The organism is Streptomyces sp. NBC_01506, assembly GCF_045040295.1.
Taxonomy (GTDB): domain Bacteria; phylum Actinomycetota; class Actinomycetes; order Streptomycetales; family Streptomycetaceae; genus Streptomyces.
In genome coordinates this window covers 6,757,813-6,815,483 of the sequence record NZ_CP109422.1, presented here as the reverse complement: position 1 = coordinate 6,815,483, position 57,671 = coordinate 6,757,813, and the positions used below count along the sequence as shown (strand labels likewise).

The following is a 57,671-nucleotide window of genomic DNA, read 5'->3' as shown; positions in this document are numbered from 1 at the left end:
TGGTCCGGACGGCGGACCCCGGCGGCCTCCACCGCCCCCGTACCGCCGTGGTCCCCGCCCCCGTCACGCTCATCGCTGCCGGGGGCGGGGGAACAACTCCGGGAGGACGCATGACCGCGCAGGTCGCCCCGTGGGGGGTCGCCCCATGACCGTCAAGGGCAAGGCATGGCTGATAGCCGGCGCCGCGTGCGTCGGTGTGTGGCTCGTGCAGAACGGCTCGCAGAACATCACCCCGCCGATCCCGTCGGCCGCCCAGGCGTTCGCCGCCGGGCCCGGCTTCCACACGGACGCCGCCGCCGACCCGATGCCCGCCTCCGCGCCCGTACGTCTGCGGATCCCCGAGATCGGCGTCGACGCGCCCTTCATACGGCTGGGCCTGGCGAAGGACGGCAGCCTCGACGTGCCGCCGGCCGAGAACGGCAATGTCGCGGGCTGGTACGAGCACGGCACCACCCCGGGCGCCAAGGGCACGGCGATCGTCGCGGGCCATGTGGACAACGCGCGCGGTCCGGCCGTCTTCTACAGCCTGGGCACCTTGGAGAAGGGCCAGCGGATCGAGGTCACCCGTGAGGACCGGCGGACGGCCGTCTTCACGGTCGACGCGGTCGAGGTGTACGACAACGCCGAGTTCCCCGACCAGAAGGTCTACGGCAAGACGGACCGGGCGGAGCTTCGCGTGATCACCTGTGGCGGCGGATTCTCCGAGAAGACCGGCTATCAGGGCAACGTCGTGACCTACGCGCACCTCATCGGCGTGCGGGACAACTGACGTCAGGCCCGCCACTGGTCGAAGGCGAGCTTCGCGACCAGTGAGAACACCACGACGAGCAGCACCCCGCGGACGAACTCGCTGCCCTTCTTGAGCGCCATCCGCGCGCCGAACATGCCGCCCGCCAGGTTGAACACCGCCATCAGCGCGGCCAGTTGCCACAGTACGGAGCCCTGGTACGCGAACATCGCGAGCGCCCCGCCGTTGGTGCAGACGTTGACGATCTTCGCGGTGGCCGACGCCGTGACCAGATCGAGGTGCAGCACGGCGGTCAGCGCCAGTACGAGGAACGTGCCCGTGCCGGGACCGAACAGCCCGTCGTAGAAGCCGATCCCGCCGCCGACGAGGACGACCGCGGTGATGTGCCGGCCCCGGGAGACCGGCCCGCCCGCCTTCGCGCGGCCGAAGGCGGGCCGCAGCATCACGAAGGCGGCGACGGCGAGCAGCACGACCATGATCACGGGGCGCAGGACGTCGCTGCTGATCCCGGCGGCGAAGAAGGCCCCCGTCATCGACCCCGCGAGCGCCATCAGCCCGATCCGTACGGCGCTTTTCACGTCCACCGGGGCCTTGCGCACATAGGTCACGGCGGCGCCGGAGGTGCCGACGATCGCGACCGCCTTGTTCGTACCGAGGATGTGCGCGGCGGGGACCTGCGGCAGTCCGAGCAGCAGCGCGGGCAGGAGCAGCAGCCCGCCCCCGCCCACCACGGCGTCGATCCAGCCGGCGGCGGCTGCCGCGAGGCACAGGACGACGAGCATGGTCAGTGATATGTCGGGCATGATCGCGAGCCTATGGGACGCGGTGGGTGGCCCTCACACCCCGTACCGGCCCGTGCTGAGGGCAGCGTTCCGAGCGGGAAACAGTGGTGGTGCCGCCGGGTAACACCGGCCGCGCAGTCTGCGGGCATGGCTGCTGACGGCGGGGCGGGAGAGATCGTGGTGATCGGCGGGGGCACGGCCGGCGTACGGCTGGCACAACGAATCGCCGCCGCCGCTTCCGACACGACGGACGTCACCCTGCTCGGCGAGGAGCCGCACACCCCGTACAACCGGGTCCTGCTCGCCGAAGTGCTCGCCGGGCGGTACGGCCCCGAGGTGATCGCCCTGCCACCGGCCCCCGGCACCGTACGGCGTGGTGTCCGGGCGGTCCGGATCGACCGCGCCGACCGGCGGGTGCGGTGCGACGACGGCAGCGTCGTCCCGTACGACCGGCTGGTCCTGGCGACCGGTTCGAATCCGGTCCTGCCGCCGCTGCGCGGGCTCCGGCAGTCGGATCACGACGGTCTCCCGGCCGGCGTGCACTCCTTCCGGACCATGGACGACTGTCTGGCGCTGTCGGCGGCTCTGCGGCCGGGGGTCCGTGCCGTCGTCATCGGCGGCGGGCTCCTCGGGGTCTCGGCCGCCCGCGCGCTCGCGGAGCGTGGCGCCCAGGTCGTACTGGCGCAGCAGGGCAAGTATGTGATGGAGCGTCAGCTCGACCGTACGGGCTCGGTGTTGCTCAGGCGCCGTCTCGAGTCGTGGGGCGTGGAGGTGCACACCGAGTGCCGGGTACGCGGTGTCGTACCCGCCGCCCCCGGCCGCCCCGCCGCCGTCGAACTCGCCGACGGATTCCGGCTGGACGCCGAACTCACCGTCCTGGCCTGCGGCGTACGCCCCCGTACCGGGCTCGCCCGCGCCGCGGGGCTCGACGTCCGGCGCGGCATCGTCGTGGACGACGAGTTGCGCACGTCGGACCCGTACATCCACGCGATCGGCGACTGCGCGGAACACGGCGACCAGCTCTACGGTCTCGCCGGTGCCGCGCTCGAACAGGCCGACGCGCTGGCCCACTTGCTCACCAGCGGCGCGAACGCGGGACGGTCCGCCCGTTACACCGGCACCCGCTCGCTCACCCGGCTCACCCTCGCGGCGCCCGGCGGCCATGTGCCCGAAGTCCCCCTCGATCTCGCCGCGTTCGGCGAGACGACACCCCTGCCCGGTGACGACGTCGTCCAACTGACCGACGCCACGCGCGGCGCCTACCGCAAGGTCGTCGTCCGGGGCGACCGCCTCGTCGGCGGTGTACTCCTCGGCGACCTGACCACGATCGGCGCGCTCGCCCGCACCTGGGCGGACGACGAACCGCTGCCGCCCGCCACCCCGCCGCTCCACCTGCTCACTCCCGACGGAGGCTCCTGAGATGCCCGACACACCCTCCCGCCCCACGATCGTGGTCGTCGGCCACGGCATGGTGGGCCAGCGGTTCCTCGAAGCACTCGCCGAGCACGGCACGACCGGCAGGGCGCGGATCGTGGTGCTCTGCGAGGAGCCGCGCCCCGCGTACGACCGGGTGCGGCTCAGCTCGTACTTCTCCGGCCGCACCCCCGACGAACTCTCCCTGGTCGAACCGGACTTCATGGCCCGCCACGGCATCGAGCTGCGGCTCGGCGACCCGGCCGAAACCGTCGACCGGGCGGCACGCACGGTCACCTCACGCGCCGGTCTGACGTTCACGTACGACACCCTGGTGCTGGCCACCGGCTCCTACCCGTTCGTGCCGCCCGTGCCGGGCAAGGACGCGACCGGCTGCTTCGTCTACCGCACGATCGAGGACCTGCTGGCGATCGAGGAGTACGCGAAGACCGCCCGTACCGGCGCCGTGGTGGGCGGCGGGCTGCTCGGTCTTGAGGCGGCGGGTGCGTTGCGGGGGCTCGGACTCGACACGCACATCGTGGAGTTCGCACCGCGTCTGATGCCCGTCCAGGTGGACGACGGCGGCGGCGCCGCGCTGCTGCGCACCATCGAGGGCATGGGGCTGACCGTCCATACGGGCGTCGGCACACAGGAGGTGACGACGGACGCGGCGGGGGTCGTCAACGGCATGGCGCTGTCGGACGGTTCGGTCCTGGCGACCGATCTCGTCGTCTTCTCGGCGGGCGTACGGCCCCGGGACGCTCTCGCGCGCGACGCGGGGCTGCGGGTCGGCGAGCGCGGCGGAATCGCGGTCGACGAGCGGTGCCGTACGTCGGATCCGCGGATCTTCGCGATCGGCGAGTGCGCGCTCGCGGCCGACGGGCGGGTGTACGGCCTGGTGGCGCCGGGCTACGAGATGGCGCGCACGGCGGCGGACGCGATCGCCGAAGTCACCGAGGGGGCGGCCGAGTTCACCGGGGCCGATCTGTCCACGAAGCTCAAACTGCTCGGTGTGGACGTCGCGTCCTTCGGCGACGCGCACGGCGCCGCGCCGGGCTGCCTCGACGTCGTGTACGCGGACTCCCGCTCGGGCGTCTACAAGAAGGTCGTCGTCGGCGCTGACGGCACGCTGCTGGGGGGCGTGCTGGTCGGTGACGCCGACGCCTACGGGGTGCTGCGCCCGCTGACCGGCCGCGTACCGCCCCTGCCGCCGGAACAGCTCGTCCTGCCGCCGGGGGCCGGGACACCGGCGGCGCTCGGCCCGGCCTCACTGCCGGACAGCGCGGTGATCTGCAACTGTCACCACGTGACGAAGGGCGCGGTCGCCGCGTGCGCGACACTGCCGGAGGTGAAGAAGTGCACCAAGGCCGGTACCGGCTGCGGGAGTTGCCTGAAGGTGATCGGACAGCTCCTGCCCACGGCGGGAGACGGCGGGCTGTGCGGCTGCTTCCCGCACACACGCGGTGAGTTGTACGAGATCGTGCGGACCCTGCGCGTGACGTCGTACGCCTCGCTGCTGGACTCGCACGGCCGCCGGGGCGCGCGCGGCGGTGACGGGTGCGACGTCTGCAAGCCCGCCGTCGCCTCGATCATCGCCTCGCTCGCGCCGACGCTGGGGCTCAGCGGCCATGTCCTGGACGGCGAACAGGCCGCGCTCCAGGACACCAACGACCACTTCCTGGCCAACTTGCAGCGCAACGGCTCGTACTCGATCGTGCCCCGGATCCCGGGCGGCGAGATCACGCCCGACAAGCTGATCGTGATCGGTGAGGTGGCACGGGACTTCGGGCTCTACACGAAGATCACGGGCGGCCAGCGCATCGATCTCCTCGGTGCGCGGGTCGACCAACTGCCGCAGATCTGGGGGCGGTTGGTGGCGGCCGGTTTCGAGTCGGGGCACGCGTACGGGAAGGCGCTGCGGACGGTGAAGTCGTGCGTCGGACAGACCTGGTGCCGGTACGGGGTGCAGGACTCGGTGAAGATGGCCATCGATCTGGAGCTGCGCTACCGGGGCCTGCGCGCGCCGCACAAGCTCAAGTCGGCGGTCTCGGGCTGCGCCAGGGAGTGCGCGGAGGCGCGCGGCAAGGACTTCGGGATCATCGCGACGGCGGAGGGCTGGAATCTGTACGTCGGGGGCAACGGCGGCGCCGAGCCGCGCCACGCGGACCTGCTGGCACGGGATCTGGACGACGAGTCGCTGGTGCGGCTGATCGACCGCTTCCTGATGTTCTACATCCGCACCGCCGACCGTCTGGAGCGCACCTCGGCGTGGCTGGGCCGGATCGAGGGCGGTCTCGACCATGTACGGGATGTCGTCGTGCACGATTCGCTGGGTCTGTGCGGCGAGTTGGAGAGGCTGATGGCCGACCATGTGACGGGCTATCGCGACGAGTGGGCCGAGACTCTTCAGGACCCGGAGCGGCTGCGCCGCTTCGTCTCCTTCGTCAACGCGCCTGACGCGCCGGATCCGACGGTGCGGTTCGTGCCGGAGCGCGACCAGGTGAAGCCGGATCTGACGTTTCTGACTCTGGAAGGGGTGGCCGCGCGATGAGCCCGACCCCGACTCCGACCCCGACGACGGGTCGCGCGGGCGCGACTCTTCAACTCCTGCTCGGCGACGGGTGGTTCACGGTCTGCGACCGCTCGGCGCTCATTGCGGGCCGGGGCGTGGCCGCGCTGCTGCCGGACGGCCGGCAGGCCGCGCTGTTCCTGGACCGGGCGGGCCGTACGTACGCGATCGACAACCGCGACCCGTACTCCGGCGCCCACGTGCTGTCGCGCGGGCTGACCGGCAGCCAGGACGGCCGCGCCTTCGTGGCGTCGCCGCTGCTGAAACAGCGTTTCGACCTGGAGACGGGGCGCTGTCTGGACGACGAGTCGGTGGCGGTGACGGTCTACGCCTCCAGAATCGAATCTTGACCGAGCGTTCCATATAGCCCTAGAGTCGGCCCGTGGCCAGGACCAAGGAATTCGATCCGGACGCCGCGCTCCAGTCGGCTCTTGAGCTGTTCTGGCGGCGCGGTTACGAGGCGACGTCCATGGCGGACCTCGTCGAACACCTCGGCATCGGCCGCGCCAGCATCTACGCGACGTTCGGCAACAAGCACGAGCTGTATCTGAAAGCGCTGGACCGCTACGGCGAGACACACGACCCGTCGCTGCTCGACGTCCTGTCGAAGCCGGGGCCGGCGCTGCCCGCGGTGCGGGAGGTGGTGCGGGGGTTCGCCGCCGAGGCCACCACCGAGCCGGGGCGCGAGAAGGGCTGCTTCGTCACCAACACGGCCGCCGAACTGGGGCCGCACGACCGCGAGGCGGCGCGCCGGGTCGAGCTGAGCTGGCAGCACATCGAGACACTGACGCACGCGGCGCTCGTCCGGGCCCAGGGCCAGGGCGAGTTGGGGCCGGACCGCGACCCGCGGGCGCTGGCACGGCTGCTGCTCGTGCTGATGCAGGGCATGCGGGTGGTCGGCAAGACGTCGCGGGATCCGGCGCGGGTACGCGACGCGGCCGAGCAGGCGCTGAGCCTGCTGGACTGAGAAAGAGAGACGGACCGGGGCCGTACGGGGGTCGGCGCCCGCTTTCCACTGCTCTCACCATTGCCCTCGCACGCCCTCATACAAGAACGATCATTCCAGATAATCAAGGGAGTCACCCCATGTCCGCTCGCTTCACCGGCAGGACCGTCCTCGTCACCGGCGCCGGTTCCGGGATCGGCCGCGCCGTCGCCGTGGCGTTCGCGGCCGAAGGCGCCTCGGTCGTCCTCTCCGGCCGGGGCGCGGCCCCGCTGGAGGAGACCCGCGCCCTGATCGGCGCGGCGGGCGGCGACGCGCTCGTCGTCACCGCCGACGTCTCCCGCGCGGACGACGTACGGGCCCTGGTGCGCCGGGCGGCCGAGCACTTCGGACGCCTGGACGTCGCCGTCAACAACGCGGGGATATTCCGGGGCGGCGCGCCCCTCGCCGATCTCCCCGCCGAGGACTGGCAGGCGCTGCTCGACATCAACGTCACCGGCGTCCTGCACTGCCTCCAGGCGCAGATCGCCCATATGCGGGCCAACGGCGGCGGCGCCATCGTCAACGTCTCCTCCAACCTCGGCGCCCATCTGCGGATCCCGAACGTGGCCGGCTATCTCACCTCGAAGGCCGCCGTCTCCGCACTGAGCCGCGCCGCCGCCCTGGACCACATCCGCGACGGAGTGAGGATCAACGCCGTCAGCCCCGGCGCGTCGGACACCACGATGTCGCTGCACCCCGGCGAGAGCGCCGCCGACCGCACGGCGCGGATGAAGGAGCAGTCACCGCTCGGCCGGGTGTCGTCGACGGCGGAGGTCGCGGCGGCCGTGCTGTATCTCGCCTCGCCGGACGCGGCGTCCGTCGTGGGGGCCGACCTGGTCGTGGACGGGGGCGCGGCGGCGTAGGTGCGGCAGCGTAGGTGTTATCGCCGATGACCGGCCACGCCGCCCCGAAGTTCAGACGGCGGCCATCCACTCGCCCTACGCTGCTGCCTGCACGCGACCTCACACCCACCCCACCCCCATGGAGCGGCCCAGTGGAACGTCGCAATTTTCTGCGTGGAGCGATCGTCTCAGGCTCCGCCGTCGCACTCGGCGGCACACTCTGGCGGGGCACGTCGTACGCCGACCCCGCGCAGCCCGGCGCGGGACCGTACGGAGCGCTCGGATCCGCCGACGCCAACAGCGTCCGGCTACCCGCCGGATTCACCAGCCGGGTCGTCGCCCGGTCCGGTCAGACCGTGCCCGGCACGTCGTACACCTGGCACAACGCCCCTGACGGCGGCGCCTGTTACGCCGACGGCAGCGGCTGGATCTATGTCTCGAACTCGGAGATCAACCCGTCCGGCGGCGCGAGCGCGCTCCGGTTCTCCTCGGCCGGCGCGATCACCGGCGCGTACCGGATCCTCTCCGGCACCCGGCAGAACTGCGCGGGCGGCGACACCCCGTGGAACACCTGGCTGTCCTGCGAGGAGGTGAGCCTCGGGTATGTGTACGAGAGTGACCCGTGGGGCGTGAAAGCGGCGGTACGGCGCGACGCGATGGGCCGGTTCAAGCACGAGGCCGCGGCGGCCGACCCGGTCCGCCGGGTGATCTATCTGACCGAGGACGAGACGAACGGGTGCTTCTACCGCTTCACGCCGACCACGTGGGGCGATCTGTCCTCCGGCACCCTCCAGGTGCTGCGGGCCGGCACCGCCACGTCGGGGTCCTTCACCTGGGTGACGGTGCCGGACCCGGACGGTTCGCCGACCGTGACCCGCGACCAGGTCTCGGGCGCCAAGCGGTTCAACGGCGGCGAGGGCTGTTACTACGCGAACGGCTCCGTGTGGTTCACCACGAAGGGCGACAACCGGGTCTGGCGGGTCGATCCGGCCGCGTCCACCTACGAGTTGGCGTACGACGACTCGCTCGTCACCGGCGGCGGCGCCCCGCTGACCGGTGTCGACAATGTCACCGGCTCCTCGTCCGGCGATCTCTTCGTGGCGGAGGACGGCGGGAATCTGGAGATCTGCCTGATCACGCCGGACGACGTCGTCGCGCCGTTCCTGCGTCTCGACGGGCAGTCGGGCTCCGAGATCACCGGCCCGGCGTTCTCGCCCGACGGCTCGCGGCTGTACTTCTCCAGCCAGCGCGGTACGAGCGGCAGTTCGTCCGGCGGTATCACGTACGAGGTGACGGGGCCGTTCCGGACCTGACCCCGGTCCGGCGGATCCGCGAGGGTCCCGGCACACCCTGGGCGCCGCCGTGCAGCAGGGCGGCGCCCAGGGGCGTCAGCGTGTGCAGGACGGCGTTGCCGTGCCGCAGGGTGACCACGAGTCCCGCCTCGCGCAGGACGCACGCGTGCTGACTGGCCGAGGCGAGCGACACCCCTGCCCTGCGGGCGAGTTCGCTGGTGGTCGTGCCGTGCTCGATGGCGCTCAGGACGGTTGAGCGCGTACGGCCGACCAGTCGGCCCAGGGACCGTCCCGCGCCCCGGTCGCCGTGGCCGGCGGCGGTCGGGGCGTCCGCATGGGTGAGGGGGTAGACGAGCACCGGCGGCAGCGTCGGATCACGGTAGACGACCGGTGTCCCCCGGCAGAAGAACGACGGCTGGAGCAGCAACCCCCTTCCGTCCAGCACGAGTTCGCGATCCACCGGATAGTCCGCCTCCAGGACCGGCGCGCGCCAGCGGATCACCGGCGGGAGTGTGGCGAGCAGTTCGTCGGCGCCGCCGTCGAGCAGCGCCCGGCCCCGGGCGACACGGTCCGCCTCGGCGCGTGCCCGGATGTGCGGCCAGTACGGCTCCACGGCGGCCCCGTGGTACGCGCGCAGCGCCCCGGCGAGCCGGCCCAACTCCGCCGGATCGTCGTCCAGTTGGGCGGCGACCCGGGCAGGGAGCGCGGGCGACCCGGAGGCGAGCAGGGCCAACTCCGTACGGACCCGCTCCCCCGGCGTCGCGCGCAGCGCCGCCAGCCCCTCCTCCAGCCCGAGGCGGCTCTGAGCGGGGTTGAGGAAATCCGGGAAATAGCCGCGCTGCGGCACCAGCGCATGGAGCAGACGTGTTTCACCTTTCAACCTCACCCGCGTTTCCGTGCGCCATTCCCCGAAAACGAGCGCGCCCCGCCGGTCGCGCAATCGGTGAAAGCTGAGAATCGTTTCCCACAGCGGGTCGGGACCGGCGGCCATCCGGACACCGCCGAGGTCTCTGCCCGTGAAGTGAATTCGCAGCACTCATCCCCCACTTGTTGCGTCTGTTGCATCCGCAATCGTCCCCAGCGATGAGTATGCATGCCATCACAGGACGTCACCATGGAGTTTCAGCCACAGTTGAAACGCGTCGCGCCAATTGGGTGCGAAACGAAAGGCTGTACCAGGTCAGGCGCGAAACCCGAGCCACCGAAAAGGCGAAGTGAAGGCCGTGGGGGGCTTTGCTCGCCGGACGGCGGTCGGTGAGGGTTGCGGCTCCGTGCCCGGCCGTGAAAATGGGCTGCGGCCGGTGGGTGGGGATCCACCGGCCGCAGCCCGATTTGTTTCGGTTCCGGCCTTATCCATTGCGGGGCCGGGCGACCGTAAGCGATTTCACATTCGTACGCCGCGCGGCGTACCACTCAGTCGCTCAGCCGCTCAGCCACTCAGCCGCTCAGCGCGAGTCGCCGCCGCCGTCCGACTGCGCCGCCGCCCGCCCGGCCTCCAGGCGCGCCACGGGGATGCGGAACGGCGAGCAGGACACGTAATCCAGCCCCACCTCGTGGAAGAAGTGCACCGACTCGGGGTCGCCGCCGTGCTCGCCGCAGACGCCCAGCTTCAGATCGGGGCGTGTCCTGCGGCCGGCCTCGCACGCGCTGCGTACGAGCGCGCCGACGCCGTCCATGTCGATCGTCTCGAACGGGGACACCCCGAAGATGCCCTTCTCCAGGTAGGCGGTGAAGAAGCTCGCCTCGACGTCGTCGCGGGAGAAGCCCCACACGGTCTGGGTGAGGTCGTTCGTACCGAAGGAGAAGAACTCGGCGGCTTCCGCGATCTGACCGGCCGTCAGCGCGGCGCGCGGCAGTTCGATCATCGTGCCGAGCGCGAGCTTGAGGTCGATCCCGGTGGACTTGCGCACCTCCGCGATGACCTGCTCGGCCTCGTCGCGGACGATCTCCAGCTCCTGGACGGTGCCGACGAGCGGGATCATGATCTCGGCGCGCGGGTCGCCCTTGGCGTTCTTGCGCGCCGCCGCGGCCTCGGCGATGGCCCGTACCTGCATCGCGAACAGTCCGGGGATGACCAGGCCGAGCCGTACGCCGCGCAGTCCGAGCATCGGATTCTGCTCGTGCAGCTTGTGCACGGCCTGGAGGAGGCGCAGATCGTTCTCGTTGTGGTCCTCGCGGGACTCGGCGAGCGCGACGCGCACCGACAACTCCGTGATGTCGGGCAGGAATTCATGCAGCGGCGGGTCCAGCAGCCGTACGGTGACGGGCAGTCCGTCCATCGCCTCGAACAGCTCCACGAAGTCCTTCTTCTGGAGCGGCAGGAGTGTCTTGAGCGCCTGCTCGCGCTCGTCGTCGGTGTCCGCGAGGATCAACTTCTCGACCATGGACCGGCGTTCACCGAGAAACATGTGCTCGGTGCGGCACAGTCCGATGCCCTGTGCGCCGAAGCGGCGGGCCCGCAGCGCGTCCTCGGCGTTGTCGGCGTTGGCGCGCACCCGCAGCCGGCGGCGCCGGTCGGCGTACGCCATCATCCGGTGCACGGCCTCGACCAGTTCGTCGGCGTCGTCGGCGCCCGCGTGCATACGGCCCTCGAAGTACTCGACCACCGGCGAGGGGACGACCGGGACCTCACCGAGGTAGACCTTGCCGGTCGAGCCGTCGACGGAGACGGTGTCGCCCTCCTCGATGACGGTCCTGCCGACCGTCATCCGGCGCCGCTTGGTGTCGACCTCCAGCTCCTCGGCGCCGCAGACACAGGTCTTGCCCATGCCACGGGCGACGACGGCGGCGTGCGAGGTCTTGCCGCCGCGCGAGGTGAGGATGCCCTCGGCGGCGATCATGCCGTCCAGGTCGTCGGGGTTGGTCTCGCGGCGGATGAGGATGACCCGCTCGCCCGAGCGCGACCACTTGACGGCGGTGTACGAGTCGAAGACGGCCTTGCCGACGGCGGCGCCGGGCGACGCGGCGATACCGCGCCCCAGCAGCTCCGCTTTCGCGTGCTCGTCGAAGCGCGGGAACATCAACTGGGCGAGCTGGGAGCCGTTGACGCGCTGAAGCGCCTCCGCCTCGTCGATCAGGCCCTGGTCCACGAGCTGGGTCGCGATCCGGAAGGCGGCACCGGCGGTGCGCTTGCCCACACGGGTCTGAAGCATCCACAACTCGCCGCGCTCGATGGTGAATTCGATGTCGCACAGATCCCGGTAGTGCGTCTCCAGGATCTCCATGATCTGCAACAGCCGGTCGTAGGACTTCTTGTCGATGGTCTCCAGGTCGGCGAGCGGCACGGTGTTGCGGATACCGGCGACGACATCCTCACCCTGCGCGTTCTGGAGGTAGTCCCCGTACACACCCTGGTGGCCGCTGGCCGGGTCGCGGGTGAAGGCGACGCCCGTGCCGGAGTCCGGGCCGAGATTGCCGAAGACCATGGAGCAGATGTTGACGGCGGTGCCGAGGTCGCCGGGGATGCGCTCCTGGCGGCGGTAGAGCTTGGCGCGGTCGGTGTTCCAGGACTCGAAGACGGAGCGGATGGCGAGACCCATCTGCTCGCGCGGGTCCTGCGGGAAGTCGCGGCCCGCCTCGCGCGAGACGATCTTCTTGAACTGCTTGACCAGCTTCTTCAGGTCGGCGGCGTCGAGATCGATGTCGGTGGCGGCCTTCTTCGCCCGTTTGGCCTCCTCCAGCGCCTCCTCGAACAGGTCGCCGTCGACGCCGAGGACGGTCTTGCCGAACATCTGGATCAGCCTGCGGTAGGAGTCCCAGGCGAAACGCTCGTCGCCGGACTGCTTGGCGAGACCGGCGACGGACTTGTCCGAGAGCCCGATGTTGAGGACGGTGTCCATCATCCCGGGCATGGAGAACTTGGCGCCGGAGCGTACGGAGACGAGCAGCGGGTCGTCGGACTGGCCGAGCTTCTTGCCCATCTTCCGTTCGAGGGCGTCGAGGTGGGCGTCGACCTCCGCACGCAGGGCGGCCGGCTCCGTACCGGTGTCGAGGTAGACCTTGCACGCCTCGCTGGTGATGGTGAAACCCGGAGGGACGGGCAGGCCGAGGTTGGTCATCTCGGCGAGGTTGGCGCCCTTGCCGCCGAGGAGGCCCTTGAGATCCTTGTTGCCCTCGGTGAAGTCGTAGACGAACTTCTGGTCCTGTGGGGCGGTGTCTGTCGCTACGTGGGTGTCTTTGCTTCTCGACACGGATCTCGACTCCTCCGGGAGGCGCTGGCTGCCCTGACGGCCAGGAACATACCCAGATCGAAGGTGCCTGGACATGTCCACCTGTCCGTCATACGGCCGCAACCACCCGTCCGCCACTGGATCGAATGCGTATGCCGGGGGGTCGGCCGCCCCGCCCCCCTTCACGCCTCGAACCGGGCATGACCTTTGCATGACGTAACTCGCTCATCTGAGCCGGGTTCTCCACTTCTGAGTTCACCTCTCGAACACGGAAGGAGTGGCACCCAGTGCCACCCCTTCCGGAAGTGCAGCCGGGCGTCAACCGCTCGTCTGAGCGAAGGATCTATCAGACGTGGCGAGAATCACTACGGGGACGGGCGCCCTGGGCGTCGTTTCGTTGATTGGACTTTCGACAGTGTCGGAGCGTCCCCGCCATCCGTACGGTCGTACGGGTGAACAGCACGACGATCTCGTCCGGGAGTCTTCTGACAGCGGCAGCCGCCGTGAGCGCCGGTCTGAGCGCGGTGAGCCTGTGGTGGACCGTGCCGACGGTGATCGCCGCGTTCCTCGCGGGGCGGCGACCCGGCAGGACGGGTCCCCGGACATGGACGTCGTCGCCGAGGCCGGCGACGGACACGACGCCGTGGAACTGACGCGGCGTCACCGCCCGTCCGTGGCCGTCCTCGACTTCCGGATGCCGGGTCCGGACGGCATCGAGGCCGCCGCTCAGATCCGGGCCACCGTGCCGGACACGCACGTCATCATGCTGACGACGTTCGGCGAGGACGACTACATCCTCCGGGCGCTCGGCGGCGGCGCGGCCGGCTTTTTCATCAAGTCGGGAGAGCCGGAGGAGCTGATCGCCGGGGTCCGCGCGGTGGCCGAGGGCGCCGCGTATCTGTCACCCAAGGTCGCCGCCCGTGTCGTCGCGCATCTCGCGGCGACCGGCGCGGGCGCCATGGCGGGCCGCCGCGCCGCCGCCCGCGCCAGGGCCGACGCGCTCACCGGCCGGGAACGCGACCTGCTGATCTGCCTGGGCAGCGGACTGTCCAACGCGCGGATCGCCCGCCGTCTGCATGTGGTGGAGGGGACGGTGAAGGCGCATGTGAGCGCGATCCTGGCCCAACCGGGGGTGGCCAACCGGGCGGCGGCGGCCATCGTGGCCCACGAGGCGGGGCTCGTACCGCCCGCGTGACCGAGGCCGTCCACGGCCGGCCCCTGAGTCCGCGTCAGCGGTCGAGTTCGAGTTCGAGTTCGAGGAAGGAGCGGGCCTCGGCGAGAAAGGTGGCGTGGTCCGGGCCGTACGTGGCCGCGGCGGCGAACAGCGCGTCGACGGCCGACTGGAGCGGGTCCGGTCCCGCCGCCGCGAACACCGCCGGGACGGCCAGATGCGGCTGCGATATGGCCGTTCCGCTCCGGGGGACGTTCACCACTTTCGACGGCACCCGCTCATCGCTGAACAGCAGCTCCCACACCCGCTCCGGCTCGTCGAACGGCGGCGCCAACTCCCCTCCCCGGTCCAGGGATTCGAGGGTGGACGCGACCCAGTCCAGCTCCGCCAGGCCCGCCACCGTACAGGCGCGGCGCGCCGCCAGCCGGGCCACGGCGCGCTGGGCGTCCGGGCCCGCCGCGTCCAGCGCGTGCAGAAGGTGGACGTCAAGTTCGATCATCCCCGACACATTGCCGCGCACGGCGCGCAGCCGGTCGCTCGGCAACCGGCCGCCCCACTCACGTGCCAGCTCCTCGACGCGCTCCCGTTCGCGCTCCGCCTCGGCGAGGCGATTCGCCTCCGCCATCTCCTCGGGGGTGGGCGGGGGCGGCAACTCCCGTGCCCAGGCGTGCCAGTAGGCGGCGTGGTCGGTGGTCTGCCGCAGAACGCGGGCCTGTGCCGCCCGCGAGCACGGCCAGAACTGGAGGAGGTAGTGGTCCAGGAGCTCCCCGGACTCCCACAGCTCCGGGTCCCTCGCCGCCGCCATCCCCCGCGCGCTGTAGCGGACCCGGTAGTCGATCTGTTCGAGGTCCAGCTCCCAGGAGTCGCCGCCTCCCCATTCCACGAGCGAGACCGGGCTCGACAGCGGGCGGAACGGCACCTCCACAGCCTCCTCCCAGGAGGAGTCGAGCGGCGGCCGGTCGTCGTGCAGTTCGACGGTGAACCCGACGTTGCCCGTGTGCAGCCCGGTCAGCAGGATGAGCGAGCCGGGCACGGCGCCCCCGCACAGACCGGCGTCCTGCCCGGCGAAGGCCGCGCCGAAGTCGCCGACGCCGTACTCCTCCGGCTCGCTCACCACGTACATCTGCCCGTACTCCACGCGCACTTCGCCGAACAGCAGCGTCTCCACAGCGCCCCCCGCCTCACCGCCCCACTCGCCGGGGCCAGATGACAGATCATGTCGTACGGCACTGACAACGGAGCGATCGTGGCCCGTCAGCCGCCCGAGGTGTCCAGCTCCGCGTCCGCGCCGATCCCCGCGCAGTCGTACGGGTCCTTCAGCCAGCCGTCCGGCAGGACCACCCGGTTGTTCCCCGACGTCCGCCCGCGCGGCCCGTCCGCGCCGTCCGGCCACGGCTGGTCCAGGTCCAACTCACCCAGCAGCGCGTCCAGTTCGGCCAGCGACGAAGTGATCGCGAGCTTCTTGCGCATCTCGGAACCGACCGAGAAGCCCTTCAGATACCAGGCCACGTGCTTACGGAAGTCGATCACCCCGCGCGCCTCGTCACCGATCCACTCCCCCAGCAGTTCCGCGTGCCGCCGCATGACCCCGGCGACCTCGCGCAGCGCGGGCCGGGCGAGCTGCCCCGTACCTTCGAAGGCCGCCACCAGATCGCCGAAGATCCACGGCCGGCCCAGACAGCCGCGCCCCACCACCACACCGTCGCATCCGGTCTCGCGGACCATCCGCAGCGCGTCGTCCGCCGACCAGATGTCGCCGTTGCCCAGGACGGGGATCTCGGGGACGTGCTCCTTGAGGCGGGCGATGGCGTCCCAGTCGGCCGTACCTCCGTAATGCTGGGCGGCCGTCCTGCCGTGCAGGGCGATCGCCGTCACGCCCTCTTCGACCGCGATGCGGCCCGCGTCGAGGTAGGTGAGGTGGCCGTCGTCGATGCCCTTGCGCATCTTCATGGTGACCGGCAGGTCCCCGGCGTTCGACACGGCCTCGTGCAGGATCGCGCGCAGCAGGGGCCGCTTGTACGGGAGGGCCGAGCCGCCGCCCTTGCGGGTGACCTTGGGGACGGGGCAGCCGAAGTTCAGGTCGATGTGGTCGGCCAGGCCCTCGTCCGCGATCATGCGCACGGCCTTGCCGACGGTGACCGGGTCGACCCCGTACAACTGGATCGAGCGCGGTGTCTCGGTCGCGTCGAAGCGGATGAGCTGCATCGTCTTCTCGTTGCGCTCGACCAGCGCCCGCGTGGTGATCATCTCGCTGACGAACAGCCCCTTGCCGCCCGAGAACTCCCGGCACAGCGTCCGGAACGGGGCGTTGGTGATCCCGGCCATCGGCGCGAGCACCACGGGCGGACGCACGGCGTACGGGCCGACGGCGAGCGTGCCGGGCGGTGCCGGGGACACGGCCGGGGGCGGCACGGGAGACGGGGCGAGCGGAGCGGTCATCCCTCCATTGTCGCGCATGGCGAACGGGGGACCGCCGGGTGCCGGACTTACGATCCCCCCATGCCAGCTCCCCAGCCCCAGTCCTCACCGGAGCCGCCGAAAGAGCCGCCGCAAGGCCCCCCTCAGGGGCCACCGCACGGGCAGCCGCCAGGACCGCCGAAAGAGTCCTCCCCCGAGTGCGACGCGCGCCGGCGGATGGTGATTCTGGGGACCTGCTGCATGAGTCTGCTGATCGTCAGTCTCGACAACACGGTGCTGAACGTGGCGCTGCCGTCCATACAGAAGGACCTGCACACCACGGTCGCGGGCATGCAGTGGACCATCGACGCGTACACCCTGGTCATCGCCTCGCTGCTGATGCTGGCGGGCTCCACGGCCGACCGCATCGGCCGGCGGCGGGTCTTCAAGACCGGGCTGGTGATCTTCACGATCGGCTCGGCGCTGTGCTCGGTCGCACCGAATCTGGAATTGTTGGTCGTGTTCCGCATGGTGCAGGCGGTGGGCGGCTCGATGCTCAACCCGGTCGCCATGTCGATCATCACCAACACCTTCACCGACCCGCGCGAGCGCGCCCGCGCGATCGGGATCTGGGGCGGTGTCGTCGGCATCTCGATGGCGGCCGGGCCGCTGATCGGCGGGCTGCTGGTGGAGACGGTCGGCTGGCGCGCGATCTTCCTGATCAATCTGCCGGTGGGGGTCACGGCGTACGTACTGACGTGGCGTTACGTCCCCGAGTCGCGCGCCGCCAAGCCGCGCCGCCCCGACCCCGTGGGCCAACTGCTGGTCATGGCCACCCTCGGCGCGCTGACGTACGCGATCATCGAGGCGCCGGCCGCGGGCTGGACGTCGCCGCTGATCGTGTCCTGCGTCGGGGTCACGCTGTGCGCGCTGACCGCGCTGATCCTGTACGAGCCCAGACGCCCCGAACCGCTGATCGATCTGCGCTTCTTCCGCAGCGCGCCGTTCAGCGGGGCGACGGTCATCGCCGTGTGCGCGTTCGGCGCTCTCGGCGGCTTCCTGTTCATGAACACGCTCTATCTCCAGAACGTCCGGGACCTCTCCGCCCTGGAGGCCGGTCTCTACATCCTGCCGATGGCGGCGCTCGCGTTCGTCTGCGCGCCGCTGTCGGGGCGGCTCGTCGGCTCGCGCGGGCCGCGCGTTCCGCTGCTGCTCGCGGGCACGGCCACCGCGACGAGCGGGCTGCTGTTCGCGGTCTTCGAGGCGGAGAGGCACACGGCGCTGCTGCTCATCGGGTACATGCTGTTCGGCGCCGGCTTCGGGATGGTTAACGCCCCGATCACCAACACGGCGGTGTCCGGGATGCCGCTCGCGCAGTCGGGGGTGGCCGCCGCCATCGCGTCGACCAGCCGGCAGATCGGGCAGACGCTGGGCGTCGCGGTGATCGGAGCGGTGCTGGCGGCGGGCGCGGCGGGGGCCACGCGCCGCGGCGGTATCGACGAGTCGGCGTTCGCCGAAGCGAGCCGGCCCGCGTGGTGGATCATCACCGGGCTCGGCGCGTCCGTGCTGGCGGTGGGCGCGCTGACCAGCGGGGAGTGGGCGCGCGGTACGGCGCGGCGTAACGCGGCAAATCTGGAGCCGGCGTCGGCACCGGGCTCGGCGGACTCGATGTGACGCGGACGGACGGGCCGCCCGGCGTTAAGGGCTACCCATTGCAGAGAGATCTCTGCGAAGACTCCTGTGCAGAGGATCCTCTGCAACATACGATGCCGCCATGCCCGACGAACCCGAGACCTCATCCCAGCCGCCCACCGGACCCACCCGCAGACCCACCCGCCGTATCGACGCCCGCAGTCTGCGCGGGCTCGCCCACCCCCTGCGGATGAGCATCTTCGAAGCGATCAGCCTCGACGGGCCCGCCACCGCCACCGGCCTCGCCGAGCGCCTCGGCGCCAACACCGGCACCGTGAGCTGGCATCTGCGCCATCTCGCCGAGCACGGCTTCATCGAGGAGGAGACCGGGCGGGGCACCAAGCGCGAGCGCTGGTGGCGCAGGACGGGCGTCCCGAACGAGCTGAACACCGCCGACTTCCGCGACGATCCCAGCACCCGGGGCGCCCTCTCCGTCTATCTCCACGAGCTGGTGGGCCAGTACTTCAACCGGGTCACGGACTATCTGAACGAGGACTGGGACGACGGCTGGCGCGCCGCCGGCACCGTCTCGGACTGGCATGACCTTCGCCTGACACCGGACCAACTGGGCGCGCTCAACGCCGAGTTGATGGCCGTCATCGCCCGGCACACCCCCGTTCCCACTCCCGCCGACGACGCGGACGTGGACGCGGACCCCGCTGCTCTGCCCGTCGTCGTACAGCTCCAGTCCTTCCCCCGCAGGGCGCGCGAGCACGGCACACCGTGATACCCGGAACCCGCGGCGGACTCCTGCGCCGCCACCATGACTTCCGGCTGCTGTGGCTCGGCGAGACCGCCGGCAAGTTCGGTACGTCGGTGACCGGCGTCGCCATGCCGCTGATCGCCGTCTCCACCCTCCACGCGAGCACGTTCGACGTCGGCCTGCTGACCGCCGCGACCTGGGCTCCCTGGCTGGTCATCGGCCTGCCGGTCGGCGCCTGGGTGGACCGCGCACCGCGCAGGCCGATCATGCTGGCGGCGGCCGCCGTCTCGCTGACCCTGTTCACCGCCGTCCCCCTCGCCGCGTGGGCGGGCCTGCTGAGCGTCGGTCTGCTGGTGGGGGTCGCACTGCTGACCGGCACGGCGGCCGTGTTCTTCCAGACCGCGTACACCGCCTATCTGCCCGGCATCCTGGCCCCCGAGGACCAGCCCGAGGGCAACGCCAAACTGCACGGCAGCGCGTCCGCCGCGCAGATCGCCGGACTCGGGTCGGGCGGACTGATCGCGCAGTTGGCGGGCGCGGTGAACGGGATGTTCGCCAACGCGGCGACCTTCCTCGTATCGCTGCTGTGTCTGTCGCGCATCCGGCACCGCGAGCCGCGCGCCCCGAAGGCCGCACGCCCGCGCGGCGCGCTGGCCGCCGAGGTCGGCGAAGGGCTGCGGCTGGTCGCGGGCGACCCCTGGCTGCGTACGCTGACCGTCTTCGGCGCCGCGTCCAACCTGGCCCTGATGGGCTACCAGTCGATCCTCGTCGTCTTCCTCGTACGGACCGTCGGCCTGGACCCGGGGCCGGTCGGCGGGCTCGTCGCCGCGGCCGGTACCGGCGGTGTGGCCGGGGCCTTCGCGGCGCGCCGGGTCGCCGCGCGACTGGGCACGGCCCGCGCGACTCTGGTCTTCGAGCTGGGGCTCGCGGTGTTCGCCCTGCTCATCCCGCTGACCGTGGGCGGCGCCGGGGTGCTGTTCTATGTCGTGGGCGGCTTCTGCGTCGCCGCGGGCGTGGTGGCGGGCAACGTCATCAAGGCGAGCTTCCAGCAGCGCTACTGCCCGCCGGAACTGCTCGGCCGCCTCACGGCGAGCACGGCCTTCCTCAACTACGGCACGATCCCGCTCGGCGCGCTGCTGGGCGGCGCGCTCGGTACGGCGCTCGGAATCCGTACGGCGATGTGGATCACCACCGCCGGTGTGCCGCTGGCGGCACTGATCCTGCTCTTCTCGCCCATCGGACGCGCCAGGGACCTGCCGACGTCCGCGAACGGGCTCTCCGCGGACGGGCTCAGCTTTCCGCGAGTTCCGCGAGCGCCAGTGTGTGAAGCCGCTCCAGACGCTCGTGGGACTCGTCGTCGACGGGGGCGTAGGACACCATGCGACTGCCGTTGCCCGGACTCAGCCAGAGATTGGTGTGCTCGAGGCGCAGCTCGCCGACCCTCGCGTTGACGAACCTCTTCGTCTTGGACGACGTGCCCACCACCTCGTGCCGCTCCCAGATCTCGCGGAACTCGGGCGACGCCGCCCGCAGCCGTCCGAGCAGCGCCTTCCAGGCGGGTTCGGCCAGATGCTCCGCCATATCGGCGCGGAACCGGGCCACCATCAACCGCACCGTCTCCGCGTGGTTGCCGAAGGCGGACCGGTACCCGTCGTGGGTGAAGGCGAGCCAGAGGCAGTTGCGGTCCTCGGGCGGCAGCGCGTCGAGGTCACACATCATCGCCCCGTACGTGCGGTTGTACGCGAGCAGGTCGTACCGCCCGTTCTGCACACAGGCCGGGATCGGGTCCAGTTGCTCCAGCATCATCCGCAAGGCGGGGGTGATGGTGGGGCACGGCGTGCCGGGCGCCGGGTCCACGGCGCCCGCCAGCGCGAACAGATGCGAGCGCTCGCTGGGATCGAGGAGCAGCGCGCGGGCCAGGGCGTCGATGACCTGGGCGGACACCTGGATGTCGCGGGCCTGTTCCAGCCAGGTGTACCAGGTGACGCCCACGGCGGACAGATGCGCGACCTCCTCGCGGCGCAGGCCGGGGGTCCGGCGCCGGCTGCCGCGCGGCAGGCTGACCTGTTCGGGAGTGATGCGCTCGCGCCTGCTGCGCAGGAAGTCCGCGAGCTCGTGTCGTCGCAGGTCCGGTTCGCGGACGGCGGTGGTCATCGGGCCAGTTTCCCTCTCCGCGCAACCAGTTACCAGGTACTTCCGCTACCAGGATAAGGACACTCTGGTACCAGGCTGCGTGCCGGGCGATCGTCAGTGGGGTGAGTAGAACTCCCGCATCGCCATCACCCTCCGCGTCCCCCTCTTCATCGCCATCACCCTCCGCATCACCTTCCCTGTCCACCGCCACCGAAGCCACTCCCGGCCGCGCGGGCGAACCGACCGCCGTCCACGACCACGGCTCCGTGCTGGGCACCCTCGGCCTGTTCACCGTGCTCCTGGGCGCCGCGCTCCCGATGATCGACTTCTTCATCGTCAATGTCGCCCTGCCGACCATCGAGCACGACCTGAACGCCGGCCCCGCCCTGCTGGAGCTGGTGGTCGCCGGTTACGGGCTCTCGTACGCCGTCCTGCTCGTCCTCGGCGGACGGCTCGGCGACATGTTCGGCCGCCGCCGGCTGTTCATGGCCGGTATGGCCGCCTTCGGTCTGACCTCCCTCGCCTGCGGGCTCTCGCCCGACGCCTGGACGCTGGTCGGCGCCCGCGTCGCCCAGGGCGCCGCCGCCGCGCTGATGCTGCCGCAGGTGCTGGCCACCATCCAGTCGACGACATCGGGGCAGCGCCGCGCGAAGGCGCTCAGTCTGTACGGCGCCACCGCCGGGCTGTCCATGGTCGTCGGCCAGATACTCGGCGGCGTGCTGGTGGCAGCCGACATCGCGGGCAGCGGCTGGCGCGCGATCTTCCTGGTGAACGTGCCGATCGCCGTCGCGGGGCTGCTGCTCACCGTCCGTACGATGCCCGAGACCCGCTCCCGGCGGCCCGCGCCCATCGACGTACCGGGCACGCTGCTGCTCGCCGTCACGCTGCTGACGCTGCTCGCGCCGCTCACGGAGGGCCGCGCGGCGGGCTGGCCGGTCTGGACGTGGGTGTCGCTGGCCGCCTTCCCCGTCGCGGCGCTCGCCTTCCTGGCCGTGGAGCGGCGCGCCGACCGGCGGGGCCGTACACCGCTGGTGCCGCCGAGTCTGTTCGCGCTGCTCTCGCTGCGCCGGGGGCTCGCGCTCGTGCTGCCGTTCTCGATCGGTTTCGGCGGCTTCATGTTCGTCATCGCGATCGTCATGCAGCAGGGGCTGCGGATGACGGCCGTCGCCGCCGGGCTGGCGCTGGTGCCGAGCGCGGTGGCCTTCTTCTTCGCCACGCTGGCCGGGCCACGGCTGGTACGGCGGCACGGCAGCCTGGTCGTGACGGTGGGCACGGTGATCCAGGCGTTCGGCGTCGGGCTGCTGGCGTTCACGGTGTGGCGTGACTGGCCGTCGCTCGGCGCGCTGGATCTGCTGCCCGGCACCGCGATCGCGGGCCTCGGCCAGGGCCTCCAACTGCCGGTCGTCTTCCGGATCGTGCTGTCCGACGTACCGCCGGAGCGGGCCGGAGTGGGCAGCGGCGTGCTGATCACGACGCAGCAGTCCGCGCTGGCGCTGGGGGTGGCGACGCTGGGCTCCCTCTTCCTGAGCGTGACCGACAGCGCGGGGATGGGCACGGCCCTGACGGTGACGCTGCTGGTGCAGTTGGCGGCGATCGCCCTGACCGGTGTGCTGAGCCTGCGGCTGCCGCGCGAGGTGCGCTGAACGACGTGACGACGGCCCGGATCACCGAGGTGATCCGGGCCGTCGTCACGCTGTGTAACGTGCTGCGTCAGGACTGGGCGGCGGGCCCGTCGGTCACCTCGGTGGTGTCCGTCGAGGCGGTGGCGTCGGTGGCGTCGGTGGCGCCCGGCGCGTCCGTGGTGCCTTCCTCGGACTCCGTACCGGTCGCGCGCTCGCGCATCTTGCGCACCAGTTCCTGCTTCTTGTCCTCGGCGACCTTGCGGTCGGCGTTACGAGTGGGGCCGTTGCCCTGCTGATCGGCACGGGACAGCTTCTTACGCTGTCCGCCCACGCCGAGAAGGTTGTTCCGGCTCTTTGCCACGGGTTCTCCCGAATTGGTGAAGTCGAAGTGATCTGCGGATGCGTCTGGTGAGAGGCGGACCGTGACCGCCGCGTTCTCACTCGTAGATCTGGAAGAACATGCCAGAGACGCTACCACCGGGCGGGTGGCACCCGTCACCTCATTTTTCCCGGCCCCGAGACGGCCCCCGAGACCACCTCCGAGGCCACCGGGCGACGGCCCTCAGCCGCTGCCGGCCACCGTCGGGTCCACCGTCGCCTGATGCACCTCGGCGAGATGTTCCTCCGCCTTGAGCCACGGCAGGAACTGCGCGTTCTTGCTCCAGTCGCAGGTGTCGCAGCTCAACGCCCGCTGCATACCGGCCTTCTGGACATGGACGACATGCTCGCGGCCGTGCTGGTCCCATCGGCTGACTTTGCTGCTGGTCGTGGGCGGCATGGTGCCTCCTGTTGACGAATGCGGCCACTGTGCAGTGTGCGACGAAGCCCCCGGCTCCGTCACGGAACCGGGGGCTTCGAGCCACGAACGTAATCAGCAGCCGAGCAGCCGCTCCCCCAGGTACCCCTGGATCTGGCTCAGCGAGACGCGCTCCTGCTTCATCGTGTCGCGCTCGCGCACCGTCACCGCGTCGTCCTCGAGCGTGTCGAAGTCGACGGTGACGCAGAACGGCGTACCGATCTCGTCCTGCCTGCGGTAACGCCGGCCGATCGCGCCCGCGTCGTCGAACTCGATGTTCCAGTTCTTCCGCAGGTCCGCCGAGAGCCCCTTCGCCTTCGGCGACAACTGCGGGTTGCGCGACAGCGGAAGCACCGCGACCTTCACCGGCGCCAGGCGCGGGTCGAGCCGCATCACGGTGCGCTTCTCCAGCACGCCCTTCGCGTTCGGCGCCTCGTCCTCGTTGTACGCGTCGAGGAGGAAGGCCAGCATCGCGCGGCCGACACCGGCGGCGGGCTCGATGACGTACGGCGTCCAGCGCTCACCGGCCTCCTGGTCGAAGAACGTCAGGTCGTGGCCCGACGCCTTGGAGTGCGCGGTGAGGTCGAAGTCCGTGCGGTTCGCGACGCCTTCGAGCTCGCCCCACTCCGAGCCGCCGAAGCTGAAGCGGTACTCGATGTCGGCGGTGCGCTTGGAGTAGTGGGAGAGCTTCTCCTTCGGGTGCTCGAACCAGCGCATGTTCTCCTCGCGCAGGCCCAGGTCCCGGTACCAGTTCCAGCGCTGCTCCATCCAGTACTCCTGCCACGTCTCGTCCTCGCCGGGCTTGACGAAGAACTCCATCTCCATCTGCTCGAACTCACGGGTGCGGAAGATGAAGTTGCCGGGCGTGATCTCGTTACGGAAGGACTTGCCCATCTGCGCGATGCCGAACGGCGGCTTCTTGCGCGATGTCACCTGCACCTGGGCGAAGTTGGTGAAGATGCCCTGGGCGGTCTCGGGACGCAGATACGCGACCGAGCCGGTGTCCTGCGTCGGGCCGAGGTGCGTGGAGAGCAGCCCGGAGAACGACTTGGGCTCGGTGAAGGTGCCCTTGTTGCCACAGTTGGGGCAGTTGAGGTCCTTGAGGCCGTTGGCCGGGGGCCTGCCGTGCTTCTCCTCGTACGCCTCCTCCAAGTGGTCGGCGCGGAAACGCTTGTGGCAGGAGGTGCACTCGGTGAGCGGATCGGTGAACGTGGCGACGTGACCCGAGGCCTCCCAGACCTCGGTGGCCAGGATCACCGATGAGTCGAGACCGACAACGTCCTCGCGCGAAGTGACCATGTAACGCCACCACTGGCGCTTGATGTTCTCCTTCAGCTCGACCCCGAGCGGCCCGTAGTCCCAGGCGGCACGCTGTCCGCCGTAGATCTCACTGCTCGGATAGACGAAGCCACGGCGCTTGCTCAGGTTGACGATGCTGTCGATCTTGTCGGCGGCCACGGTGCTCTCTTCATTACGACGGCGAACGGCGAATGCTTCAGATTAGCGGCGGGCGCACCCCCTGTATCAAATCGGTGTCCCGCAGTGGCCCTCACCACCTCTTGTTGACAATCGTTTCCAGTTTTGTTGAAAATGACTGTCATGAACGTACGACGCCTCATACCCACCGCCGCGCTCGCCGGGTCCATGACCCTCGGCCTGGTCGCGCTGTCCGCGTGCTCGCCCTCCGACGCGGCCGACGACGGGGGCGGTGCGGGCGCGAAGGGCGACGGCAAGCTCGCGGTGGTCGCGTCGTTCTACCCCATGCAGTATCTGGCCGAGGAGATAGGCGGGACGCATGTCAGCGTCTCCACCCTCACCAAGCCGGGCGTCGAGCCGCACGAGCTGGAGCTGGGGACCCGGCAGGCCGCCCAGCTCGGCGAGGCCGACTACATCCTCTACCTCAAGGGCCTCCAGCCCGCCGTGGACGAGGCCATCGGCGCCGCGGGCGTGAAGCACACCGTCGACGCGGCCACCCTCACCACGCTGGAGAAGCACGGCTCGGAGGTCGGCCACTCCCACGGCGACGAGCACGCGGGCGACGAGCACGCGGCGGACGAGCACACGGACGAGGCGCACGCCGGCGAGGGCGAGGCCGGCACCGACCCGCACATCTGGCTCGACCCCGTGAAGTACGCCGAGGTCGCCAAGGGCGTCGGCACCTCCCTGGAGAAGGCCGACCCGGACAACGCCGCCGCGTACCGGAAGAACACCACCGCGCTGGTCGACCGGCTCACCACCCTCGACACCGCCTTCGAGCAGGGCCTCGCCGACACCTCCACCAAGACCTTCATCACCACGCACTCGGCCTTCGGCTATCTCGCCGAGCGCTACGGCCTCACCCAGGAGTCCATCTCGGGCCTGTCCCCCGAGTCCGAGCCCAGCCCGGCGCGGATCAAGGAACTGCGGTCCATCGCGACCGAGGACAAGGTCGGCACGGTCTTCTTCGAGACGCTGGTCAGCGACAAGACGGCCAAGACGGTCGCCGCCGACGGCGGTCTGCGGACAGACGTTCTGGATCCCCTGGAGGGAATCACGGACAAGTCCAAGGGCGCTGACTACGTCGAGGTCATGGAGTCCAACCTCGCCGCGCTGGAGAAAGCCCTCGGCGCGAAGTGAACGAGTCGACAGCGGCAACGGAGGTACGGGACGTGGCGACGACGCAGACGACGCAGACGACGACGCGGACGACCGGGCAGACGGACGAGAACAACACCCCCGCCCCTGCCGTCGTGTCGCTGCGCGGCGCCACCGCCACGCTCGGCTCCCGCCCCGTCCTGCGCGGCATCGACCTCACCGTGCGGCGCGGCGAGGTCGTCGCGCTGCTCGGCGCCAACGGCTCGGGCAAGTCCACAGCCGTACGCTCCGTGATCGGCCAAGTCCCGCTCACCGGCGGCGAGGTGACCCTCTTCGGCACCCCGCTGCGGCGCTTTCGCGACTGGGCGCGCGTCGGCTACGTACCGCAGCGCACCACGGCCGCGAGCGGCGTGCCCGCGACCGTCCGCGAGGTCGTGGCGTCCGGGCGGCTGGCGCGCACCGGGCTGCTGCGGTGGCCCTCCAGGGCCGACCGGGCGGCCGTTCAGCGCGTCATCGAGCTGGTCGGTCTCGCGGACCGGGCGAAGGACGCGGTCGGCGCGCTCTCCGGCGGCCAGCACCAGCGGGTCCTCATCGCCCGCGCACTCGCCGCCGAGCCCGAACTGCTGATCATGGACGAGCCGATGGCGGGCGTCGACCTGGCCAGCCAGGAGATCCTGGCGGCCACGCTGCGTGACCAGGTGGCGGCCGGTACGACCGTGCTGCTCGTCCTGCATGAACTGGGCCCGCTGGAGCCGCTGATCGACCGCGCGGTGGTGCTGCGCGACGGCTGTGTGATGCACGACGGCCCACCGCCGAAGGCCATGGGCCAGCACGCGCTGCCCGGCCATGACCACGTTCATCCGCATTCGTCGGCCGGCGAGCCGCTTCGTACAGGACTGCTGACCTGATCATGGAAATCCTTGAGACCGCCCTCATGCAGCGGGCCCTGATCGCGGCCGTGCTGGTCGGCGTCATCGCGCCCGCCGTCGGTATCTATCTCGTCCAGCGGCGCCAGGCGCTGATGGGCGACGGCATCGGCCATGTCGCCATGACCGGTGTCGGACTGGGCTTCCTGCTCTCCACCAGCCCCGTGTGGATGGCGACGCTCGTGGCGATCGTCGGCTCGATCGCGATGGAGCTGATCCGGGCGTACGGCCGCACGCGCGGCGACATCGCACTGGCCATGCTCTTCTACGGCGGTATGGCGGGCGGTGTGCTGCTGATCAACCTCTCGCCGACCGGGTCCAACGCCAACCTCAGCTCGTATCTCTTCGGCTCGCTCGCCACGGTCTCCGAGGCCGATCTGGACGCGATCTGGGTCCTGGCGGCGCTGGTGGTGCTGGTCACCGTGGGGCTGCGGCGGCAGTTGTTCGCCGTCAGCCAGGACGAGGAGTTCGCGCGGGTCACCGGGCTGCCGGTGCGCGCCCTGAACCTGCTGGTGGCCGTCACGGCGGCCGTGACGGTCACCGTCGCGATGCGGGTCGTGGGTCTGCTGCTGGTCAGCGCGCTGATGGTGGTGCCGGTCGCCGCGGCGCAGCAGATCACCCGGTCCTTCGCCGTCACGTTCGTCCTGGCGGTGGCGATCGGTACGGCGGTCACGCTGGCCGGCACGGTCACCTCGTACTACCAGGACGTGCCGCCCGGAGCGACAATTGTGTTGCTGGCCATCGGCGTCTTCCTCGTCCTGACGGTGCTCGCGACGCCGCTCGCGAGACGGCGGGCACGGGCGCTGCGGTCGGTGGAGAGCGAATGCGTGCCGGACCCGGCGGGCCTTCCGGCGGACGTCCCCGCGGACGTTCCGGCGATGCGCGGACCGTCGGACGAGGCCACGGCCTGATCCGAGCTGGCAGAATGGCCCGACGGACGAGCGATTCGGGCAGAAGTAGTGGAGGCACCCGTGACGACTGCGCCTGGCGGTGGGGCGAGCACCGCCCCCGTACGCGGCCGATCGACCCGGCAGCGTGCCGCGGTGGCCGCCGCGCTGGACGAGGTGGACGAGTTCCGCAGCGCGCAGGAGCTGCACGACATGCTGAAGCACCGCGGCGACTCGGTCGGGCTGACGACGGTCTACCGCACGCTCCAGTCGCTCGCCGACGCGGGGGACGTCGACGTGCTGCGCACGAACGACGGGGAGTCCGTCTACCGGCGCTGCTCGACCGGTGATCACCACCACCATCTGGTGTGCCGGGTGTGCGGCAAGGCCGTGGAGGTCGAGGGTCCGGCCGTCGAGCAGTGGGCCGAGACGATCGCGGCCGAGCACGGCTTCGTCGCCGTGGCCCATACGGTGGAGGTCTTCGGCACCTGCGCGGAGTGCGCCTCGGGGAACGGTCCGGGGCAGCGGCCGGACCACTCCTGACCGGCGCGGGGCCGGCCCGGCCGCCCCGCCCCGCCCCGTACCTCCGCGCGCTACTCGCCCTCGCGCTCGCCCGGCGTGCCGTCGGACTGGTTGGGCAGCGCCCCGCCGAAGCGGCGGTCCCGGTGGGCGAATTCCAGACAGGCCCGCCACAGATCCCGCCGGTCGAAGTCCGGCCACAGCACGTCCTGGAAGACCATCTCGGCGTAACTGCTCTGCCAGATCAGGTAGTTGGACGTCCGCTGCTCACCGCTCGGCCGCAGGAAGAGATCCACGTCCGGCATGTCCGGGTAGTACAGATACTTGGCGAAGGTCTTCTCGTTCACCTTGGCCGGGTCGAGCCGGCCCGACGCCACGTCCTCGGCGAGCGCCCGCGCCGCGTCCGCGATCTCCGCGCGGCCACCGTAGTTGACGCAGAAGTAGAGCGTCATGGCGTCGTTGTCGACGGTCTGCTCCTGGGCGACCTGGAGCTCCTGGACGACCGACTTCCACATCTTGGGCATCCGGCCGACCCAGCGGATCCGGATCCCCAGCTCGTCCATCTCGTCGCGGCGGCGCCGGATGACATCGCGGTTGAAGTTCATCAGGAAGCGCACCTCGTCGGGCGTGCGCTTCCAGTTCTCGGTGGAGAAGGCGTACAGGGAGAGGTTCTTGACGCCCATCTCCAGGCAGCCCTTGAGCACGTCCAGCACGACGCCCTCGCCGACCTTGTGACCCTCGGTGCGCGGCAGACCGCGCTCCTTGGCCCAGCGGCCGTTGCCGTCCATGACGCACGCGACATGCTTGGGCACCAGCTCGCCGGGGATCTTCGGCGGCACCGCACCGGAGGGGTGCGGCTCGGGGACCTTGTACTCGCGGCGGGGCCGGCCCAGGATTCCGCGTCGTGCCATGCGCTCGTGTCTCCTAGTTCTTCTCTACATATCTGAGTGAGCGCAGACCGCGCTCCAGATGCCAGTGCAGATACGCGGACACCAGCCCGCTGCCCTCCCGGACATGACGAGCCTCGCACGCGTCCGCCGTCCCCCAGTCCCCGGTCAGCAGCGCGCTGAGGAGACCGACCGCCTCCGACGACGGTACGACGCTGCCCGGCACCCGGCAGTCGCCGCATATGACGCCGCCCGCCGCGACCGAGAAGAAGCGGTTCGGCCCGTCCAGGCCGCACTTCGCGCAGTCGTCGAAGCTCGGCGCGTACCCGTTGACCGCGAGGGAGCGCAGCAGGAACGCGTCGAGGATCAGATGCGGTGAGTGCTCCCCGCGCGAGAGCGTGCGCAGCCCGCCGACGAGGAGCAGATACTGCTGGACCGCGGGCTCGCCCTCATGGTCGGTGAACCGCTCGGCGGTCTCCAGCATGGCCGTACCGGCCGTGTAGCGGGGGTAGTCGGTGACGATGGCGCCGCCGTACGGGGCGATGGTCTCGCTCTGCGTACACAGCGGCAGTCCGCGTCCGACGAGTTCGCTGCCGCGCGCGAAGAACTGCACGTCGACATGGGAGAACGGTTCGAGCCTGGCGCCGAATTTGGACTTCGTACGGCGCACTCCGCGCGCGACGGCCCGCACCCGGCCGTGGCCGCGGGTGAGGAACGTGATGATGCGGTCCGCCTCACCCAGCTTCTGGGTGCGCAGCACGATGCCGTCGTCGCGGAACAGGCTCATGGCGCCATTCTCCCGCACCGACGGGGTGGTCAGGTCTGCCGCCCCGGTTTTCCCTGTCAGCCGGGGGCGGCGGCCGTGAGCGGCGGATCACCGGGGGTCACCAGCCCCGACTCGTAGGCGATGATCACGAGTTGTGCCCGGTCCCGCGCGTCCAGCTTGCCCATGATGCGGCTCACATGCGTCTTGGCGGTCAGCGGGCTCAGGCCCAGCGACTCCGCGATCTCGGTGTTGGTGAGGCCGCGTGCGACGAGGGCGAGCACCTGGCGTTCGCGCACCGACAGGCAGTCGGGGCCGACGGTCGGTGAGGTGTCCGGGACGGGGTTGCGCGCGCGCAGGACGCGGGCGATCAGGCGTGCCGTGGGGCCCGGGGAGAGCAGGGAGTCGCCGGCGGCCACCGTCCTGATGGCGGTGAGGAGTTCGGCCGGTCTGGTGTCCTTCACGAGGAAGCCGGAGGCGCCGGCGCGCAGCGCCTCCACGACGTGGTCGTCGGTGTCGTACGTGGTGAGGACGAGCACCTTGACGCCCGCGAGGTCGTCGTCGGCGGCGATCAGCCGGGTCGCCTCGATGCCGTCCATGTCGGGCATGCGGATGTCCATGACGACGAGGTCGGCGCGCGCGGAGCGGGCGAGTTCGACGGCTTCGCGGCCGGTGCCGGCCTGGCCCACGACCTCCATGTCGCCGGCGGACTCCACGAGCATCGCGAAGGCCGCCCGGACCAGGCGCTGATCGTCGGCGAGCAGGACACGGATCACGCGACGGACTCCCGCCGGGGGGCCTGGGCGTCCCGGGCGTCCCGGCCGGCCGGATCTTCTTCCGCCGGCTCACCGTGCTCCCGCAGCGGCAGCACCGCCGCCACCCGGAAGCCGTCGTCGTACGGTCCGGCGTCGAGGGTGCCCCCGACGCTGCGGGCCCGCTCGCGCATGCCGACGATGCCGTAGCCGGGGTCGACGGGCGCCGTCTTCCCTTCGGGAGCGCCCCCGTTGTCGGTCACGGTGACATGCAGCGCCCCCGCGCAGGTCTCCACCCGCACCCGCACCCGTGGGGCGGGGCCCGCGTGCCGTACGGCGTTGGTGAGCGATTCCTGCACGATCCGGTACGCGGCGGCCTCGGCCACCGGCGGTACGCGTACGCCCCGCGTCCGCACCGTGAGCTGCGTCTCCGCGCCGGCCGTCCGCGCGGCCTCCACGAGGCCCGACAGCGCGGCCAGGTCGGGCAGGGCCCCGCCCCAGGTCCCCTCCTCGCCCTCGGCCGTCCCGGCGGCGCGCAGCACCTCCAGTGTGGTGCGCAGTTCGGCGCGCGCCTCGCGGCAGGTGTCCGAGATGCCGTCGAGCGCCTGCGCGATCGCGGCCCGGTCCAGCCGGTCGGGGTCGACGCTCAGGACGTGCGAGGCGACCGACGTCTGGACGCCGATGAGCGTGATGCTGTGGGCCAGCAGATCGTGCAGGTCCCTGGCGATCCGCAGGCGCTCCTCGGCGACGCGCCGGGCGGCCTCCTCCTCCCGGGTGCGCTCCGCGCGTTCGGCGCGTTCCACGACCGCCGCGATGTACTTGCGGTAGACGCGTACGTCCATGCCGATGACGACGACCGCGATGATCCAGCCGGACGTGCGGAGCATTTCCAGGCCCCGGTCCGTGTTGAGGATGAACATCACCGTGAGCGTGACACCGACGATGCCGACACCGAGCAGCGCGGCGCGCAGCGGCGGGCCGGTGACGGCGACGGTGTAGAGAGCGACCATGGTGGCCGGAGTGGTGGCCGCGTGCGAGTAGTCCAGCGCGTGGTACGTGCCGACGAGGGGCACCATCACCAGCAGGACGGCCACCGGGAAGCGCCGTCGCCACACCAGGGCCAGCGAGACGGCGGCGAGGACCGCCCAGCCGAGGGCGTCGAGGGCCAGGCCGTCGCCGGGCACGGCGAGCCCGAGCGCGGCACCCAGCGCGCCGACGACCGCGGTGACCACCAGGTCGGTGCGCAGTTGGTTCGGCGCGTCGAGCGGGTCGCGGTTGAGCACCGCGAAGACGCGCTCGGTACGCGGTCCTCTGCGGGGGCCGGAGGTGTCTGACACGGCTTCATCCTCTCTCGTCGCGCTCCGATGCGGTACGGCGCCGTACAAAACGCCCGGTGCGGTACGGCTCCCTCCCCCTCGGGGCCGTACCGCACCGGAGACTCACCGTCGCTCAGGACCCGGTGCGCACCGACTCCCGCTCGCGGTCGCCCTGTTCGCCGTCGCCGCGTCCGGCGCCCGGCAGTGGCGCGGCCGGCGGCTTGGACAGCGCTCCCGGCCACCAGACCTTGCGGCCGAGCAGCACGCTCGCGCTCGTCACCAGATACGTACGGACCAGGAAGGTGTCCAGCAGGACGCCCACGGCCACGAGGATGCCCATCTCGGCGAGCATCACCAGCGGCAGGCTGGCCAGCACACCGAACGTCGCGGCGAGTACGACACCGGCCGAGGCGATCACACCGCCCGTGGTGCGCAGCGCGGTCAGCGCGGCGGCCTCGGGCTCGGCCCCCTTCAGGGCCTCCTCGCGCATCCGGTGCATCAGGAAGATGCCGTAGTCGACGCCGAGCGCGACGAGGAAGACGAAGGAGAGCAGCGCGAGCCCCGGATCGATCCCGTCGAAACCGAGCAGCGGCTCGAAGAGGAGCCCGCCGATGCCCATCGTCGCGCCCCAGACGACCACGACGGCGAACACCAGCATCAGCGGTGCGACGAGGCTGCGCAGCAGGGCGATCAGGATCAGCAGGACGGCGAGGACGACGAGCGGGATGACATACAGCCGGTCGCTGGCATTGGTGTCGGCGAGGTCGAGCTGCTGCGCGCTGGGCCCGCCGACGTAGGTCCCGTCGCCGAGGGTGGACCGCAGTTGTTCGATGGTGGTGGTCTCCCCCGCCGACTCGGGCGCGTCCTTCGCGAAGACGGCTATCTCGGTCCAGCCGCCGCCGCTGCGGCCCTGTTCGGCCTCGGCGACACCGGAGACCGTACGGACGGTGTCGAGCGCCGCGCCGGCCTGGCCGGTGGGCGCCATGACGCTGATGGGCTGGGCGCTCTGCTCCGGGAAGGCGGTCGCCAGGCGTGCCATGGCGGTGACCGACTCGGGCCGGTCGACGAAGCTGTCCTCCTGCTTGAGCGCGCCGGGCAGATTCAGCACACCGAGGGCGAGGGCTCCGAGCACCACCAGACCGGTGGCGAGCACGGCGGCCGGCCGGCGGGCCGCCGACGTACCCATGGCGCCGAAGAAGGAGCGGCGCTGCTTGACCTCGCTGCCGTAGGCGGGGATCAGCGGCCAGAAGACGCGGCGGCCGAGGAGCACCAGGACGGCGGGCAGCAGCGTGAGCATCGCGACGAGCGCGCACACGACGCCGATGGCGGCGATCGGTCCCATGCCGCTGCTGCTGTTGAGGTCGGCGGCCATGAGGCACAGCAGACCGGCCGCGACGGTGCCGGAGGAGGCGAGGACGGCGGGGCCGCAACTGCGCAGCGCGGTGCGCATGGCGTCGTACGGGTGGGGTACGCGGCGCAGCTCCTCGCGGTAGCGGGCGACGAGCAGCAGCGCGTAGTCGGTGCCCGCGCCGAACACGAGGACCGTCATGATCGCCGCGCTCTGGCTGGTCACGACGGTGTCGAAGGCCTGCACCAGGCCGTAGACGACCGCCATGGAGCTGACGGCGGCGGCGCCGACGACGAACAGCGGCACGATCCACAGGAACGGGCTGCGGTAGGTGATGATCAGCAGGAAGGCGACGACCAGCACGGTCGCGATCATCAGCGTGCCGTCGATGGACTCGAAGACGGCTTCCATGTCGGACTGGAGCGCGCCGGCGCCGCCGACGTCGATGTCGAGTCCGTCCCTCCCGGCGCCGTCGCCCGAGGTGACGGCCCGTACCTCCTCGACGAAGGCGAGTTGCGCGTCTTCCTTGTTGACGCCCGGCTCGTCGGTCAGGGCGCTCGCTACCGGGTACATCACCGTCGCGCCGTCCTGCGACTCGATGCCCTCGGGCGGGGCGGTGAGCTTGTGCTCGGCCGCCACCCGCGCCAGTTGCTCCTCGGCGGTCGTCCGGTCGGCGGCGGTGAGCCCGCCGTCGCGGTGGTAGACGACGATCAGATCGGTCGTCTCACCGCCGGGCAGCTCCTGGCGGACCTTCTCCACATGGGTGGAGTCGGCGCTCGCCGGGAGGTAGTCGACGGCTTCGTCGCGCTGTACGCCGCTGAGCTTCCCGGCGAACATGGCGGCGACGGCGATCACGATCACCCACAGCCCGACCACCGCCCAGGGCAGCAGTCGTCGGCGTCTGTTCTCGGGCCCCATCGCGGGCCCCCCCTTCTGCACAGCCGGTCAGAGTCTGGTCTCAGCCTCGGGCCGGGAAGGGGCGGATTCGTCGCGCGCGAGGGCGAGATGGGGATTACTGCCCCGGGTGACTGGGCCGCGTGGCTACTCCCGGGGGAGTATGCGCGGGAACACGGCTCGGTGACAACTGAGTTGACGGCGGCGACAGAGGTTCAGGAGGAGGGCGTACGGGCCGATTCGAGCAGCCGGGCCGTGTCGTCGGCGCACAACTGCAAGGCACCGCCGACGATGGAGAGCACGTCGCGCTCCGCCGCGCTGTAGGGCCCGTCGGCCAGCGCGATCCGCGCGCCCTGGAGCAGGATCGACTCCCGGCCGGCGGCGGCGAGATGCGGGGACAGCGGCTCCAGCGCCTCGTGCAGCTCGATGGCGAGCGCCGCCCCGCAGGGTCCGGGGTCGAGCAGGAACCGGCCCGTGTCGGCGGCCAGCGCCTCCACCAGCTCCGTGAGCTGGTCCGCCGTACAGTCCTCGATCCCGGCCGCCCTGACCGTGCCGACCGCGATGTCGAGGACCGTACGGGAGGAGGTGCCGCCCGCGGCGAGGACGGCGAGCGCCACCGTATGCACGGCGTCGCGGAGCATCGCGGAGAAGCGGACGGTGGTGGGGTGGTCGAGGATGTCGGTGCCGAAGTGGCCGTGGCAGGCGGCGCATTCGATGACCGGGCCGGCGGCGCCGCGCGGTACCAGCGGCACGCCGAGCACGGCGAAGCGGCGACGGCCGGTGCGTCGGCGGTAGTTGCGGTCACCGCCGCAGTCGGGGCAGAAGAACTCCCCGTCCCCGATGGTGTTCCACGCGGTGTGAATGCCGCAGATGCGCAGTTTCCTGCCGTACGTTCCCTGGCCTGGCAGCACGTCGCGCACCTCCATAACGCTTCGGCAACTTTGCCGCATTGACGTGATGTTAACCACAGCAACGATGCGGCGTCATTACCCCGGCGTGAGGTCGCCACGACATGGCCGAACCCCGCCCACCGTAAGAGGTGGACGGGGTCCCGGTTCTGCCGGTAAACGCTGAGGTCAGCGCGTTGCGCGGTTCACCGCGGAGACAACGGCCTTCAGTGAGGCACGCGTGGTGTTGGCGTCAATGCCGATACCCCACAGCACCTTTCCGTCGATCGCGCACTCGATGTACGAGGCGGCCTGCGCGCTCGCGCCCTCGCTCATGGTGTGCTCCGAGTAGTCCAGCAGCCGGGCGTCGACCCCGACTGCGGCCAGCGCGGCGAAGAAGGCCGAAATCGGCCCGTTGCCGGAGCCGGTGAGTACGGTGTCCGCGCCGTCCACGACGGCTTCCACGGTGAGGGTGTCCGTGCCGTCGTTGTCGGTGGTGCTCTGACCGGAGCGCAGTTGGATCCGACCCCAGCGGGCGTCGGAGTCGTCCGCGTTGGGCAGATACTCGTCCTCGAAGGCCGCCCAGATCTGCTTCGGCGTGACCTCGCCGCCCTCGGTGTCCGTCTTCGCCTGGATGATCCGCGAGAACTCGATCTGCATCCGGCGCGGCAGGTCCAGCTTGTGGTCGTTCTTCAGTACGTAGGCGATGCCGCCCTTGCCGGACTGCGAGTTGACCCGGATGACCGCCTCGTACGAACGGCCCACGTCCTTGGGGTCGATCGGCAGATACGGCACGGCCCACACCAGATCATCGACCGTCCTGCCCTGCGCGGCGGCGTCCGCCTCCATGGCGTCGAAGCCCTTCTTGATGGCGTCCTGGTGGGAGCCGGAGAAGGAGGTGTAGACGAGGTCGCCCGCGTAGGGGTGGCGCGGGTGGATCTCCATCTGGTTGCAGTACTCGCTGGTGCGGCGGATCTCGTCGATCTGCGAGAAGTCGATCTGCGGGTCGACACCCTGGGAGAACAGGTTCATGCCCAGGGTCACCAGGTCGACGTTGCCGGTGCGCTCGCCCTGGCCGAACAGACAGCCCTCGATCCGGTCGGCCCCGGCCATGAGCGCCAGCTCGGCGGCGGCGACGGCGGTGCCGCGGTCGTTGTGCGGGTGGACGGAGAGACACACGTGCTCACGGCGCGACAGATTCCGTGACATCCACTCGAAGCGGTCGGCGTGCGTGGACGGCGTGGAGCGCTCGACGGTGGCCGGCAGGTTGAGGATGATCTCGCGGCCCTCCTCGGGCTGCCAGACGTCCATGACGCCCTCGCAGACCTCCAGGGCGAAGTCCAGCTCGGTGTCGGTGAAGATCTCCGGGCTGTACTGGTAGCCGAAGACGGTCTCCGGGCCGAGGATCTTCTCGGCGTACTCGGAGACCAGCCGCGTACCGTCCACGGCGATCTGCCTGACCTGCTCACGGGTGCCCCGGAAGACGACGCGGCGGAAGGTGGGGGCGGTGGCGTTGTACAGGTGGACGGTGGCGCGGTGGGCGCCGACGAGCGACTGGACGGTGCGCTCGATCAGCTCCTCGCGGGCCTGCGTCAGGACGGAGATGGTCACGTCCTCGGGGATGGCGCCTTCTTCGATGATCGACCGCACGAAGGCGAAGTCGGTCTCGCCGGACGACGGGAAACCGACCTCGATCTCCTTGTAGCCCATGCGCACCAGCAGATCGAACATCTCGCGCTTGCGGGCGGGCGACATGGGGTCGATCAGAGCCTGGTTGCCGTCGCGCAGATCGGTGGAGAGCCAGCGGGGCGCCTGGGTGATGCGGTTGTCCGGCCAGGTGCGGTCGGGGATGTCCACGGCCTCGTAGCGGCCGTACTTGTGGATCGGCATCCCGGAGGGCCGCTGGGTGTGCGTGGCGTTGGTGACGGGGGTGGGACGGCCGACGGATCCGGCTACCGCGGGGTCGGACATGCGCTCAGACATTGCGTTGGGCTCCTCGTGTGTCCGCTGGGACGGCCGACGGGGCGGGAACACCGCATCACCAGACTCCGCGGGGAGGGGGTCGGCCTACGACTACAGACCCTCGCCGCGGCAGCTAAGGAGAAGCAGCCCGAAACGCATGATGCGCCGCAGCCTAGCCGAGCCGCGCGGTGCGCGCGGGGCCGTATCAGTATGCGGGATCACCGGGGGTATGGGTCAAATGCCCACAAAAGCGTGAGATTGCCCTCAGAAACCGAGCTTGCGGAGCTGCTTGGGGTCGCGCTGCCAGTCCTTTGCGACCTTGACGTGCAGGTCCAGGAAGACCGGCGTGCCCAGCAGCGCCTCGATGTGCTTGCGGGACTTCGTCCCGACCTCCTTGAGCCGCTTGCCCTTGGGGCCGATGATGATCCCCTTCTGGCTCGGCCGCTCGATGTAGACGTTCGCGTGGATGTCCAGCAGCGGCTTGTCCGCCGGCCGGTCCTCGCGCGGCAGCATCTCCTCGACCACGACCGCGATCGAGTGCGGCAGCTCGTCCCGTACGCCTTCGAGCGCGGCCTCGCGGATCAGCTCGGCCACCATGACCATCTCGGGCTCGTCGGTGAGGTCGCCCTCCGGGTAGAGCGGCGGGCTCTCGGGCAGCAGCGGGACCAGCAGATCGGCGACCAGCTCCACCTGGTCACCGCTGACGGCCGAGACCGGGACGATCTCCGCCCACTCGAAGCCCAGCTCCTTGCCGAGCTGGTCGATCGCGATCAGTTGCTCCGCCAGGACACGGGAGTCGACCAGGTCGGTCTTGGTGACGAGCGCGACCTTCGGCGTCTTGCGGATCCCGGCCAGCTCCTTGGCGATGAAGCGGTCACCGGGGCCGAGCTTCTGGTCGGCGGGCACACAGAAACCGATGACGTCGACCTCGGCCCAGGTGGTCCGTACGACGTCGTTCAGCCGCTCACCGAGCAGTGTGCGCGGTTTGTGCAGGCCGGGGGTGTCGACCAGGATGAGCTGCGCCTCGGGCCGGTGCACGATGCCGCGCACCGTGTGCCGTGTGGTCTGCGGCCGGCTGGAGGTGATCGCCACCTTCTGGCCGACCAGAGCGTTCGTGAGGGTGGACTTGCCCGCGTTGGGGCGACCGACGAAACAGGCGAAACCGGCCCGGTGGGGGGCTTCGGACGGTTCGGCGGAAGTCTCGGGAGACGAAGGGGTACGAGCGCTCATGGCGCCCATTCTCCCCGATGGTCCCGCCGTCGCCGACCAGTCGGCCCGCGGGAAGGCCCCGCGGGCGCCTCAGCCGGCCTTCACGGTTCCCCGCACACTCCCGTCCGGAGCGGCCAGCAGCACGGGTGTCGCGGGCCCGCCGAGATCCCGTACGGCGGCCCGGTCCTCGTCACTGACGGCGTCGGCCTCGGTGACGACGGCGGCGGCCTCCAGCGAGGTGGCCCCGCTCGCGACGGCCATGGCGACGGCGGTCCGCAGCGCGCTGAGCTTGAGGGAGTCGAGGTCGACGCTCCCGGCGACATAGGTCCGCCCGGTCTCGTCCCGCACGGCGGCCCCCTCGGGCACCCCGTTCCGGGCGCGCGTGCTGCGGGCCAGGGTGATGATCTTTCGGTCCTCGGGATCGAGGTCGGTGCTCTGCGTCATGGGCCCGAGCATAGAGATCCCCCGCACCGAGGGGCACTACGCGTCGAAGTCGTACTCGAGGACGTACGCCGCCGAGTCGAGGATCATCTCGTTGACCTCGACCGCCCGCCCGTCGGAGGTGAACGCCGTGCGGCAGATCAGCATGACGGGTGTCCCGGCGGACAGGCTCAACCGCGTCGACTCGTCCTGGGACGGCATGCGCGAGCGGACCTCCTCCCTGAAGTGCGCCGGTTCATGGCCGAGTTCGGCGAGGCGGGCGTAGATGCCGCCGGGCCCGGTGTCCTCCCGTGTGATCGCGGACCCCGCGACGAGAGCGGCGGGCAGGTGGCTCACCGCCAGCAGAACCGGCTTCCCGTCGAGAACGAAGCGCCGACTCCGTACGCACACGGCGTCGTCCGGGGCGAGGCCCAGCAGGTGCGCGACCCGCTCCGGCGCGGTCTCCTCGGTCACGGCGATCTGATCGACAACGAGGTCGCGGTCCTCGACATCCGCCGCCCAGATCGACCGACCGGCGCCCCACTGCTCCCCCGACAACCGCTGAATCCCGCGCCGCCTGAGCGGCCGAAACGCCCGCACGAACACACCGGCCCCCTTGCGCGACTCGGTGAGCCCTTCGCTCCGCAGCACCCCGAGCGCCTGCCGCGCGGTCATGCGCGCCACGCCGTGGGCGGCCATGAGGTCGTTCTCACCAGGCAGGCGCGCCCCGGGCCCGTACTCACCGGCCCGAATCGCCTCCCGCAGCGCATCGGCGATACGCCGGTACTTCGGCTGCCCCTCGCCGTCCTTGGTCGCCATGCGTCGACACCCTTCCGTCTTCTCTAGACAGCCTAAGTCACACCCGTAACAGCGCACCCGAACCTCGAAACCTCTCTAGACATCTCATTGACATCGCAGGCCTCGGTGAGATCCAATCAAGATGTCTAGAGAGGTTGTGCGCTGCGATGAAGCGTCAGAAGCCACCGTCGAACACCGGCCACCGGCAAGCCGGCCCTGTGCCGTACATCACCCGCTGGAGCGCGGAGCAGACTCCCGGCATACGCGTCGTCGCGAAGAACGGCGGCATCGGCTACGCGGACGAGCGACCGTACGACCGGGACACGAACGACATCCTGTGGACGCGAGTTCCCTCGCTTCCCGGCAAGGGCCGACCCGAGTTCGGCAAGGTGCACGCGCTGCGCCAACGGCGAGCCATGGAGGCGCTGCTGTGCCAGGTCTGTGCCCGCCCCGCCGACCGGACAGGCGACGGCGCGCTGTGGATGCTGGGCGAGAGCCCCGACCAACCTGGCGGCTCCGGGGCGGAGTTCGACGGACTCATCACAGCCCAGCCGCCGCTCTGCGCACCCTGCGCCGTGAAGTCTGCCCAGGTATGCCCGCATCTACGTCGGCGGTGCACCGTCCTGCGGGCGCACTCGTTCGACCTGGTCGGAGTACGAGGAGCCCTCTACCGTCCGGCTCTACCGGCCCCCATCCCTTGGAACGCGGCGGGCGTGGGCTTCGGCGACCCCCGCATCCGCTGGATCCGCGCTGGGCAGTCGCTCATGCGGCTGAGCGGGACCGTCGTCGTCGACCTCGCCGCCCCACAGGCGAGCCCTGGCACACGGAGCGCACCCCCCGCCTGACGGAGCGTGGACCATCCTGTAACCGGCTTGACACGAGAGCTAAAGATCACATGAACGGCGTCCCAACAAAGCATGAAATACCCATGTCTTCTAGCTTTTGATCTCGGGTATCGTCCCGTTCCACGCGGCCCGGTCACCTGACCCAGGACCGGTGCCGTCGGGGGAGAGCGCTTGCCGGGCTCCCAGGGGCAGGTTGTCCGAGCAAACGAGGAAGAAGGTCATGAAGCGCATACTCATACGCTCTGGTAAGAGCCCGTTCCACGTCGCCAGTCAGCAGGAGTTCATCCAGAAGGACCTGATCGGCACGAACTCGGGAAATCTGCTCTTCAGCGACGCCGCGCACAAGATCCTGCTCACCGAGCGGACCGAAGTGACGTCCAACGGGATCGGTACCGTCTCGACACCGGAGCGGGCGCGGCAGATCAATGAGGATTACGACGTCTTCGTCATCCCGCTGGCCAACGCCTTCCGAACGTCCTTCAAGCCCAATCTGAACAGGCTCGCCGCCCTCATCGAGCAACTCACCATCCCCGTCGTGGTCGTCGGGGTCGGCGCCCAGGTGCCCGAGGACTACGACGTCGCCAGACTCGCTCCCATCGAGTCCGCGGTCAAACGGTTCGTCAAGGCCGTCCTGGAGAGATCCGCCTCCATCGGCGTACGCGGTGAGCTGACCGCGTCCTATCTGGAGCGGCTCGGGTTCAAACGGCACACCGACATCATCGGCTGTCCGTCGATGTTCCTGCACGGCGACACCTTCCCCACCCCCCGGGACCCGGGCACGCTCGACGCCCACTCCCGGGTCGTGATCAACATGTCGCCGGGCGCGATAGCCGTCGGCGACATGGAGGGTTTGGCCCACCACGCGCTCGAGCGCTTCCCGCACCTGCGTTACTACGCGCAGAACATCGCCGACGCCGAAGTCCTCTTCTGGGGCGACACCTCCGCCGTGACCGGCCCCAAGACCCGCTTCCCCCGCCGGTTGACCCACCCGCTGTTCCAGCAGAACCGGGTCAGGGTCCCGCTGGATCCCAAGACATGGATGGACGAGCTGTCGACGTACGACTTCGTCTACGGCACCCGCATCCACGGCAACATCGCCCCCCTTCTCGCCGGCACCCCCAGCGTCGTGCTCGTCCATGACTCGCGGACCCTGGAGCTGTGCCGCTACTTCGGCATTCCGCACCGGATGCTCAGCGCCACACCCGCCGACATCCATCCGCAGGAGCTGTACGACCAGGCCGACTTCAGCGAGATGCTGAACGGACACAAGGAACGCTTCGACCGCTTCGTCGGCTTCCTCGACAAGAACGGTCTGGAGAACACCTTCACGCACGGCGACGGCGGCGCCGCCTTCGACCTGCGGCTCGGCGCGCTCGACCTGCCGCCGTCGCTCGGTGTGTGGGACGGCACCGACGACGGCTCGCTGCAGTACCGCTTCAGCCGACTGTACGAGCGCGGCAACGTCGCCGACCGCCGTATCGACGCCCTCACCAAGAAGAACGCCGAACTCCAGAACAAGCTCGTCGCCATGGAACGGCGGCTGTCCGACCTGGAGAAGGGCTCGCCGCTGCGGATAGGTCCCGCCGTACGGCGTCAGGTACGCCGCAGGCTGCGGCCCAACAACTGACGCGCGCCCGCCGGACGGGGCCTAGTGATCTGGTTCGGAGATGCGTGAGCAGTAGCGGCAGATGCGGTCGAGGATCTGGTCGGCGGTCTTGGTCCACTTGAACGGCTGGGCATCGTCGTTCCAGATCTTGATCCAGTTTTCGAGTGCGGCCTTGAGGTCGTCGAGGGAGCAGAACACACCGCGTTCGAGGCAGCGTCGTTCCAGCTCGGCGAACCACCGCTCGACCTGGTTGATCCATGACGAGTAGGTGGGGGTGAAGTGCAGGTGGAAGCGGGGGTGCGCGAGCAGCCACTTGTGCACCACCGGTGCTTTGTGGGCGGAGAGGTTGTCGCAGATCACGTGGACCGCCAGGCCAGGTTCCGTCTGGCGGTCGATCTCGTCGAGGAAGTCGCGGAAGTCGACGGCCCGGTGCTGCGCGGCGAGTTTCGTGATCACCTTGCCGGTCGCGGTGTTCAGGGCGGCGAACAGGTCGACGGTGCCGTGCCGGACGTAGTCGAAACTCCGCCGCTCGGGCACTCCCGGAATCATGGGCAGCACCGGCGCGGTCCGTTCAAGGGCTTGGATCTGCGGCTTCTCGTCCACCGCGAAGACAGCCGCGTTGGCCGGCGGGGCGAGACAGAGGCCGACGACGTCACGGACCTTGTCGATCAGGAACGGATCCGGGGAGATCTTGAAGGTCTCGGTCCGCCACGGCTGCAGACCGAAAGCGTGCCAGATCCGCAGCACACTCGCGGGGGAGATCCCCACGACCTTCGCCAGTTCCCGCTTCGACCAGTGCGTCCCGCCCGGTGGTGTCTCCTCCAGGGTGCGGACCACCACCTCTTCGACCTGGGCATCGGTGATGGTCCGCGGTACCCCGGGGCGCGGTTCGTCCGCGAGCCCGTCGAGCCGGTCGCGCAGGAACCGGGTCCGCCATTTCGCGACCGTGCCCCGGTTCACCCCCAGCCGGGCCGCGACCGCCAGGTTCGGCCCGCCCTCCGCGCACGCCAGCACGATCCGCGCCCGCAGGGCCAGACCCTGCGCGGTCGTCCGGCGCTTGACCCACATACTCAACACCTGCCGCTCGGCCTCGCTCAGGACCAACGGCTCCAGCCTGCTGTCACCCACAACCGACAGCAGACCGAAGCCCACCGGCACCCGTCAGCCGAACCCGCGAATTGGTGCGCAAAGCGACTCACGTGGTGCCCAACGAACTCACAACCAGATCACTAGGGCCGGTCCAGCCGAAGGCGCTCCGTCTTCGGCAGACCGGCCACCACCAGGTCGTAACTGTCCTCGATCAGCTCACGCACCGTCCGCGCGGGCAGCCCGGCGACCGTGACCGTGTTCCAGTGCCGCTTGTTGAGGTGCCATCCGGGGACGATCTCCGGGTGGGCCGCGCGCAGTTGGATCGCCTGGTCCGGATCGCACTTGAGGGAGACCGTCAACGGCTCGGCGTCCAGGGCCGTGAGCGCGAACATCTTCCCCACGACCTTGAAGACCGAACTCTCCGGGCCGAAGGGGAACTCCTCCGTCGCCGCGTTGAACTCCAGGCAGAACGCCCGCAGTTCGTCCCGCGACAGCGAGCCCCCGGCCGAGCCCCCGGCAGCGACGCTCATCGCGCCACCGGCCCCTCCGCCGGCTCCGCGAGCACCGTCACGATCTTGTTCCGCCGGCCCGCGGGGGACTCCGCCGTCAGCCGCAGCGTGCGCCCGTCCGGCAGCTCCACCAGCGCGCTGGCCCCGGCGATCGGCACCCGGCCCAGCGCCTTCGCGAGCAGGCCGCCGACCGTCTCCACGTCCTCGTCGTCGAACTCGTCCAGCCCGTACAGCTCCCCGAGATCGCCGATGTCGAGCCGGGCCGTGACCCGGTAGGAGTCGGTGCCCGCCTCCTCGACGGGCGGCAGCTCACGGTCGTACTCGTCCGTGATCTCGCCGACGATCTCCTCCAGGATGTCCTCGATCGTCACGATGCCGGCCGTGCCGCCGTACTCGTCGATCACGACCGCGACGTGATTGCGCTCCTGCTGCATCTCGCGCAGCAGATCGCCCGCGTTCTTCGTGTCCGGCACGAACGCCGCCGGGCGCATCGCCGTGGAGACCAGATCGGCCTCGGAGTCGCGGTTGATGTGCGTCTTCCTGACGAGGTCCTTGAGATAGACGATGCCGACCATGTCGTCCTCGTTCTCCCCCGTGACCGGGATCCGGGAGAAGCCCGAGCGCAGCGCCAGCGTCAGCGCCTGGCGGATCGTCTTGTAGCGCTCGATGCAGACCAGGTCCGTACGCGGCACCATGACCTCCCGCACCAGCGTGTCGCCCAGCTCGAAGACCGAGTGCACCATCCGGCGCTCGTCGTCCTCGATCAGCGACTCCTGCTCGGCCAGGTCCACCATCGCCCGCAGCTCGGCCTCGCTCGCGAACGGTCCCTTGCGGAAGCCCTTGCCCGGTGTGAGCGCGTTGCCCAGCAGGATCAGCAACTGCGGGACCGGCCCCATGATCCGGGCCAGCGGCAGCAGCACGTACGCCGCGGCGGTCGCCGTGTTCAGCGGGTGCTGGCGGCCGATGGTGCGCGGCGAGACGCCGACCGCGACGTAGCTCACCAGGACCATCACGCCGATCGCGACGAGCAGCGCCGCCCATGTCTCGCCGAACTCCTCCAGGCAGACGTACGTGACCAGCACCCCGGCAGCCATCTCGCACGCGACGCGCACCAGCAGCGCCACGTTCAGATACCGGGTCGGGTCGGCGGCGATCTGCGCCAGCTTGTCGGCGCCGCGCCGCCCGGAGCGCTCGGCCTCGGCGGCGCGGAAGGTGGAGACACGGGCGAGCCCCGCCTCGGCGCAGGCCGCCAGCCAGGCGACGACGACCAGCGCGACCGCCCCGATGATCAGTTGCGTGATCACGAGACGGTCGGCGCGGGAGAGGGACCGGTGAGGCCCTGCTCGGCCCGCCAGCCGTCCACGATGGCCGCCTGGAGGCCGAACATCTCGGCCTTCTCGTCCGGCTCCTCGTGGTCGTACCCGAGGAGGTGCAGCACGCCGTGGACGGTGAGGAGTTGAAGCTCCTCGTCCATGGAGTGCCGCGTCGGCGCTTCCTCGCCCTGGGTCTTCGCGACCTCCGGGCACAGGACGACGTCACCGAGGAGCCCCTGCGGGGGCTCCTCGTCGTCCTTCACCGGTGGACGCAGCTCGTCCATCGGGAAGGACATGACGTCGGTCGGACCGGGGAGGTCCATCCACTGCATGTGCAACTGCTCCATGGCGGCGGAGTCCACCACGATCACCGAAAGCTCGGAGAGGGGGTGGATACGCATCCGGGTGAGCGCGTAGCGGGCGGCCCCGAGGATCGCCTGCTCGTCGACCTCGGTGCCTGACTCGTTGTTGACGTCGATCGACATGGTGCGGTGTGACTCTCCCGGATAGATGCCGCCGGCTGGATGCCGCTGGGCCGCGAGGTGCCGGCTCAGCCGTGCTGTTCGTTGCCGTTGCGGCTGTCGTACTGCTCGTAGGCGTCGACGATACGGCCGACGAGCTTGTGCCGGACGACATCCTCAGAGGTGAGCCGGGAGAAGTGCACGTCCTCGACGTCGTGCAGGATGTCCTGGACCTGGCGCAGCCCGCTTTTCGTACCACCGGGGAGGTCGACCTGGGTGACATCGCCGGTGATGACGATCTTCGAGTCGAAGCCGAGCCGGGTCAGGAACATCTTCATCTGCTGCGAGCTGGTGTTCTGCGCCTCGTCGAGGATGATGAACGCGTCATTCAGGGTGCGGCCACGCATATAGGCCAGCGGCGCGACCTCGATCGTGCCCGCCGCCATCAGGCGCGGGATCGAGTCGGGGTCGAGCATGTCGTGCAGCGCGTCGTAGAGGGGGCGCAGATACGGGTCGATCTTCTCGTACAGCGTGCCGGGCAGAAAGCCGAGCCGCTCCCCCGCCTCCACCGCGGGCCTGGTCAGGATGATCCTGGTGACCTGCTTGGACTGGAGGGCCTGTACGGCCTTGGCCATGGCGAGATAGGTCTTGCCGGTGCCCGCCGGGCCGATGCCGAAGACGATCGTGTGCTTGTCGATCGCGTCCACATACCGCTTCTGGTTGAGCGTCTTGGGGCGGATCGTGCGGCCACGGCTGGAGACGATGTTCTGAGTGAGAACTTCGGCGGGGGTCTCAGGTCCGTCCGCGCCGCCGTTCTCGCTCGCCCTGAGCATGGCGATCGAGCGTTCCACTGCGTCCTCCGTCATCGGCTGACCGGTGCGGAGCACCAGCATCATCTCGTCGAACAGGCTCTGGATCAGCGCGACCTCGGCCGCGTCGCCCACGGCGCTGATCTGATTGCCCCGGACATGGATGTCGGCGGCCGGGAACGCCTTCTCGATCACGCGCAACAGCGAGTCACCGGAGCCCAGGATCGTCACCATCGGGTGCTTGGCGGGGATGGTGAAGTGGGCTCGCGCCTGACCGGGCGCGGGGGTACGGACTGTGGGTGACTGAGTCATGGGCCGGCACTGTGGCCTGCACATACCTCCCGTTGCGGGGTTCTCGCCGCTCGACAACCTCTGGGTACCAGCCTACGACTCCGCACTGACATCGCCGTAGGGCTTTTCCGCGCGCCTTTCCGTGGACCCCGCGGACGTTCGAGGAACGGGCGGCGGCCCCGGCCGGATCGGACGATCCGGCCGGGGCCGCTCACACCGCGTAGCGGGTCGGTGCCCGCCGGTTCCGCTACTTCTTCCCGGTCTCCAGCGCGCCGGCCATCGCGGGCGGCTGGTTCTTCGTACCGAGGCCCCACCGGCTGCTCGCGCCGTCGGTGGTGAGCTTGAAGTTCACCGTGCCGGCGGAGAGCAGGTCGTCGTGCGAGATCCAGCTACGGGCGGTCCTGTCGCCGTCGACGCTCAGTGTGTCGATGTACTGGATCGCCGACGCCTTGGCCCCCGGGGCGTTCAGGGTGAGCCTGGTGCCGTCGGGCTGTGTGATCACGGCCTTCGGGAACATCGGCGCGGAGAAGATGTAGTTGCCGGAGCCGGGCTGGGCCTCGAAGAAGCCCAGCATCGCGAACGCGCCCATCGCCGAGCTGGCACCGAGGTCGTCGTTGCCGGGGACGCCGTTGTACGTGTCGGTGTAGAGCGCCCGCTGGGCGCGGGTGACCGCGGACGTCTTCCAGGGGCTGTCCGTCCACGCGTACATCCACGGGGCGTGGAAGTCGGGCTCGTTGTTCGGGTTGAACTCGAAGTGGCCGTTGTAGTCGATCGGTCCGGTCACCCAGTGCTTGGTGGCCGCCGTCGAGACGTCCTCCTCGATCGCCGGGAAGGTGAAGAACGTGTCGAGCCGCTTCTCGGCCTCGTCGGCGCCGCCCATCAGCGCGAACAGTGCCTCGGGGTCCTGCTGGCCGAGCCATTGGTACTGCCAGGCGGTGCCTTCCTTGAAGCCCTTGCCGTTCACGACGGCGTCGGTCGGCACGAAGCTGCCGTCGGCGGCTCGGGCCTGCGGGAATCCGGTGTAGCCCTTGGATTCGATGTCCGCGTTCCAGATGTGTGTGAATTCGTCGCAGCGCGGGCGGAGTTGGTCGGCCTCCTTGTACTTGTGGAGACCCACGGCCATCGTGCCGAGCGCGCAGTCCGCGAGCGAGTATTCGAGACCGATGGAGGCGGACTCGTTCTGGCTCAGCTCGGCAGGAATGTAACCCTTGTCGAGATACTGCGGGTTGAATTCACGCGCCTTGATGTTGGTCGCCGGCGGCGGCACTTCGTTGACGTTCTTCCACAGCGCGTCGAAAAGCTTTCCGGCGAGTTTGTGGTCGAGCAGTCCGCGTGAATAGAGGGTGACGATGAACGGGGTGACGGGGTCACCGCTGGTGGCATTCGTCTCGGCCTGGCCGAGCGACCACCTCGGAACCCAGCCGCCCTGTTCGTAGATCGCCAGGATCGAACGGGCGATATCCGTCGCGCGTTCCGGTTCGAGAAGGGCGACGAGCTGATTCTGGGATCGGTACGTGTCCCACATGGACAGCATCTGGTAATAGTTCTCGCCCCGCGCGACCTTGTGCTTCTTTCCGTCGAAGCCCTGATAGGTGCCGTCCACGTCCTGGGCGACGGACGGGTGCAGCAGTCCGTGGTACAGCTCGGTGTAGAAGGTCTTCAGGTCCTCGGTGGAGTCACTGGAGACCCGTACGCTCCGAAGCTGCTCCTGCCACGCGTCATGGGCGTCGGCGCGCACGGTGTCGAAGGACTTCAGCTCGCCCTTGGAGCCCGTGGACAGTTCGGCGACGCGGTTCTTCTCCGCGCCCTCGACCGAGGTGTAGGAGACGCCGGTGTGGGTGACGATCGGCGCCTTGCCGCCGGGCGCGAAGGAGATCACGGCGCCGCCGGTGGCCGCCGTACGCCCGGCGACCGGGACCTTCTCGCCGCGGTTCCAGGTGGCGACGCCGGCGATCGGCTCGGAGAGGGTCATGCTGAAGTGCAGGGTGTAGCGGCTCGGGCGGTTGGGCCCGCAGAAGGATCCGCTCGTCACCGAACCCTGGATCTTGTCGCCGACGACCTTGACGTCACTGGCGAATGTCTGACCCCATACGTCCGTCACATTGACGATCAGCTTGCGGTCCCGCGCGCCCGTGTCGTAGGTGAAACGGTCCACGCCGGTGCGGGTGGTCGACGTCAACTCGGCCCGGATGTTGTTCTTCTCGAGCGTGACGCCGTAGTAGCCCGGCTTCGCCACCTCGGTGTCATGACTGAATTTCGACATGTTCGCCGACAGGGAAGTGTCGGTCACATCGCCCACGGTCGGCATCACACGGATCCAACTGCCCGCAGGACAGCCGATACCCGAGAGATGGACCTGACTGAATCCCGTCAGAGTGGTCGCGTCGTAGTTGTAGGCCGCGTTTCCCACATTCGTGTCAGGACTGTTCTGCACCATGCCGAAAGGCATCGACGCACCGGGGAACGTCATTCCCGAAGTGGTCGTTCCCACCATCGGGTTGACATAGGCCGTGGGGTCCGAGACCAAAGGCTGTGCGGCGCTGGCGGCAGGGGCTCCCAGCATGCCCGCCACCACCGCCGCCGCGACTGTTCCCACCGCCGCTCGCCAGCGCGTGCCGAATCTGGACATGTTGGGCACCTCCCATTGACAACGTTGTCTAACGACTGGTCGGATGTTTACAGTTGGAACCGCCCACGTCAAGGAAATGTTCAGCCCGAGCGGCCGAAGCCGATGGTCGGTACGGCCCTGCGCAGCGGCCATGGCCGGCTCGGCGCGGGCAACAGCCCCGCCAGGAAGGCGTATCGGCGCAGCGCCGCCGGATCCTGGTCCGACGACTCCTGGACGTAACTCCACCAGGCGGCGACCTCCGACCAGCCGGGCGCCGACAGCGATCCGCCGAACTCCTGGACCGACAGGGCGGCCGTGAGCCCGGAGAACGCGATCCGGTCGGCGAGCGGCCAGCCGGCGAGGGTGCCGGTGACGAACCCGGCGACGAACACGTCGCCCGCGCCTGTCGGGTCCAGCGCCGCCACGTCGATGGCCGGCACCTCGGCGGTGGCGCCGCTGGCGCTGTCCACCGCGTACGCCCCCTCCGCGCCCAGGGTCACGACCACCAGCGGCACCAGCTCGGCGAGCGCCCGCGCGGCGGCCCTGGGGCAGTCGGTACGGGTGTAGCGCATCGCCTCCTCCGCGTTGGGCAGGAACGCCTCGCAATGCGCCAGGTCGGGCAGTCCCGCCAGGTCCCAGCGGCCCGTGTCGTCCCACCCCACGTCGGCGAAGACCCGCGCGCCGTGCCCGGCGGCGCGGGCGATCCAGTCGTCGCTGCGGCCCGGTGTGAGCGCGGCGACGGCGGCACGCGCGCGGGGCGGGCACTCGGGCAGGGCGCCCTCCGGCGGCGGAGCCTCGTGCCCGTGGGAGACCATCGTGCGCTCGCCCTCGTACGCCATGGAGACCGTGACCGGTGAGTGCCAGCCGGGGACGGTACGCGAGCGGGAGAGGTCGATGCCCTCGCCCTGCTCCAGCGCGTCCCAGCAGTACTCCCCGTAGTGGTCGTCGCCGAAGGCCGCCGCGAGCGAGGTGCGCAGGCCGAGCCGGGCCAGCGCGCTGGCCATGTTGGCGATGCCGCCGGGGCTCGAACCCATGCCCCTGGCCCAGGACTCGGTGCCGCGCACGGGGGCGCTGTCGAGGCCGGTGAAGATGATGTCGAGGAAGACCGTGCCGGTCAGGTAGACGTCGCAGTCCGGGTCGTCCGGGGCGCGCAGGGCGCCCAGCGGGTCGACATCGGCGGTGTGGGCCTGCGGCGTTCCTTCACGTGGGGTCACGGTCGCGCTCCCGGATCGGCGTACGGATCCGGACAGTGTGCCCGATGGCACTGACAGTCGGCGTGAGCAGCGTGCCGGGCGGTCGGGTCACGTCGGTGACGGGTACAACCCCCGCGCCCGTCGGACGTCTCACACTGAAAGGGGGCATCATGAGCAACGAACATCAAATCGCCTTTTTCCTGCGGGAGTTGTCGGCGCCGCAGCCGTGGCGGCGGGCAGCCGCGGCCAAGGGGCTCGGCCGGGTCGGGAGGACCCGGGAGGTATCGGCGCTCGTCGCGGCGGGCGGAGATCCTGATCCCTCGGTACGCGCCGCCGCCGCGCTCGGCCTCGGCCGCCTCGGCGCTCCCGGCGGGACCGCCCACGGTGGCGGCACCGCGACCACCGCGACCACCGCGACCGGCACCGACATCGGCGACTTACTGACCGGTCTGATGCGCGACGCCGACCCGCGCGTACGGCGCCGGGCCTCGCTCGCCGCCGACCGGCTCGGGCTGACCGGCCCGGCCGTCACCGCGGCGTTCACGCGCCTGCTGCGGGACGAGGACCGGCACCTGCGGCTCAACGCGCTCGTCGCACTGCGGCGGCTGGGGACGCTCGGTGACATCGAGTCGGTGGTGCGGCTGCTGGGGGACCCCGAGGACATGATCTGGGGGCACGCGCGGATGCTGGTGTGGTCGCGGCCGGACGACGGCGACGTCAGGGCGGAGGTTCTTCGCTCGGCGCGGCACGGATCCGGTGCGGCCCGTGCTCGGGCGATCGACATCCTGCCCGCCCGCTGCACGCCACGCCTGTGGGACTCACTGATCGAGGGTCTGCACGACCCGGCTCCTCAGGTGCGCCGGGCGGTGGTGAGCAGACTGGGCGACGCGCCGAGGCGCGGAACCGCCGATCTGCTGCTCGCGCGCCTGGACGACGAACAAGACCCGGGTGTCGCGCGTGAGCTGATCGGGACCCTGGGATGGATGGGTGAGCACCGCGCCCTACCGGCGGCACGGCGCTGGATCGACCATCCCGACCTGGGTTGGACCGTCGTACAGGCGCTGGCCCGTATGAACACGTCGGCCGCCGTCCGGCTGCTGAGGTCCGTCCTCACGCGGTGGCCCTGCCACCCCGAACTGAGGGCGGCGGCGGCAGGGGCCGTCGGTGGGCTCGGCGACCGGCGGGACCTCGACCTCCTCCTTCCGCTCCTGCGGGACGAGGACGTACGGGTGCGGGCCGGGGCGCTGAACGGCCTTGGCCAACTGGGCCGACTGGGCCGGCACCGGCTGCCTCGCCGGGACCGCGACAGGGCGGCACGGGCGCTGATGCGCTGTCTGTTGACCGACCCCCAAGTGACCTCGCAGGCCGGTCGCGCGCTGGCCCACTATCCCGAAGTCCTGCCGTCGATAAGGCTGTTGCTGGACGAGCGATCGGTGGGGGCCGAGGTCCGCGCGGCGGCGCTGTCGCTCCTGAACGAGCCGGAGAAGACGGACGGAGCGCGCTTCGTGGCGTACCTGGACGACCCGGAGGAGGCCGTCCGCTACCAGGCCGTGCACGGCCTGGGCAGGTACGTGCGGGAGTACGGCGGCCCGCCGGCGGGCGCGGACGGGGCGATCGAGTCGCTGACCGCGCTCACGGCCGACGCCTCGCGCCGTACCCGCGACGCGGCGGCCGAGGTGCTCGACGCGTGGAGCCCGGCAACCGCCCGGCCCTGACCGGCCCACGACGCCTGGACGGCACCTCCAGTAGCCCCCGAGGGGGGCACGGGAGGTACCCCCTGCGTTGCCGGAGTCGGCCGCCTACGGCCGGGCCGTCCACGACACCGATCCTTGCGCCTTGCGAAGCACCGCACCGCACCAGCGAGACATCAGCCGTTCTGCGGCGGGCGCGGGCCCCACCCTTCGGGCGGACGGCGCTACTTCGCGGACACGCCCCGGCAGGTCAGCCGGAGCGCTTGGGCAGCGGGACGCGCACGAGGTCGGCGGCGACGGTCAGTTCGCCGTCGTAACCGGCCGCCCTGGCCTGCCGCTCGAACTGATCCGGGTCGCCGTAACGCTGCGAGAAGTGCGTCAGTACGAGGTGCCGTACGCCGGCCTCCCGAGCCACCGCCCCCGCCTGGCCCGCCGTCAGATGCCCGTGATCGGCGGCCAGTTGGGCGTCCTCGTCGAGGAAGGTGGACTCGATGACGAGCATGTCGCAGCCGTCCGCCAGCGCGTGCACCCCGTCGCAGAGCCGGGTGTCCATGACGAACGCGAAGCTCTGGCCCCTGCGCTCCTCGCTCACGTCGGCGAGCGTCACCCCGCGCAGTTCGCCCTCCCGCTGGAGGCGCGCCACGTCGGGCCCCTCGATGCCGTGCGCGGCGAGGCGCTCGGGAAGCATCCTGCGCCCGTCCGGCTCGGTGATCCGGTAGCCGTAGGACTCGACGGGGTGTGAGAGCTTGTGCGCCCGCAGGGTGTAGGAGTCGGTGCGGGCGAGTACGCCGTCGGCGTCGACGGGCGCCTCGGTGATGCCGACCGTCTCGCGGTACGCCGTCGCGTACCGCAGCCTCCTGAAGAAGACGTGTCCGCTCGCCGGGTAGTGTGCGGTGATCTCGTGCGGGACGCGGTCCAGGTTGATGCGCTGGATGACCCCGGCGAGGCCGAGCGAGTGGTCGCCGTGGAAATGCGTCACGCAGATCCGGTTGATGTCGTACGCGGCGACCGAGGCCCGCGCCATCTGGCGCTGGGTGCCGTCGCCGGGGTCGAAGAGGATGCCCTCGCCGTCCCAGCGCAGCAGATAGCCGTTGTGGTTGCGGTGCCGGGTGGGGACCTGGCTGGCGGTTCCCAGGACGACGAGTTCTCGTACGGACACGGTGTCGGCGCCTACCCGGGGGGCCAGTTGAGGCCGCGTCCGCCCAGGACGTGGGCGTGCGCGTGGAAGACCGTCTGGCCCGCGCCGCTGCCGGTGTTGAAGACGACCCGGTAGCCGCTGCCGGCGGTCTTGTCCTCGGCGGCGACCTCGGCGGACTCGCGCAGGATGTCGGCGGCGATCTGCGGCTCGGCGGCGGCGAGCGCCGCCGCGTCCGGGTAGTGCACCTTGGGGATCACCAGCACATGGGTGGGCGCCTGCGGGTTGATGTCCCGGAAGGCCACGGTGGTGTCCGTCTCGCGTACGACGGTGGCGGGCACCTCCCCGGCGACGATCTTGCAGAACAGGCAGTCGGCCTGTGGTTCTCCCGCCATGGTCCGCGTCTCCTCGCGTCGGTCGGCCGGTCGCGCCTGGTCACTTCCGTACCCCGGCATGCTATCGGCCCGCTGTCGCCCGGCGGTCAGGACCAGCGGCCGGTGCGGCTCAGGAGCAGCGCGCAGGCGGCCGTGCCGGCGGTGGACGTGCGCAGTACGGTGCGCCCGAGCCGGTACGCGCCGGCCCCGGCGTCCGCGAACAGCGCCAGCTCGTCCGGGGAGACGCCGCCCTCGGGTCCGACGACGAGCACGATGCGCCCCTCGCGGGGGAGTTCGGCGGTGGCCAGGGGTTGACTGCCCTCCTCGTGCAGGACGGCGGCGAAGTCGGCGACCGCCAGCAGCGCCGCGACCTCTTTGGAGGTCATCGCCTCCGCCACATCGGGGAAGCGCAGCCTGCGGGACTGCTTGCCCGCCTCGCGGGCCGTGGCGCGCCATTTGGCCAGCGCCTTGGCGCCCCGCTCGCCTCTCCACTGGGTGATGCAGCGCGCGGCCTGCCAGGGCACGATCGCGTCGACTCCGGTCTCGGTCATCGTCTCGACGGACAGTTCGCCGCGGTCGCCCTTGGGCAGCGCCTGGACGACGGTGATACGCGGTGCGGGCTCGTCCTCCGTACGTACGCCGGTGATCTCCACGTCCAGCCGGTCCTTGCCGTGGACGGCGGCGACCGTCCCGTGGGCGCCGGTGCCGGCGCCGTCCGTCAGGACGACCTCCTCCCCCACGCGCAACCTCCTTACGGAGACGGCGTGGCGGCCCTCGGGGCCGTCGAGCGTGACGAGGCCGGGCCGCAGACCGGCAGTGGCGTCGACGACGAAGACGGGTGCGGTCATGAGCTGTTTCCCAGGGTCAACGAGGCGCGGGCGGCTTCGAGTTCGCCGACGAGGACGTCGACGAGCTGTCCGGCGGGCAGATCGCGGGCCATCCGGTGGCCCTGGCCGGCCCACAGGGCCATGCCCTGGGGGTCGCCGACCTTGGCGGCGGATTTGCGCAGCCCGGCGGTGAGGTGGTGCAACTCGGGGTAGGCGGGCGGGGCGTAGGGGCCGTGTTCGCGCATGAAGCGGTTGACGAGACCGCGCGCGGGCCGCCCGGTGAAGGCGCGGGTGAGTTCGGTGCGGGTGAACAGCGGGTTGGTCATGGCGTGCTTGTGCAGGGCGTGGGCGCCGGACTCCGGGCAGACGAGGAACGCGGTGCCGAATTGTGCGGCGTCGGCTCCCGCGGCCAGTACTGCGGCGATCTGGCCGCCGCGCATGAGCCCGCCGGTCGCGATGATCGGCAGCCTTACGCAGTCGCGTACTTGGGTGACGAGCGACAGCAGCCCGATGCCCGCGCCGTCGGTGGCGGGGTCGTCGCGGTGGGTGCCCCGGTGGCCGCCGGCCTCGACGCCCTGGACGCAGACGACGTCGGCGCCCGACCACTCGGCGGTCTGGGCCTCCTCGGGCGTGGTCACGGTGACGACGGTGAGGGTGCCGACGCGGGTGAAGGCGTCGAGGGTGGTGGGGGTGGGACAGCCGAAGGTGAACGAGACGACCGGGACGGGATCGTCGAGCAGTATCGCGAGCTTGGCCTCGTACCCGTCGTCGCGGCCCGCCTCGGGATCGCCGAGCGGGGTCTCGTACCAGGTCGCCTCCCCGGCGAGCTGATCGCGGTAGACCTCCACGGCCGCGTGGTCGTCGTGGTGCGGCTGCGGCATGAACAGGTTGATCCCGAAGGCGCCGGAGCTGAGCCCCCGGAGCTGTTTGACCTCCTCGTACATCCCGTCGGCGGTCTTGTACCCGGCGGCGAGGAAGCCGAGCCCCCCTGCGTCACCGACGGCCGCGACCAACTGCGGGCAGGACGCGCCGCCGGCCATGGGAGCCTGCACGATCGGATACCGGCAGATGTCGGTCAACACGGAGGACATGCACGCATGGTGCCATGTCCCTCCGGGGGTGCCGAACGCGACCGCGATCGTTCACAAGCCACGCGGCCCGCGAGGCCGGGCATGTCCTCGAATCGCCGGACGGGCCGCATATGCGGCCCGTCCGGCGATCGAACGGCTCAGCGGCCGTTGAACGCGTCCTTCAGCCGTGAGAAAAGCCCCTGTTGACCCGGTTGAAACTGGCCGGTGGGCCGTTCCTCGCCCCTGAGCTTCGCCAGCTCTCGCAGCAACCGCTCCTGCTCCGGGTCGAGTTTCGACGGGGTCATGACCTCGACGTGGACGATCAGATCGCCCCGGCCGCCACCGCGCAGATGCGTGATGCCCCGGCCGTGGAGCGGGATCGACTGGCCCGACTGGGTGCCCGGACGCACGTCGATGTCCTCGACCCCGTCCAGCGTCTCCAGCGGGCACTGCGTGCCCAGCGAGGCCGCCGTCATCGGGATGGTCACCGTGCAGTGCAGATCGTCGCCGCGCCGCTGGAACACCGCGTGCGGCAGTTCGTGGATCTCGACGTACAGGTCGCCCGCCGGACCGCCGCCGGGCCCGACCTCGCCCTCTCCGGAGAGCTGGATACGGGTGCCGTTGTCGACGCCCGCCGGGATCTTGACCGTGAGCGTGCGGCGCGAGCGGATACGGCCGTCACCGGCGCACTCGGGGCAGGGGGTCGGCACGACCGTACCGAAACCCTGGCACTGCGGGCACGGCCGCGATGTCATGACCTGGCCCAGGAAGGACCGCGTGACCTGCGAGACCTCACCGCGACCGCGGCACATGTCGCAGGTCTGCGCGGAGGTGCCGGGTGCGGCGCCCTCGCCCGAACAGGTCGTACAGACGACCGCCGTGTCGACCTGGATGTCCTTCGTGGTGCCGAAAGCCGCCTCGTTGAGGTCGATCTCCAGCCGGATCATCGCGTCCTGGCCGCGCCGCGTCCGCGACCTCGGCCCACGCTGCTGCGACGTCCCGAAGAACGCGTCCATGATGTCGGAGAAGTTGCCGAAGCCACCGGCCCCGAAGCCGCCCGCGCCACCGCCCGCCTGTGAGAGCGGGTCCCCGCCGAGGTCGTAGACCTGCTTCTTCTGCGGGTCCGACAACACCTCGTACGCGGCGTTGATCTCCTTGAAGCGCTCCTGCGTCTTGGGATCGGGATTGACATCCGGGTGCAGCTCGCGGGCGAGTCTGCGGAATGCCTTCTTGATCTCGTCCTGTGATGCGTCGCGGCGTACGCCGAGTACGGCGTAGTAGTCCGTGGCCACTTACGACTCCGCCAGGATCTGTCCGACGTAACGTGCCACTGCGCGTACCGCTCCCATCGTTCCGGGGTAGTCCATGCGGGTCGGTCCGACCACGCCGAGTTTGGCGACTGCCTCGTCGCCCGAACCGTAGCCGACCGCGACCACGGACGTGGAGTTGAGGCCCTCATGGGCGTTCTCATGCCCGATTCGTACGGTCATGCCCGAGTCCTCGGCCTCGCCGAGCAGCCGAAGGAGCACGACCTGCTCCTCAAGCGCCTCCAGCACCGGCCGGATCATCAGGGGGAAGTCGTGTCCGAAGCGCGTCAGATTGGCGGTGCCGCCGATCACCAGACGCTCCTCGGTCTCCTCGACCAGCGTCTCCAGCAGCGTCGCGAGGACCGTGGCCACCGTCCCCCGGTCCTCCTGGTCGAAGGAGTCGGGCAACTCCTGCACCAGCAGCGGCACATCGGAGAACCGGCGGCCGACGACCCTGGCGTTGAGCCGGGCCCGCAGGTCCGCCAGCGACGTGTCGCCGAACGGCACGGGACAGTCGATCATGCGCTGCTCGACCCGGCCGGTGTCGGTGATCAGCACCAGCATCAGCCGCGCGGGGGCCAGCGAGAGCAGTTCCACATGCCGCACCGTCGAACGGGTCAGCGAGGGGTACTGCACGACCGCGACCTGCCGGGTCAACTGCGCGAGCAGCCGTACCGTACGGCCCACCACGTCGTCCAGGTCGACGGCGCTGTCGAGGAAGTTCTGGATGGCCCTGCGCTCCGGCGCCGACAGGGGCTTGACGCCCGCCAGCCGGTCGACGAAAAGCCGGTAGCCCTTGTCCGTCGGAATACGCCCCGCACTGGTGTGGGGCTGGGCGATGAAGCCCTCGTCCTCCAGGACGGCCATGTCGTTACGGACAGTGGCCGGGGAGACACCGAGCTTGTGCCGCTCGGTCAGCGCCTTGGAGCCGACGGGCTCCTCGGTGCCGACATAGTCCTGGACGATGGCGCGCAGCACCTCAAGCCTGCGTTCGCTCAGCATCGCGCACACCTCCAGCTCTGGTTCCTCGGATCCGGCTTGGCACTCGATGCGTAGGAGTGCCAGCATTCCCCGTGCCAGTGTACGG

The 57,671-nt window shown here is 70.5% G+C and carries 50 protein-coding genes and 1 pseudogene; 19 read left to right on the top strand and 32 right to left on the bottom strand.

The genetic code is table 11. The features are described from left to right. Window positions 1–145: 145 nt before the first annotated feature. Window positions 146–769, top strand: coding sequence for a class F sortase (locus OG329_RS30605; protein WP_405799621.1), 624 nt, complete (start codon window positions 146–148; stop codon window positions 767–769). Window positions 770–771: 2 nt separating this feature from the next. Here the strand turns inward: OG329_RS30605 and OG329_RS30600 are convergent, their stop codons facing one another. Beyond that, entirely contained in the window at window positions 772–1,551 is a 780-nt protein-coding gene (locus OG329_RS30600) for a sulfite exporter TauE/SafE family protein (RefSeq protein WP_405799620.1), read from the bottom strand. 126 nt (window positions 1,552–1,677) lie between these two features. On the opposite strand from OG329_RS30600, the gene OG329_RS30595 reads away from it, so the two are divergent. From OG329_RS30595 to OG329_RS30570, 6 genes are all read left to right on the top strand, one after another. Continuing rightward, complete coding sequence (locus OG329_RS30595; protein ID WP_405799619.1) at window positions 1,678–2,949, top strand: NAD(P)/FAD-dependent oxidoreductase; 1,272 nt, start codon at window positions 1,678–1,680, stop codon at window positions 2,947–2,949. A gap of 1 nt (window position 2,950) precedes the next feature. Then, the gene (gene nirB / locus OG329_RS30590) at window positions 2,951–5,494 is read left to right on the top strand and encodes a nitrite reductase large subunit NirB (RefSeq protein ID WP_405799618.1); all 2,544 of its coding nucleotides are present in this window, start codon (window positions 2,951–2,953) and stop codon (window positions 5,492–5,494) included. After that, window positions 5,491–5,862 carry a nitrite reductase small subunit NirD gene (nirD, locus tag OG329_RS30585; RefSeq protein ID WP_405799617.1) on the top strand — a complete coding sequence of 124 codons (372 nt, stop codon included), beginning with the start codon at window positions 5,491–5,493 and terminating at the stop codon, window positions 5,860–5,862. Before nirB ends, nirD begins: the two co-directional genes overlap by 4 nt. Before the next feature lie 32 nt (window positions 5,863–5,894). Next, complete coding sequence (locus OG329_RS30580; RefSeq protein ID WP_405799616.1) at window positions 5,895–6,479, top strand: TetR/AcrR family transcriptional regulator; 585 nt, start codon at window positions 5,895–5,897, stop codon at window positions 6,477–6,479. A gap of 119 nt (window positions 6,480–6,598) precedes the next feature. After that, a complete protein-coding gene (locus tag OG329_RS30575) occupies window positions 6,599–7,360 on the top strand; it encodes an SDR family NAD(P)-dependent oxidoreductase (RefSeq protein ID WP_405799615.1) in 762 nt (253 codons plus the stop codon). 131 nt (window positions 7,361–7,491) lie between these two features. Then, window positions 7,492–8,652, top strand: coding sequence for an alkaline phosphatase PhoX (locus OG329_RS30570; protein WP_405799614.1), 1,161 nt, complete (start codon window positions 7,492–7,494; stop codon window positions 8,650–8,652). Here OG329_RS30570 and OG329_RS30565 read toward each other — a convergent pair. Beyond that, window positions 8,618–9,667, bottom strand: a complete 1,050-nt coding sequence (locus OG329_RS30565; protein WP_405799613.1) for an ArsR/SmtB family transcription factor — start codon at window positions 9,665–9,667, stop codon at window positions 8,618–8,620. The genes OG329_RS30570 and OG329_RS30565 overlap by 35 nt on opposite strands. A 409-nt stretch (window positions 9,668–10,076) precedes the next feature. Next, the gene (ppdK, locus tag OG329_RS30560; protein WP_405799612.1) at window positions 10,077–12,821 is read right to left on the bottom strand and encodes a pyruvate, phosphate dikinase; all 2,745 of its coding nucleotides are present in this window, start codon (window positions 12,819–12,821) and stop codon (window positions 10,077–10,079) included. Window positions 12,822–13,332: 511 nt separating this feature from the next. Between ppdK and OG329_RS30555 the strand changes: the two genes are divergently transcribed. Then, complete coding sequence (locus tag OG329_RS30555) at window positions 13,333–13,995, top strand: response regulator (RefSeq protein WP_405799611.1); 663 nt, start codon at window positions 13,333–13,335, stop codon at window positions 13,993–13,995. A 34-nt stretch (window positions 13,996–14,029) separates the two neighbouring features. Here the strand turns inward: OG329_RS30555 and OG329_RS30550 are convergent, their stop codons facing one another. Continuing rightward, window positions 14,030–15,139, bottom strand: coding sequence for a hypothetical protein (locus OG329_RS30550; RefSeq protein WP_405799610.1), 1,110 nt, complete (start codon window positions 15,137–15,139; stop codon window positions 14,030–14,032). Between the two features lie 86 nt (window positions 15,140–15,225). Beyond that, window positions 15,226–16,428: a tRNA dihydrouridine synthase DusB gene (dusB, locus tag OG329_RS30545; RefSeq protein ID WP_405799609.1), complete on the bottom strand. Its 1,203-nt coding sequence runs from the start codon at window positions 16,426–16,428 to the stop codon at window positions 15,226–15,228. 177 nt (window positions 16,429–16,605) lie between these two features. On the opposite strand from dusB, the gene OG329_RS30540 reads away from it, so the two are divergent. The 3 genes from OG329_RS30540 (at window position 16,606) to OG329_RS30530 (ending at window position 20,214) form a co-directional block, all read left to right on the top strand. After that, the gene (locus tag OG329_RS30540) at window positions 16,606–18,042 is read left to right on the top strand and encodes an MFS transporter (protein WP_405802103.1); all 1,437 of its coding nucleotides are present in this window, start codon (window positions 16,606–16,608) and stop codon (window positions 18,040–18,042) included. 100 nt (window positions 18,043–18,142) lie between these two features. Beyond that, window positions 18,143–18,787, top strand: a complete 645-nt coding sequence (locus OG329_RS30535) for a helix-turn-helix domain-containing protein (RefSeq protein WP_405799608.1) — start codon at window positions 18,143–18,145, stop codon at window positions 18,785–18,787. Beyond that, a complete protein-coding gene (locus OG329_RS30530; protein ID WP_405799607.1) occupies window positions 18,784–20,214 on the top strand; it encodes an MFS transporter in 1,431 nt (476 codons plus the stop codon). The genes OG329_RS30535 and OG329_RS30530 overlap by 4 nt, the downstream gene beginning before the upstream one ends. Here OG329_RS30530 and OG329_RS30525 read toward each other — a convergent pair. Continuing rightward, a pseudogene (locus OG329_RS30525) lies at window positions 20,150–20,917 on the bottom strand (helix-turn-helix transcriptional regulator); the annotation flags it as partial. The gene OG329_RS30530 and the pseudogene OG329_RS30525 overlap by 65 nt on opposite strands. Before the next feature lie 296 nt (window positions 20,918–21,213). Here OG329_RS30525 and OG329_RS30520 point away from each other — a divergent pair. Beyond that, a complete protein-coding gene (locus OG329_RS30520; RefSeq protein ID WP_405802101.1) occupies window positions 21,214–22,539 on the top strand; it encodes an MFS transporter in 1,326 nt (441 codons plus the stop codon). A gap of 67 nt (window positions 22,540–22,606) precedes the next feature. Here OG329_RS30520 and OG329_RS30515 read toward each other — a convergent pair whose 3' ends face one another. From OG329_RS30515 to OG329_RS30505, 3 genes are all read right to left on the bottom strand, one after another. After that, a complete protein-coding gene (locus OG329_RS30515) occupies window positions 22,607–22,879 on the bottom strand; it encodes a DUF6243 family protein (protein ID WP_405799606.1) in 273 nt (90 codons plus the stop codon). A gap of 201 nt (window positions 22,880–23,080) precedes the next feature. Then, complete coding sequence (locus tag OG329_RS30510; protein WP_405799605.1) at window positions 23,081–23,296, bottom strand: hypothetical protein; 216 nt, start codon at window positions 23,294–23,296, stop codon at window positions 23,081–23,083. Window positions 23,297–23,389: 93 nt separating this feature from the next. Then, window positions 23,390–24,772, bottom strand: coding sequence for a glycine--tRNA ligase (locus OG329_RS30505; RefSeq protein ID WP_405799604.1), 1,383 nt, complete (start codon window positions 24,770–24,772; stop codon window positions 23,390–23,392). A gap of 141 nt (window positions 24,773–24,913) precedes the next feature. Between OG329_RS30505 and OG329_RS30500 the strand changes: the two genes are divergently transcribed. The 4 genes from OG329_RS30500 to OG329_RS30485 all read left to right on the top strand — a co-directional run bounded on the left by OG329_RS30500 (window position 24,914) and on the right by OG329_RS30485 (window position 28,244). Beyond that, window positions 24,914–25,930: a metal ABC transporter substrate-binding protein gene (locus OG329_RS30500; protein WP_405799603.1), complete on the top strand. Its 1,017-nt coding sequence runs from the start codon at window positions 24,914–24,916 to the stop codon at window positions 25,928–25,930. A 113-nt stretch (window positions 25,931–26,043) separates the two neighbouring features. Next, window positions 26,044–26,796 (top strand): metal ABC transporter ATP-binding protein, encoded by a 753-nt coding sequence (locus OG329_RS30495; protein WP_405802100.1) that lies wholly within the window; start codon window positions 26,044–26,046, stop codon window positions 26,794–26,796. Between the two features lie 2 nt (window positions 26,797–26,798). Continuing rightward, window positions 26,799–27,725 (top strand): metal ABC transporter permease, encoded by a 927-nt coding sequence (locus OG329_RS30490; protein WP_405799602.1) that lies wholly within the window; start codon window positions 26,799–26,801, stop codon window positions 27,723–27,725. 60 nt (window positions 27,726–27,785) lie between these two features. Then, entirely contained in the window at window positions 27,786–28,244 is a 459-nt protein-coding gene (locus tag OG329_RS30485; RefSeq protein WP_405799601.1) for a Fur family transcriptional regulator, read from the top strand. A 50-nt stretch (window positions 28,245–28,294) separates the two neighbouring features. On the opposite strand, the gene OG329_RS30480 is transcribed toward OG329_RS30485, so the two are convergent. The 10 genes from OG329_RS30480 to OG329_RS30435 form a co-directional block, all read right to left on the bottom strand. Then, window positions 28,295–29,131 carry an isoprenyl transferase gene (locus OG329_RS30480; protein ID WP_405799600.1) on the bottom strand — a complete coding sequence of 279 codons (837 nt, stop codon included), beginning with the start codon at window positions 29,129–29,131 and terminating at the stop codon, window positions 28,295–28,297. 13 nt (window positions 29,132–29,144) lie between these two features. Further along, complete coding sequence (recO, locus tag OG329_RS30475; protein ID WP_405799599.1) at window positions 29,145–29,894, bottom strand: DNA repair protein RecO; 750 nt, start codon at window positions 29,892–29,894, stop codon at window positions 29,145–29,147. Between the two features lie 56 nt (window positions 29,895–29,950). Then, a complete protein-coding gene (locus OG329_RS30470; protein WP_405799598.1) occupies window positions 29,951–30,646 on the bottom strand; it encodes a response regulator in 696 nt (231 codons plus the stop codon). Next, window positions 30,643–31,959: a sensor histidine kinase gene (locus OG329_RS30465; protein WP_405799597.1), complete on the bottom strand. Its 1,317-nt coding sequence runs from the start codon at window positions 31,957–31,959 to the stop codon at window positions 30,643–30,645. The genes OG329_RS30470 and OG329_RS30465 overlap by 4 nt, the downstream gene beginning before the upstream one ends. A 112-nt stretch (window positions 31,960–32,071) precedes the next feature. After that, entirely contained in the window at window positions 32,072–34,204 is a 2,133-nt protein-coding gene (locus OG329_RS30460; protein ID WP_405799596.1) for an MMPL family transporter, read from the bottom strand. A gap of 191 nt (window positions 34,205–34,395) precedes the next feature. After that, a complete protein-coding gene (locus OG329_RS30455) occupies window positions 34,396–35,091 on the bottom strand; it encodes a TerB family tellurite resistance protein (protein WP_405799595.1) in 696 nt (231 codons plus the stop codon). 165 nt (window positions 35,092–35,256) lie between these two features. Further along, window positions 35,257–37,050 (bottom strand): 2-isopropylmalate synthase, encoded by a 1,794-nt coding sequence (gene leuA / locus OG329_RS30450; protein WP_405799594.1) that lies wholly within the window; start codon window positions 37,048–37,050, stop codon window positions 35,257–35,259. Window positions 37,051–37,293: 243 nt separating this feature from the next. Then, window positions 37,294–38,268 carry a GTPase Era gene (gene era, locus OG329_RS30445; protein WP_405799593.1) on the bottom strand — a complete coding sequence of 325 codons (975 nt, stop codon included), beginning with the start codon at window positions 38,266–38,268 and terminating at the stop codon, window positions 37,294–37,296. A gap of 60 nt (window positions 38,269–38,328) precedes the next feature. Next, on the bottom strand, window positions 38,329–38,682 hold the full coding sequence (locus OG329_RS30440; RefSeq protein ID WP_405799592.1) for a cytidine deaminase: 354 nt from the start codon (window positions 38,680–38,682) through the stop codon (window positions 38,329–38,331). 36 nt (window positions 38,683–38,718) lie between these two features. Continuing rightward, window positions 38,719–39,477, bottom strand: coding sequence for a GntR family transcriptional regulator (locus OG329_RS30435; RefSeq protein WP_405799591.1), 759 nt, complete (start codon window positions 39,475–39,477; stop codon window positions 38,719–38,721). Between the two features lie 146 nt (window positions 39,478–39,623). Between OG329_RS30435 and OG329_RS30430 the strand changes: the two genes are divergently transcribed. Beyond that, window positions 39,624–40,301 (top strand): hypothetical protein, encoded by a 678-nt coding sequence (locus OG329_RS30430; RefSeq protein ID WP_405799590.1) that lies wholly within the window; start codon window positions 39,624–39,626, stop codon window positions 40,299–40,301. Window positions 40,302–40,521: 220 nt separating this feature from the next. Further along, the gene (locus OG329_RS30425; protein ID WP_405799589.1) at window positions 40,522–41,928 is read left to right on the top strand and encodes a polysaccharide pyruvyl transferase family protein; all 1,407 of its coding nucleotides are present in this window, start codon (window positions 40,522–40,524) and stop codon (window positions 41,926–41,928) included. A gap of 21 nt (window positions 41,929–41,949) precedes the next feature. Here the strand turns inward: OG329_RS30425 and OG329_RS30420 are convergent, their stop codons facing one another. From OG329_RS30420 to OG329_RS30390, 7 genes are all read right to left on the bottom strand, one after another. After that, complete coding sequence (locus OG329_RS30420; RefSeq protein WP_405802099.1) at window positions 41,950–42,975, bottom strand: IS630 family transposase; 1,026 nt, start codon at window positions 42,973–42,975, stop codon at window positions 41,950–41,952. A gap of 161 nt (window positions 42,976–43,136) precedes the next feature. Continuing rightward, window positions 43,137–43,526 (bottom strand): MmcQ/YjbR family DNA-binding protein, encoded by a 390-nt coding sequence (locus OG329_RS30415; protein ID WP_405799588.1) that lies wholly within the window; start codon window positions 43,524–43,526, stop codon window positions 43,137–43,139. Beyond that, the gene (locus OG329_RS30410; RefSeq protein ID WP_405799587.1) at window positions 43,523–44,809 is read right to left on the bottom strand and encodes a hemolysin family protein; all 1,287 of its coding nucleotides are present in this window, start codon (window positions 44,807–44,809) and stop codon (window positions 43,523–43,525) included. Before OG329_RS30410 ends, OG329_RS30415 begins: the two co-directional genes overlap by 4 nt. Then, window positions 44,806–45,303, bottom strand: coding sequence for an rRNA maturation RNase YbeY (gene ybeY, locus OG329_RS30405; RefSeq protein WP_147872981.1), 498 nt, complete (start codon window positions 45,301–45,303; stop codon window positions 44,806–44,808). The genes OG329_RS30410 and ybeY overlap by 4 nt, the downstream gene beginning before the upstream one ends. A gap of 65 nt (window positions 45,304–45,368) precedes the next feature. After that, window positions 45,369–46,400 (bottom strand): PhoH family protein, encoded by a 1,032-nt coding sequence (locus OG329_RS30400; protein ID WP_405799586.1) that lies wholly within the window; start codon window positions 46,398–46,400, stop codon window positions 45,369–45,371. 226 nt (window positions 46,401–46,626) lie between these two features. Beyond that, a complete protein-coding gene (locus tag OG329_RS30395; protein ID WP_405799585.1) occupies window positions 46,627–49,008 on the bottom strand; it encodes a GH92 family glycosyl hydrolase in 2,382 nt (793 codons plus the stop codon). Window positions 49,009–49,088: 80 nt separating this feature from the next. Continuing rightward, a complete protein-coding gene (locus tag OG329_RS30390) occupies window positions 49,089–50,201 on the bottom strand; it encodes a carbohydrate kinase family protein (protein ID WP_405799584.1) in 1,113 nt (370 codons plus the stop codon). A gap of 149 nt (window positions 50,202–50,350) precedes the next feature. Between OG329_RS30390 and OG329_RS30385 the strand changes: the two genes are divergently transcribed. Beyond that, window positions 50,351–51,895 (top strand): HEAT repeat domain-containing protein, encoded by a 1,545-nt coding sequence (locus OG329_RS30385; protein WP_405799583.1) that lies wholly within the window; start codon window positions 50,351–50,353, stop codon window positions 51,893–51,895. A gap of 226 nt (window positions 51,896–52,121) precedes the next feature. Here the strand turns inward: OG329_RS30385 and OG329_RS30380 are convergent, their stop codons facing one another. The 6 genes from OG329_RS30380 to hrcA all read right to left on the bottom strand — a co-directional run bounded on the left by OG329_RS30380 (window position 52,122) and on the right by hrcA (window position 57,586). Continuing rightward, window positions 52,122–53,030 (bottom strand): ribonuclease Z, encoded by a 909-nt coding sequence (locus OG329_RS30380; RefSeq protein WP_405799582.1) that lies wholly within the window; start codon window positions 53,028–53,030, stop codon window positions 52,122–52,124. An 11-nt stretch (window positions 53,031–53,041) separates the two neighbouring features. Then, the gene (locus OG329_RS30375; RefSeq protein ID WP_405799581.1) at window positions 53,042–53,401 is read right to left on the bottom strand and encodes a histidine triad nucleotide-binding protein; all 360 of its coding nucleotides are present in this window, start codon (window positions 53,399–53,401) and stop codon (window positions 53,042–53,044) included. Between the two features lie 86 nt (window positions 53,402–53,487). Continuing rightward, the gene (locus OG329_RS30370) at window positions 53,488–54,228 is read right to left on the bottom strand and encodes a 16S rRNA (uracil(1498)-N(3))-methyltransferase (protein ID WP_405799580.1); all 741 of its coding nucleotides are present in this window, start codon (window positions 54,226–54,228) and stop codon (window positions 53,488–53,490) included. Then, a complete protein-coding gene (locus OG329_RS30365; RefSeq protein ID WP_405799579.1) occupies window positions 54,225–55,298 on the bottom strand; it encodes a nitronate monooxygenase in 1,074 nt (357 codons plus the stop codon). The genes OG329_RS30370 and OG329_RS30365 overlap by 4 nt, the downstream gene beginning before the upstream one ends. Window positions 55,299–55,435: 137 nt before the next feature. Then, complete coding sequence (dnaJ, locus tag OG329_RS30360; RefSeq protein ID WP_189108274.1) at window positions 55,436–56,569, bottom strand: molecular chaperone DnaJ; 1,134 nt, start codon at window positions 56,567–56,569, stop codon at window positions 55,436–55,438. After that, complete coding sequence (gene hrcA, locus OG329_RS30355) at window positions 56,570–57,586, bottom strand: heat-inducible transcriptional repressor HrcA (protein ID WP_405802098.1); 1,017 nt, start codon at window positions 57,584–57,586, stop codon at window positions 56,570–56,572. It lies immediately after the preceding gene. Window positions 57,587–57,671: the final 85 nt, after the last annotated feature.

What these genes read in the sequence shown, in the direction of transcription:
- OG329_RS30480 (WP_405799600.1), bottom strand. Translation starts at nt 29,131, where the DNA reads ATGGCACGACGCGGAATCCTGGGCCGGCCCCGCCGCGAGTACAAGGTC.
- OG329_RS30365 (WP_405799579.1), bottom strand. Translation starts at nt 55,298, where the DNA reads ATGTCCTCCGTGTTGACCGACATCTGCCGGTATCCGATCGTGCAGGCT.
- OG329_RS30490 (WP_405799602.1), top strand. Translation starts at nt 26,799, where the DNA reads ATGGAAATCCTTGAGACCGCCCTCATGCAGCGGGCCCTGATCGCGGCC.
- OG329_RS30500 (WP_405799603.1), top strand. Translation starts at nt 24,914, where the DNA reads ATGAACGTACGACGCCTCATACCCACCGCCGCGCTCGCCGGGTCCATG.
- ybeY (WP_147872981.1), bottom strand. Translation starts at nt 45,303, where the DNA reads ATGTCGATCGACGTCAACAACGAGTCAGGCACCGAGGTCGACGAGCAG.
- OG329_RS30425 (WP_405799589.1), top strand. Translation starts at nt 40,522, where the DNA reads ATGAAGCGCATACTCATACGCTCTGGTAAGAGCCCGTTCCACGTCGCC.
- OG329_RS30460 (WP_405799596.1), bottom strand. Translation starts at nt 34,204, where the DNA reads ATGGGGCCCGAGAACAGACGCCGACGACTGCTGCCCTGGGCGGTGGTC.
- recO (WP_405799599.1), bottom strand. Translation starts at nt 29,894, where the DNA reads ATGAGCCTGTTCCGCGACGACGGCATCGTGCTGCGCACCCAGAAGCTG.
- OG329_RS30595 (WP_405799619.1), top strand. Translation starts at nt 1,678, where the DNA reads ATGGCTGCTGACGGCGGGGCGGGAGAGATCGTGGTGATCGGCGGGGGC.
- OG329_RS30600 (WP_405799620.1), bottom strand. Translation starts at nt 1,551, where the DNA reads ATGCCCGACATATCACTGACCATGCTCGTCGTCCTGTGCCTCGCGGCA.
- hrcA (WP_405802098.1), bottom strand. Translation starts at nt 57,586, where the DNA reads ATGCTGAGCGAACGCAGGCTTGAGGTGCTGCGCGCCATCGTCCAGGAC.
- OG329_RS30440 (WP_405799592.1), bottom strand. Translation starts at nt 38,682, where the DNA reads ATGACGCAGAGCACCGACCTCGATCCCGAGGACCGAAAGATCATCACC.
- leuA (WP_405799594.1), bottom strand. Translation starts at nt 37,050, where the DNA reads ATGTCTGAGCGCATGTCCGACCCCGCGGTAGCCGGATCCGTCGGCCGT.
- OG329_RS30385 (WP_405799583.1), top strand. Translation starts at nt 50,351, where the DNA reads ATGAGCAACGAACATCAAATCGCCTTTTTCCTGCGGGAGTTGTCGGCG.
- OG329_RS30375 (WP_405799581.1), bottom strand. Translation starts at nt 53,401, where the DNA reads ATGGCGGGAGAACCACAGGCCGACTGCCTGTTCTGCAAGATCGTCGCC.
- OG329_RS30435 (WP_405799591.1), bottom strand. Translation starts at nt 39,477, where the DNA reads ATGGCGACCAAGGACGGCGAGGGGCAGCCGAAGTACCGGCGTATCGCC.
- OG329_RS30415 (WP_405799588.1), bottom strand. Translation starts at nt 43,526, where the DNA reads ATGAGCGTCGCTGCCGGGGGCTCGGCCGGGGGCTCGCTGTCGCGGGAC.
- OG329_RS30395 (WP_405799585.1), bottom strand. Translation starts at nt 49,008, where the DNA reads ATGTCCAGATTCGGCACGCGCTGGCGAGCGGCGGTGGGAACAGTCGCG.
- OG329_RS30605 (WP_405799621.1), top strand. Translation starts at nt 146, where the DNA reads ATGACCGTCAAGGGCAAGGCATGGCTGATAGCCGGCGCCGCGTGCGTC.
- OG329_RS30520 (WP_405802101.1), top strand. Translation starts at nt 21,214, where the DNA reads ATGATCGACTTCTTCATCGTCAATGTCGCCCTGCCGACCATCGAGCAC.
- OG329_RS30420 (WP_405802099.1), bottom strand. Translation starts at nt 42,975, where the DNA reads ATGTGGGTCAAGCGCCGGACGACCGCGCAGGGTCTGGCCCTGCGGGCG.
- OG329_RS30430 (WP_405799590.1), top strand. Translation starts at nt 39,624, where the DNA reads ATGAAGCGTCAGAAGCCACCGTCGAACACCGGCCACCGGCAAGCCGGC.
- OG329_RS30370 (WP_405799580.1), bottom strand. Translation starts at nt 54,228, where the DNA reads ATGACCGCACCCGTCTTCGTCGTCGACGCCACTGCCGGTCTGCGGCCC.
- OG329_RS30540 (WP_405802103.1), top strand. Translation starts at nt 16,606, where the DNA reads ATGGTGATTCTGGGGACCTGCTGCATGAGTCTGCTGATCGTCAGTCTC.
- OG329_RS30535 (WP_405799608.1), top strand. Translation starts at nt 18,143, where the DNA reads ATGCCCGACGAACCCGAGACCTCATCCCAGCCGCCCACCGGACCCACC.
- era (WP_405799593.1), bottom strand. Translation starts at nt 38,268, where the DNA reads ATGGGCGCCATGAGCGCTCGTACCCCTTCGTCTCCCGAGACTTCCGCC.
- dusB (WP_405799609.1), bottom strand. Translation starts at nt 16,428, where the DNA reads ATGCGCGACAATGGAGGGATGACCGCTCCGCTCGCCCCGTCTCCCGTG.
- OG329_RS30575 (WP_405799615.1), top strand. Translation starts at nt 6,599, where the DNA reads ATGTCCGCTCGCTTCACCGGCAGGACCGTCCTCGTCACCGGCGCCGGT.
- OG329_RS30510 (WP_405799605.1), bottom strand. Translation starts at nt 23,296, where the DNA reads ATGCCGCCCACGACCAGCAGCAAAGTCAGCCGATGGGACCAGCACGGC.
- nirD (WP_405799617.1), top strand. Translation starts at nt 5,491, where the DNA reads ATGAGCCCGACCCCGACTCCGACCCCGACGACGGGTCGCGCGGGCGCG.
- OG329_RS30400 (WP_405799586.1), bottom strand. Translation starts at nt 46,400, where the DNA reads ATGACTCAGTCACCCACAGTCCGTACCCCCGCGCCCGGTCAGGCGCGA.
- nirB (WP_405799618.1), top strand. Translation starts at nt 2,951, where the DNA reads ATGCCCGACACACCCTCCCGCCCCACGATCGTGGTCGTCGGCCACGGC.